The 57,193-nt window shown below is 65.8% G+C and carries 48 protein-coding genes (1 of these 48 running past the window's edge); 22 read left to right on the forward strand and 26 right to left on the reverse strand.

Annotated elements, in window-relative coordinates:
- Window positions 1–174 precede the first annotated feature (174 nt).
- A complete protein-coding gene (locus ABDB81_RS14220; protein ID WP_237380646.1) occupies window positions 175–1,554 on the reverse strand; it encodes a hypothetical protein in 1,380 nt (459 codons plus the stop codon).
- A gap of 562 nt (window positions 1,555–2,116) precedes the next feature.
- Here ABDB81_RS14220 and leuA point away from each other — a divergent pair.
- Both leuA and ABDB81_RS14230 read left to right on the forward strand, forming a co-directional pair.
- Window positions 2,117–3,802 carry a 2-isopropylmalate synthase gene (gene leuA, locus ABDB81_RS14225; protein WP_202126950.1) on the forward strand — a complete coding sequence of 562 codons (1,686 nt, stop codon included), beginning with the start codon at window positions 2,117–2,119 and terminating at the stop codon, window positions 3,800–3,802.
- A 434-nt stretch (window positions 3,803–4,236) separates the two neighbouring features.
- The gene (locus ABDB81_RS14230) at window positions 4,237–4,842 is read left to right on the forward strand and encodes an OmpW family outer membrane protein (protein WP_137927573.1); all 606 of its coding nucleotides are present in this window, start codon (window positions 4,237–4,239) and stop codon (window positions 4,840–4,842) included.
- Between the two features lie 136 nt (window positions 4,843–4,978).
- Here ABDB81_RS14230 and ABDB81_RS14235 read toward each other — a convergent pair whose 3' ends face one another.
- Entirely contained in the window at window positions 4,979–6,469 is a 1,491-nt protein-coding gene (locus ABDB81_RS14235; RefSeq protein WP_137927550.1) for an AMP nucleosidase, read from the reverse strand.
- Window positions 6,470–6,734: 265 nt separating this feature from the next.
- Between ABDB81_RS14235 and ABDB81_RS14240 the strand changes: the two genes are divergently transcribed.
- A complete protein-coding gene (locus ABDB81_RS14240) occupies window positions 6,735–7,121 on the forward strand; it encodes a GNAT family N-acetyltransferase (protein WP_137927574.1) in 387 nt (128 codons plus the stop codon).
- Window positions 7,122–7,163: 42 nt separating this feature from the next.
- On the opposite strand, the gene ABDB81_RS14245 is transcribed toward ABDB81_RS14240, so the two are convergent.
- Window positions 7,164–7,922: an NAD(P)-binding domain-containing protein gene (locus ABDB81_RS14245; protein WP_346811722.1), complete on the reverse strand. Its 759-nt coding sequence runs from the start codon at window positions 7,920–7,922 to the stop codon at window positions 7,164–7,166.
- Window positions 7,923–8,083: 161 nt separating this feature from the next.
- Here ABDB81_RS14245 and ABDB81_RS14250 point away from each other — a divergent pair, with 161 nt between their 5' ends.
- Window positions 8,084–10,222: a ParB/Srx family N-terminal domain-containing protein gene (locus ABDB81_RS14250; protein WP_346811724.1), complete on the forward strand. Its 2,139-nt coding sequence runs from the start codon at window positions 8,084–8,086 to the stop codon at window positions 10,220–10,222.
- A gap of 302 nt (window positions 10,223–10,524) precedes the next feature.
- On the opposite strand, the gene ABDB81_RS14255 is transcribed toward ABDB81_RS14250, so the two are convergent.
- The 3 genes from ABDB81_RS14255 to ABDB81_RS14265 are packed head-to-tail and all read right to left on the reverse strand — an operon-like array spanning window position 10,525 to window position 13,278.
- Window positions 10,525–11,496, reverse strand: coding sequence for a tripartite tricarboxylate transporter substrate binding protein (locus tag ABDB81_RS14255; protein WP_346811726.1), 972 nt, complete (start codon window positions 11,494–11,496; stop codon window positions 10,525–10,527).
- Window positions 11,497–11,546: 50 nt separating this feature from the next.
- Entirely contained in the window at window positions 11,547–11,903 is a 357-nt protein-coding gene (locus ABDB81_RS14260) for a hypothetical protein (protein WP_160474351.1), read from the reverse strand.
- Window positions 11,904–11,916: 13 nt separating this feature from the next.
- The gene (locus ABDB81_RS14265; RefSeq protein WP_346811728.1) at window positions 11,917–13,278 is read right to left on the reverse strand and encodes an acyclic terpene utilization AtuA family protein; all 1,362 of its coding nucleotides are present in this window, start codon (window positions 13,276–13,278) and stop codon (window positions 11,917–11,919) included.
- A 117-nt stretch (window positions 13,279–13,395) separates the two neighbouring features.
- On the opposite strand from ABDB81_RS14265, the gene ABDB81_RS14270 reads away from it, so the two are divergent.
- Window positions 13,396–14,358: a LysR family transcriptional regulator gene (locus ABDB81_RS14270; RefSeq protein ID WP_137927555.1), complete on the forward strand. Its 963-nt coding sequence runs from the start codon at window positions 13,396–13,398 to the stop codon at window positions 14,356–14,358.
- Here ABDB81_RS14270 and ABDB81_RS14275 read toward each other — a convergent pair.
- The 8 genes from ABDB81_RS14275 to ABDB81_RS14310 form a co-directional block, all read right to left on the reverse strand.
- Complete coding sequence (locus ABDB81_RS14275) at window positions 14,309–15,094, reverse strand: SDR family oxidoreductase (protein WP_346811730.1); 786 nt, start codon at window positions 15,092–15,094, stop codon at window positions 14,309–14,311. The genes ABDB81_RS14270 and ABDB81_RS14275 overlap by 50 nt on opposite strands.
- 47 nt (window positions 15,095–15,141) lie before the next feature.
- A complete protein-coding gene (locus ABDB81_RS14280; protein ID WP_346811732.1) occupies window positions 15,142–16,284 on the reverse strand; it encodes an ABC transporter substrate-binding protein in 1,143 nt (380 codons plus the stop codon).
- A 239-nt stretch (window positions 16,285–16,523) separates the two neighbouring features.
- A complete protein-coding gene (locus ABDB81_RS14285; RefSeq protein ID WP_137927558.1) occupies window positions 16,524–17,036 on the reverse strand; it encodes a DUF1269 domain-containing protein in 513 nt (170 codons plus the stop codon).
- 165 nt (window positions 17,037–17,201) lie between these two features.
- Entirely contained in the window at window positions 17,202–18,635 is a 1,434-nt protein-coding gene (locus tag ABDB81_RS14290) for an acetate kinase (protein ID WP_137927559.1), read from the reverse strand.
- A gap of 71 nt (window positions 18,636–18,706) precedes the next feature.
- Window positions 18,707–19,897 (reverse strand): hypothetical protein, encoded by a 1,191-nt coding sequence (locus tag ABDB81_RS14295; protein WP_160474353.1) that lies wholly within the window; start codon window positions 19,895–19,897, stop codon window positions 18,707–18,709.
- 13 nt (window positions 19,898–19,910) lie between these two features.
- Window positions 19,911–20,609 (reverse strand): C39 family peptidase, encoded by a 699-nt coding sequence (locus ABDB81_RS14300; protein WP_137927561.1) that lies wholly within the window; start codon window positions 20,607–20,609, stop codon window positions 19,911–19,913.
- Window positions 20,606–21,034: a hypothetical protein gene (locus ABDB81_RS14305; RefSeq protein WP_137927562.1), complete on the reverse strand. Its 429-nt coding sequence runs from the start codon at window positions 21,032–21,034 to the stop codon at window positions 20,606–20,608. Before ABDB81_RS14305 ends, ABDB81_RS14300 begins: the two co-directional genes overlap by 4 nt.
- A gap of 178 nt (window positions 21,035–21,212) precedes the next feature.
- Window positions 21,213–22,751 carry a hypothetical protein gene (locus ABDB81_RS14310; RefSeq protein WP_160474355.1) on the reverse strand — a complete coding sequence of 513 codons (1,539 nt, stop codon included), beginning with the start codon at window positions 22,749–22,751 and terminating at the stop codon, window positions 21,213–21,215.
- 639 nt (window positions 22,752–23,390) lie between these two features.
- Between ABDB81_RS14310 and ABDB81_RS14315 the strand changes: the two genes are divergently transcribed.
- The 4 genes from ABDB81_RS14315 (at window position 23,391) to ABDB81_RS14330 (ending at window position 27,224) form a co-directional block, all read left to right on the forward strand.
- Window positions 23,391–24,176: a GntR family transcriptional regulator gene (locus tag ABDB81_RS14315; protein WP_137927564.1), complete on the forward strand. Its 786-nt coding sequence runs from the start codon at window positions 23,391–23,393 to the stop codon at window positions 24,174–24,176.
- Window positions 24,177–24,319: 143 nt separating this feature from the next.
- Window positions 24,320–25,378, forward strand: a complete 1,059-nt coding sequence (locus ABDB81_RS14320; protein WP_346811736.1) for a tripartite tricarboxylate transporter substrate binding protein — start codon at window positions 24,320–24,322, stop codon at window positions 25,376–25,378.
- On the forward strand, window positions 25,375–26,694 hold the full coding sequence (locus tag ABDB81_RS14325) for a 3-isopropylmalate dehydratase large subunit (protein WP_346811738.1): 1,320 nt from the start codon (window positions 25,375–25,377) through the stop codon (window positions 26,692–26,694). The genes ABDB81_RS14320 and ABDB81_RS14325 overlap by 4 nt, the downstream gene beginning before the upstream one ends.
- Entirely contained in the window at window positions 26,691–27,224 is a 534-nt protein-coding gene (locus ABDB81_RS14330; protein WP_346811740.1) for a 3-isopropylmalate dehydratase, read from the forward strand. Before ABDB81_RS14325 ends, ABDB81_RS14330 begins: the two co-directional genes overlap by 4 nt.
- A gap of 10 nt (window positions 27,225–27,234) precedes the next feature.
- On the opposite strand, the gene ABDB81_RS14335 is transcribed toward ABDB81_RS14330, so the two are convergent.
- Complete coding sequence (locus tag ABDB81_RS14335; protein ID WP_137927568.1) at window positions 27,235–27,996, reverse strand: phosphoribosyltransferase family protein; 762 nt, start codon at window positions 27,994–27,996, stop codon at window positions 27,235–27,237.
- 306 nt (window positions 27,997–28,302) lie between these two features.
- Between ABDB81_RS14335 and ABDB81_RS14340 the strand changes: the two genes are divergently transcribed.
- Entirely contained in the window at window positions 28,303–28,467 is a 165-nt protein-coding gene (locus ABDB81_RS14340; RefSeq protein WP_171020492.1) for a hypothetical protein, read from the forward strand.
- Between the two features lie 26 nt (window positions 28,468–28,493).
- Here the strand turns inward: ABDB81_RS14340 and cynS are convergent, their stop codons facing one another.
- Both cynS and ABDB81_RS14350 read right to left on the reverse strand, forming a co-directional pair.
- Complete coding sequence (gene cynS, locus ABDB81_RS14345) at window positions 28,494–28,937, reverse strand: cyanase (protein ID WP_346811742.1); 444 nt, start codon at window positions 28,935–28,937, stop codon at window positions 28,494–28,496.
- A 77-nt stretch (window positions 28,938–29,014) separates the two neighbouring features.
- Window positions 29,015–29,254, reverse strand: a complete 240-nt coding sequence (locus tag ABDB81_RS14350) for a hypothetical protein (protein ID WP_137927570.1) — start codon at window positions 29,252–29,254, stop codon at window positions 29,015–29,017.
- Window positions 29,255–29,732: 478 nt separating this feature from the next.
- Between ABDB81_RS14350 and ABDB81_RS14355 the strand changes: the two genes are divergently transcribed.
- The 5 genes from ABDB81_RS14355 (at window position 29,733) to ABDB81_RS14375 (ending at window position 35,513) form a co-directional block, all read left to right on the forward strand.
- The gene (locus ABDB81_RS14355) at window positions 29,733–30,044 is read left to right on the forward strand and encodes a hypothetical protein (protein WP_137927571.1); all 312 of its coding nucleotides are present in this window, start codon (window positions 29,733–29,735) and stop codon (window positions 30,042–30,044) included.
- A 792-nt stretch (window positions 30,045–30,836) separates the two neighbouring features.
- Entirely contained in the window at window positions 30,837–31,769 is a 933-nt protein-coding gene (locus ABDB81_RS14360; protein WP_137927572.1) for a LuxR C-terminal-related transcriptional regulator, read from the forward strand.
- 305 nt (window positions 31,770–32,074) lie between these two features.
- Window positions 32,075–33,265, forward strand: a complete 1,191-nt coding sequence (gmd, locus tag ABDB81_RS14365) for a GDP-mannose 4,6-dehydratase (protein WP_137927837.1) — start codon at window positions 32,075–32,077, stop codon at window positions 33,263–33,265.
- Window positions 33,249–34,241: a GDP-L-fucose synthase gene (locus tag ABDB81_RS14370; protein WP_346811744.1), complete on the forward strand. Its 993-nt coding sequence runs from the start codon at window positions 33,249–33,251 to the stop codon at window positions 34,239–34,241. Before gmd ends, ABDB81_RS14370 begins: the two co-directional genes overlap by 17 nt.
- A gap of 18 nt (window positions 34,242–34,259) precedes the next feature.
- Window positions 34,260–35,513, forward strand: a complete 1,254-nt coding sequence (locus ABDB81_RS14375) for a glycosyltransferase WbuB (protein WP_346811745.1) — start codon at window positions 34,260–34,262, stop codon at window positions 35,511–35,513.
- Between the two features lie 10 nt (window positions 35,514–35,523).
- Here the strand turns inward: ABDB81_RS14375 and ABDB81_RS14380 are convergent, their stop codons facing one another.
- A complete protein-coding gene (locus tag ABDB81_RS14380) occupies window positions 35,524–36,351 on the reverse strand; it encodes a class I SAM-dependent methyltransferase (protein ID WP_346811747.1) in 828 nt (275 codons plus the stop codon).
- A gap of 178 nt (window positions 36,352–36,529) precedes the next feature.
- Window positions 36,530–37,738, reverse strand: coding sequence for a glycosyltransferase (locus tag ABDB81_RS14385; protein WP_346811749.1), 1,209 nt, complete (start codon window positions 37,736–37,738; stop codon window positions 36,530–36,532).
- Window positions 37,739–37,954: 216 nt separating this feature from the next.
- On the opposite strand from ABDB81_RS14385, the gene ABDB81_RS14390 reads away from it, so the two are divergent.
- Together ABDB81_RS14390 and ABDB81_RS14395 are read left to right on the forward strand one after the other, a co-directional pair.
- Window positions 37,955–39,604 (forward strand): hypothetical protein, encoded by a 1,650-nt coding sequence (locus tag ABDB81_RS14390; protein WP_346811750.1) that lies wholly within the window; start codon window positions 37,955–37,957, stop codon window positions 39,602–39,604.
- A gap of 1 nt (window position 39,605) precedes the next feature.
- Complete coding sequence (locus ABDB81_RS14395) at window positions 39,606–40,733, forward strand: glycosyltransferase (RefSeq protein ID WP_346811752.1); 1,128 nt, start codon at window positions 39,606–39,608, stop codon at window positions 40,731–40,733.
- A gap of 75 nt (window positions 40,734–40,808) precedes the next feature.
- On the opposite strand, the gene ABDB81_RS14400 is transcribed toward ABDB81_RS14395, so the two are convergent.
- Window positions 40,809–41,978 carry a glycosyltransferase gene (locus ABDB81_RS14400; protein WP_137927831.1) on the reverse strand — a complete coding sequence of 390 codons (1,170 nt, stop codon included), beginning with the start codon at window positions 41,976–41,978 and terminating at the stop codon, window positions 40,809–40,811.
- A gap of 254 nt (window positions 41,979–42,232) precedes the next feature.
- On the opposite strand from ABDB81_RS14400, the gene ABDB81_RS14405 reads away from it, so the two are divergent.
- The 4 genes from ABDB81_RS14405 to ABDB81_RS14420 are packed head-to-tail and all read left to right on the forward strand — an operon-like array spanning window position 42,233 to window position 46,995.
- Window positions 42,233–43,372, forward strand: coding sequence for a polysaccharide biosynthesis/export family protein (locus ABDB81_RS14405; RefSeq protein ID WP_171020504.1), 1,140 nt, complete (start codon window positions 42,233–42,235; stop codon window positions 43,370–43,372).
- Window positions 43,373–43,390: 18 nt separating this feature from the next.
- On the forward strand, window positions 43,391–43,861 hold the full coding sequence (locus tag ABDB81_RS14410; protein ID WP_283205155.1) for a low molecular weight protein-tyrosine-phosphatase: 471 nt from the start codon (window positions 43,391–43,393) through the stop codon (window positions 43,859–43,861).
- Complete coding sequence (locus tag ABDB81_RS14415) at window positions 43,858–46,101, forward strand: polysaccharide biosynthesis tyrosine autokinase (RefSeq protein WP_137927830.1); 2,244 nt, start codon at window positions 43,858–43,860, stop codon at window positions 46,099–46,101. The genes ABDB81_RS14410 and ABDB81_RS14415 overlap by 4 nt, the downstream gene beginning before the upstream one ends.
- 27 nt (window positions 46,102–46,128) lie before the next feature.
- Entirely contained in the window at window positions 46,129–46,995 is an 867-nt protein-coding gene (locus tag ABDB81_RS14420) for a glycosyltransferase family 2 protein (RefSeq protein WP_346811754.1), read from the forward strand.
- Window positions 46,996–47,268: 273 nt separating this feature from the next.
- On the opposite strand, the gene ABDB81_RS14425 is transcribed toward ABDB81_RS14420, so the two are convergent.
- From ABDB81_RS14425 to ABDB81_RS14450, 6 genes are all read right to left on the reverse strand, one after another.
- The gene (locus ABDB81_RS14425; RefSeq protein WP_160474366.1) at window positions 47,269–47,832 is read right to left on the reverse strand and encodes a putative colanic acid biosynthesis acetyltransferase; all 564 of its coding nucleotides are present in this window, start codon (window positions 47,830–47,832) and stop codon (window positions 47,269–47,271) included.
- A complete protein-coding gene (locus ABDB81_RS14430) occupies window positions 47,826–49,046 on the reverse strand; it encodes a glycosyltransferase family 4 protein (RefSeq protein ID WP_137927825.1) in 1,221 nt (406 codons plus the stop codon). Before ABDB81_RS14430 ends, ABDB81_RS14425 begins: the two co-directional genes overlap by 7 nt.
- Complete coding sequence (locus ABDB81_RS14435) at window positions 49,018–50,340, reverse strand: hypothetical protein (RefSeq protein ID WP_137927824.1); 1,323 nt, start codon at window positions 50,338–50,340, stop codon at window positions 49,018–49,020. The genes ABDB81_RS14430 and ABDB81_RS14435 overlap by 29 nt, the downstream gene beginning before the upstream one ends.
- A 118-nt stretch (window positions 50,341–50,458) precedes the next feature.
- Window positions 50,459–52,309: an alpha/beta hydrolase gene (locus ABDB81_RS14440; protein WP_346811757.1), complete on the reverse strand. Its 1,851-nt coding sequence runs from the start codon at window positions 52,307–52,309 to the stop codon at window positions 50,459–50,461.
- A gap of 93 nt (window positions 52,310–52,402) precedes the next feature.
- Entirely contained in the window at window positions 52,403–54,799 is a 2,397-nt protein-coding gene (locus tag ABDB81_RS14445) for a polysaccharide biosynthesis tyrosine autokinase (RefSeq protein ID WP_137927839.1), read from the reverse strand.
- A 56-nt stretch (window positions 54,800–54,855) separates the two neighbouring features.
- Window positions 54,856–56,421, reverse strand: coding sequence for a mannose-1-phosphate guanylyltransferase/mannose-6-phosphate isomerase (locus ABDB81_RS14450; RefSeq protein ID WP_237380650.1), 1,566 nt, complete (start codon window positions 56,419–56,421; stop codon window positions 54,856–54,858).
- 278 nt (window positions 56,422–56,699) lie between these two features.
- Here ABDB81_RS14450 and ABDB81_RS14455 point away from each other — a divergent pair, with 278 nt between their 5' ends.
- Window positions 56,700–57,193, forward strand: partial view of a DUF1839 family protein gene (locus tag ABDB81_RS14455; RefSeq protein ID WP_137927822.1) — the 5' end (the start) only. It continues 544 nt past the right edge of the window; only the first 494 of its 1,038 coding nucleotides appear in the window; it begins with the start codon at window positions 56,700–56,702; its stop codon lies beyond the right edge, outside the window.

A 57,193-nucleotide genomic window follows, 5' to 3' on the forward strand; every position in this document is an offset into this window, starting at 1 on the left:
GTACGCTTTTTATCGCGTTGGGTTTCTCCCCTCTCCCGCTTGCGGGAGAGGGGCGGGGGTGAGGGCAGGCGGTGAAATTGCCATCTGGTCGGCAAGCAGACCCTCCGACCCTCACCCCCAACCCCTCTCCCACGGTGTGGGAGAGGGGAGCCAGACTAGGAGGGCAGAACCCAACTACTGCGCAGTCCCCGGAATCATCAGCGAGACCGGCGTGTCGGTGCCGGCCGTGCAGGTGGCCTTGAGCATGAACGGTCCCGAGCCAGTCGGCACGATGTTGCGCGAGTTGTCCGTCAATGCCGGCGTCAGCGTAACCGGGCCGCTCACCACGCTCCAGGCCCAGGTGCCATTGCAGTTCATGATGCCGTTGTCGATGCCACGCTCCATGACGTGTGCCGCCACCGGGATGCCGCCGCCCGGCACCACCAGGGGGTTCGGGCCGTCATAGACCAGTGCCCACTTCGGGGTCTCGGTGACCAGCAGCGAGGCGCGTGGCTTGGCGGACAGCGTCAGGCTGCTAGCCATTTCCGAGAGCACACTCTGCAGCGGCAGCGACCCGTTCGGCCGGCTCGTGGTCACCGTGGTGACGTGCGTGGTGCCGTTGATCAGCGCTGCCAGCGAGGGCGAGGTGGTGGTGATGGTCCACAGGCCGGTGAAGTCCGCCGTGGAATCCGTATTGTCGTTGCGCACCACCTGCGAGTTGTACTGCTGCGGATAGCCGTTGAGCACGTTCAGCGCGTTGATCTGCTGGCCGTACTGCGACAGCACCAGCCGGTACGTCTGCACGGTGGTCTTGAACACCGACACCAGGAAAGCGCCGGTCAGCGTGTTGCCATCGGGCGTGGTCACCTGGACGCTGACCACCGATTGCGCCGCATTGTCGCTACTGTTCACGCCGGTCAACGTACCGACGTTGGCCGCGCCTGTTACCGTCACCGCTGCCGTGCTGCTGCGCCACGTCCAGCCGATGCCGGCCGACGAGCGATCCGCGCCGTCGCTGTCGATCAGCGAGGCCGTCACCGGCAGCACCTGGCCGTTGGTCATCGACAACACCGGATACGGCAGTGCCAGGCTGTAGGTTTTCACGCCCGGTGCCACGACGGTGATCGTCGCCGTGGTGAGCGGCAACGTCGTGGTAGCGCCGCCAGCGCCCGTCACGGTAGCCACCACATTGATCGACGCGGTGCCCGTGGCAATGCCCGTCACCAGGACGCTGCCTGGCACCGTGCCATTGGCCACGGCCGCCACAGCGCCGTTCGAGCTCGACCAGACAAAGCTCGTGGAACCTGTCACGTCGTTGCCGAGGTCGTCGACCACCGACGCCGCCAGCGTGATCGAATTGCCCACGCTAACCTGGCCCGAGGTCTGGTTCATCACCAGCGTGTAGGACTTGGCAACCGGCGTGGTGGTACCACCACCGCCGCCACCGCTGCCACCCGTGTCCGTCGGCGCGGCGGCACCGCTGCCCGATCCGCCGCCCCCACCTCCGCCGCAAGCTGCCAACATCATTGCCGTTGCCATGCAGGCGAGCCAGCTCGTCCACGTGCGTGTACGCATGATTTGTCCCCTTCGTCGTTATCGGTCCCGTTCCACCTGATAATCAATCTAGGCGCGATGGTCCGCGCGATGTACCGGCCAGAGGACTGAGCGGCAGCGTACAAAACGGGGGGAAATCATCCGTTCGGGGTAAGCCGAACGTTCGTGCGTGAGAACCCGATGTGGGCGACTGCGAGCCTGTTCGACACTGCTGGCGAGCTGGCCGAGGAATGCACCCCCGTTGACGGCACTACGGGTTTTGCACTACTCTGCGTCAGTCGTCTGCCACACGCGGACGTCGATTTCCTCAGCCCCCGCTTTCTGCCCGAATGCACGCAATCGCCCTCAACCTCCGCCACGCCGCCGATGCCCTGCGCATCGATGTCGCCGTGCGCGCGCGCGTTGCCGGCCTGCTGGGCGCTTCCTCGCTACTGCTAGACCTACCGATCGGTTGCCGGGCCTAGAGCCCGTGGCAAGCTCGGCAGCCCTCAGCCTCTTTTTCCGTCTTTCCGTTTGACTTGAGACGTCCGCACGACGGTCCGTCTCGTCCCCACTTCCTTAGCGAGGGAGAACACTCATGCCCATGTTGCGCAACCCCAGCACCAAATACCGTCCCGCCACCGTTGTCGATTTGCCTGACCGCACCTGGCCGTCGCGCCAGATCACGCGTGCACCGCGCTGGATGAGCACCGACCTGCGCGATGGCAACCAGGCACTGATCGAGCCGATGAACGGCGAGCGCAAGCTCCGCTTCTTCGAGCAACTGGTCAAGGTTGGCATCAAGGAAATCGAAGTCGCGTTCCCGTCCGCATCGCAGACAGATTTTGACTTCGTGCGCATGCTGATCGAGGAGAATCGCATTCCGGACGACGTCACCATCGTCGTACTCACGCAGGCCCGCGAAGACCTGATCCGCCGCACCGTGGAATCGGTGCGCGGCGCCAAACGCGCTACCGTCCATCTGTACAACCCCATCGCACCGGCCTGGCGCCGCATCGTCTTCAATGCCTCGCGCGAGGAGATCAAGGAGGTGGCCGTGGCCGGCACCCGCCTGATCCGCGAACTGACCGATGCGATGCCCGGCACTGCATGGTCGTACGAATACTCCCCGGAGACCTTCAGCCTCGCAGAACTCGATTTCTCGCTGGAAGTTTCCGATGCGGTCTCGGCAGTGTGGCAACCCGACGCCACGCGTCCGATGATCCTGAACCTGCCGACCACGGTGGAATGCAGCACGCCCAATATCTTTGCGGACCAGATCGAATGGATGCACCGCAAGCTTGCGCGCCGCGAACACATCGTGCTGTCGGTTCATCCACACAATGACCGTGGCACCGCCGTCGCTGCGGCAGAACTGGCCGTGATGGCTGGCGCGGACCGCGTGGAAGGCTGCCTCTTCGGCAACGGCGAGCGCACCGGCAACGTGGATCTCGTCACGCTGGGGCTGAACCTCTACACGCAGGGCGTGGATCCCGAACTGGATTTTTCCGATATCGACGAAGTCAGGCAGTGCGTGGAGCATTGCAACCAGCTGCCCGTGCATCCGCGTCATCCGTATGTTGGCGACCTCGTCTTTACGGCATTCTCCGGCTCGCACCAGGACGCCATCCGCAAGGGCTTTGCGCAGCAGAAGCCCGACGCGATCTGGGAAGTGCCCTACCTCCCTATCGACCCGGCCGATCTGGGCCGCAGCTACGACGCGGTGATCCGCGTGAACAGCCAGTCGGGCAAGGGCGGCATGGCGTATCTGCTGGAACAGGTGCATGGCATCTTCATGCCGCGCCGGCTGCAGATCGAGTTCAGCCGCGCGGTGCAGGTCATGACCGACGAGACGGGCCTGGAGGCCAGCGCCGAGGATCTCTACGCGCTGTTCCGCCGCGAATACCTCGATGTGGATGCGCCGATTCGCCACGTCTCGCATCGCATGGTATCGAACGGCGACAGCGTGGAGATCGAGATGGAGCTGGTACGCGACGGCCAGCCCGTACGCGTGCGCGGCGCGGGCAACGGCCCGATCGATGCGGCCGTGGATGCCTTCTCGCGCGGCCTGGGCATCGCGGTGCGCGTGATGGACTATCACGAGCACGCCATGACCACCGGCGCCAACGCCAATGCGGCCTGCTATGTGGAAGTACGCGTGGGCGATTCGCCGACGGGGTTCGGCGCAGGCGTGGATACCAGCATCGTCACGGCATCGCTGAAGGCGGTGATCTCCGGCGTCAACCGACACCTCGCTGCGCGTGACGGCGGGCAGGCGAAGGCCGCCTGACGGGGCGCAGTCTCTCTGCAGACCAGGAATCGGACTCGGAAGAATCCGATAACGTCATGAGAAAAACGGTGTGCCCTGCCCCCACAGGGCACACCAGCAAAGACGTCCTTGCGGACGCCCACGACATGCGCGGTGCACAAACCACGTGCGCACAGCGTACGGGTGGGCGTCGGCGGACGCCACGAATAAAACCGCATGTAAATAGAAGCATCGGGGCACAAGCGCAAGCCCCTGACGATTGAATGAGCGGGCGGTGTCGCGTGTTGGCGACGCATACGCGCCCCGGACCTATCGGCTGCACACCAATTGTTTTGGGTCAAAGTCCGACGGATTGGCAGCGGACACACTGGTCGCACTTTTTCGATGTTAAGTGCCCAGACCCCATGACTACTATCACCACTCCCCGCCGCAAGACTGTCGCTTCCTCGATCTGCATGGCGCTCGCTGCCGCCACCATCGGCACGCTGTCCGCACCCGCCTTTGCCGCCGATGAAGGCCAGAGCAACTGGATGGTCCGCCTGCGCGGCACCTACCTGGACATGTCGAACAAGTCGGACCCGGTCGGCGGCGTGGGCGCCTCGGACCGCATCCACGTCAACAACAAGTGGATTCCGGAAGTCGACATCACGTACTTCATCGTGCCGCACATCGCCGCCGAACTTGTGCTGACGTACCCGCAGAAGCAGAACGTGAGCCTCGATGGCGCGAAGATCGGCACGTTCAAGCATCTGCCGCCGAGCCTGCTGCTGCAATATCACTTCCTGCCGAACGGCACGTTCCGTCCGTACGTCGGTGCCGGCGTCAACGTGACCCGCATCTACGGTGCGGACCTGGCAGGTGGCACGCTGGGCCTCGACCGCTGGAGCGTGGGTCCTGCGCTGCAGATCGGCATGGACTACAAGATCAACAAGAACTGGTTCCTGAACGTGGACGCCAAGAAGGTCTGGATCTCCAGCAACGTCTACTCTGGCTCGACCAAGGTCTCGACCGTCAACCTCGATCCGTGGCTGTTCAGCGCGGGCGTCGGCTACCGCTTCTGATTCTCCTCGCTTGTACCTTTGCAGCACCTGGAAGGGTTGTCTATCCGGCGCCCTCTCCGCCTCCCTGCGCGCGGCAATCCCGCGCGCTTTTTTATTTCTGGGGAGGCGGTAAAGAAAGGCGGAGTTGCGCGATCCTTTAGCGGAACGCCGGTTCGTCGAAGCTGCGCAGTTTGCGCGAATGGAGTTGCTCCACGCCGTTCTCGCGCAGGATGCGGATCGCTTCCAGGCCGATGGTCATATGCTGACTGACCCGCTGCCGATAGAAGGCGTTGGCCATGCCGCGCAGTTTCAGCTCGCCGTGCAGCGGCTTGTCCGAAACACACAGCAACGTGCCGTACGGCACCCGCAGGCGGAAGCCATTGGCCGCCACCGCCGCGCTTTCCATATCGATGGCGATGGCCCGTGACTGGTTGAACCGGGCATAGAGCGCCTTCGATTTCAGTTCCCAGTTGCGGTCGTCGGTCGATACCACGGTGCCGGTCCGCATACGCGTCTTCATTTCCGTGCCCGACAAACCCGTCACGCGTGCCACCGCTTCCTGTAGCGCTACCTGGATTTCGGCAATCGGCGGCACTGGGACCCATGGCGGCAGGTCGTGGTCGAGCACATGATCGTCGCGCACGTAGGCGTGGGCCAGCACGTAGTCGCCAAGCTGCTGCGAGCGTCGCAACCCGCCGCAGTGGCCCACCATCAACCAGCAGTGGGGACGCAGGACCGCGAGATGATCCGTCATGGTCTTGGCGTTAGACGGACCCACTCCGATATTCACGAGCGTCACGCCCAGCCCATCTTCGCGCACCAGATGGTAAGCGGGCATCTGCGGCAGGGCACGTGGGCGCGTGGCTTCCTCGGGCTCCGCGGCACCCAGTTCCTGCACGATATCGCCGGGCTCGACGAACCGCACGTAGCCATCGCCACCGCCGTCGGCCATCAGGCCCCGGCCCAGTGCGACGAACTCGTCGACGTAGCGCTGGTAGTTCGTGAACAGCACGAAACGCTGGAAGTGTTGCGGCGCCGTACCCGTGTAGTGGTACAGCCGCTGCAGCGCCAGATCCACGCGCTCGGCGGAGAACAGTGACAGCGGCCAGGCCTCGCCCGGCGTAGGCTCGTACGTGCCGTTGGCAATCGAATCGTCGATGCGGCTCAGCTCGGGCAGCACGAAGGATGCCTCCAGCTCGCGCGCCTGGGTGTAGCTGATGTCCGTGGTCGAGGCCTCGATCACGAACGGCAGCGGGATGGGCTGCCGGGATAGCCCCACCACCACCGGCACGCGGTGATAGCGCATCAGGCGCTCGATCTGGTCTCGGTAGTAGTCGCACAGCAGGTCGGGACGCGTCACCGTGGTGCCATAGACGCCGGGGTACGCCACCGTACCCCAGGAAGGCCGGCTGTCGGTGACCATCGTTTCCAGATTGACCGAGATGCCGAGGTAGGGATAGCAGGCGTGCGCGGCGGACGGCAGCGGCTTGCCGTGGGCGAAGGCATCGAAGCGTGCCCGCACCGCCGCCACGGAACTGTCGTAGATCTCGCGAATGCGTGCCAACGCGCTGTCGGCATCGTTGAACTCGGCCAGCTGATCGGCCGGATGGGCGGAAGAGAAGATCGGGGCATTCATGGCAGCCATCATACCGCCAGCTTCCGACGCCTGTCAGGTGTCTCGCGTGCGCGTCCGAACCGTGCGCGCCGCCGCATTCGGTGGATAAAGAGCGGCCAAAAGGCGGACAAAGTTGTTTGACGCCGCCGCATCCGCTTCGCTACACTCTGTCGCCAAATTGCGCGGCACTGGCACGACGTGCCCCGTGCGTCAATGGCTGGCGCGCATCCATGCCCTACTTTCGTCGGGGTCGGATGGCGAAATGCCGGTAGCCGGTATCACGCAGGAGGAATCGTCGATGGAAGTTCGTAACCCGTTGCCCGAGGAAATCGAGGCCGCCAGACAGCTGCTGGTTGCCAACGGTTGGGAACAGGTCAACAACCCCGAACGGTTCGCGCAACTGATCGCCAACTCCCAGCGGGTGGCGGTGGCCGTGGAGAACAGCGAGGTCATCGGCTTTGCCCGCGCGCTCTGCGACGATATCTCGAACGGCTATATTTCGATGGTCGCCGTGGCGCCCCAGCACCGTCGCCGTGGCATCGGCCGCGCGCTGCTGCGTCATGTCATGGGCAACGATCCCGACATCACCTGGGTGCTACGCGCCGCACGCTCCTCCGAAGCCGCGTTCTTCGGCCAGCTCGGTTTCACGCCGTCCATGGTGGCCATGGAGTGGCGCCGCCGTTAGGCCGCTTTCCCTCCTTCACAACGTTCCCTGAGCACACCGCCCCTACTCGGCCATCGCGCGCCGGAAGTCCTCGGCCGTACCCATCTGGCGGAACAGCTTGCCACCGGGCGCGAAGCGGTCCGCCGAAGACAGCCCACCCACGACGACGGGATCGAATCCAGCCTCGCGCACCAGCGCCGACGCCACCATGAGCGCCTCGGCATCGTTGCCGGCCAGCGGCACGGCCATCAGCGGTGGCTTGCGATGGCTTTCCCGCGCGAATTCGCCCGCGCCGGTGAAATTGAACACCCGCACCACGCGCGCGCCGCGCAGGTATCTGGACGTGGTAGCCCCGATCCCGTTGGCCTTGACCTCCTCCACCACCGCGCCATCCCGTCCGCTGATGGCATTGGTGGCATCGAGCACGATCTTGCCGCGCCATTCGTTCTGCTGCCCAACCTCGGGCACCGCGCCGTAGGGGACGGCCAGTAACAGCACCTCTGCAAACGCCACGGCCTGCGCCACAGTGCCGGCCTGCGCGAGGGGTCCGAGGCTGTCAGTCAGCGGCTTCAGGGTTTCCGGGTGGCGCGACGAGAACATCACCGGGTGCCCGGCCTTGACCCAGAGCCCGCCGATGGTGCCACCAATCTTGCCGGAGCCGATCACGCCGATCCTCGATTTGCCCTTGTCCTTGTCTCGGGTCTTGCCCGATCCCGACTGGGCCACCGCATGCGTGGCGGGTAACGCCAGCAGCAGGCTCCAGCCGCCCGCGATCAACACCCTGCGACGGCTCGTCTTCCGCCCGTGAGGTATCTGCGCCATGAGGTCTCTCCGAGAGGTCCGATCCTGTCACTCTAGGCCATCACGGCATGCGGAGCGATCAGGTTGTCACGGAACCGTCATCCCCCGTGCCTAGACTGGCGCGCGGCAACGTGCCGCGTACGACGCACGCTTGCCCAGACGACAACAACACAGGAAAGATCATGGGAAGCAGGTCGAGGAACACGGGACACCAAGCGGGACACCAAGCGGGACACCACGCGGGACGCCACGCACCATCGGCTATCGCCACGGTCACGATGCTGGCGCTGGCCGCCACACTGGCCGCTTGCGGCGGTAGCGATGACAACGGCAGCACCGGTAGCAACAACGGCACGGGCAACAACGGCGGCACCGGCACCACGCCGGCAGCCGTGCAGCCGCTGTCGGGTGGCTCGCTCTACGTGGGCGCGGTGAGCTTCGGCGACACGGTCTCCGTGGCCCTGGACCAGCCCGCCGCCGGCCAGTTGACGCTGCGCTTCCTCGATTCGCGCTTCGGACTGGCCGGTACACTGGTGGGTCAGTACACGGTCGAGGGCAACATGTATCGCGTCTCGAAGCTGGCTGCGGTCGGCAGCGACGTTCCCGCCGCGCTGGCCGCCGCCGCTGCATCCATCACATTCAGCTTCACGCTTGACGATGGCCTGCTGTCCGGCGCGCTGGGCCAGGTGCCCAACGTCCTGGCCGGCAACGGTGCACTGTTGCAGGGTTATGTCTCCGCCGCGAACCGTGGCGCGCAACTGGCCGATGTGGTCGGTACCTACAGCTATCTTCGCCAGGCTGGCGACACTGCCACGGCTGGCCAGCTTGCCATCGATGCGAGCGGCGCCGTGCGTGTCTGCGCGGGGCAAGGCTACGCCGCAACCTGCGCCGGTGGTCAGGTCGGGCAATTGAGTGCCGACGCCGACCAGACCCGCTATCCGGGCGCCTACACGCTGACGCTGGCCGGCAGCAAGGTGGGCCGCGTATTCGTGGGCCGTCAGCAAGGCAACGTGGCTCTGTTCGTCGATGAAACCGGCGCCAGCACCAGCGCTGCCACGGGTAACTGGGTGGTGCGTCCCGCCACCGCGCTTGCGGCCCACGGTGTGGATGGCGACTGGCTCTGCTCGGAACCCGAACTCGACGACGCCAATGTGGCTACCGGCCGCACGCGTCGCAACATCGTTTCCGTGGCCGGCAACACGCTGGCTGCCGACAACATCCCCGTCGATGTCGCCCTGTCGTACAACAGCGTGGGCGGCGCAACGGCCAATGGCCTGCTGTCGGGCAACTGGCAGGAAACGGTGGGCAGCCAGTCGCAAGGCGGCTCGCTAACGTGGCTGCCGGTCAGCCGCAACCTGGCCTACCAGTTGCGCCAGGTGCCGGGTAGCAGCCGCCAGCTTCCGGCCGTCTGCGCGCCGCTGGCCGCGCCGGCGCCGATTGCCACGTACCTGCAGGCCACCGCCGGGCAGAACATCCTCGTCACCATGGCCGACCTGCGCCCGACGCAGCCGGCCATCGGGCGCGACCAGATTTATTACAAGCTGGGTCGCTATGCGGCAGAGCCGTTGAAGAACTTCGACGATGCCTGCGAGAACAACGGCCAGAACAAGACGGCCAAGAACGGCACCACGGCCGCGTCGCGCATCGACGATCTCAGCACGTTCACCTGCACCAAGGCCGTGGGCGAAAAGCCCGAGGACATGAAGACGCTGGTGGTGGGTCCGTTTGGCGAGCCGTACCTGACCGATGGCCACCACGCCTTCAGCACGGTCACCGAGGCGCCCACGGGTGGCCCGCAGGCCAAGATGTGGGTCCGCGTGCAGGACAACCTGTCCGGTCTGAATCGCGCCCAGTTCTTCCGCACGCTGCGCGAGCGCAAGCTGGTCTGGCTCAAGGATGGCGAGAACCGCCCGGTCTACCCGGCCGATCTGCCGCGCGGCGTGGGCCTCAACAACGGACTTGGCAACGACCCGTACCGCTCGCTGGTCTACTTCACGCGCGACATCGGCTACGCGCCGCCCACGGGCGCCACGGAGTACACCGAGTTCTACTGGGGAGACTGGCTGCGGACCAAGGTGGATCTGAAGCAGGTCAACCTGGACGACACCGCGGCCTATCTCGCCGCTGTGCGCACGGCGTCGGAAGCGATGGTGGCACTGGCACCGGAAGCGATTGTCAGCGGCGACAAGACGGCTTCGACGCTAGGCCGCCTATCGGCATTCGGCGAAGCCGAGTTCACCAAGCTGTCGCAGCCGGTGGGATCGACATCGCCGGGCAAGCTGCCGTATGCGGTGGATTACCGGTTGAAGTTGAAGCAGTAAGCGGAGAGGCTACCCCGACCGCTTGTTTGCTCCCCTCTCCCACGCAGTGGGAGAGGGGCGGGGGGTGAGGGCCAGCGTTTCACGTGCTAACCATGCATTGGATTAGCGACGGCGGGGGGGGCCCCCCCCCCCCCCCCCCGGGGGGGGCGGGGGGGGGGGGGGGCGGCCCCGCGTTTCACGTGCTAACCATGCATGGGATTAGCGACGGCTTGCCCTCACCCCCAACCCCTCTCCCGCAAGCGGGAGAGGGGAGAAAACCACGGGCAAGCAGATGATCCGCGTACCCGTTTCTGCGTACCCCATCACTCCGGCTGAATCCCTGCCGACTTGATGATCTTTCCCCATTTCTCCGATTCCTGCGACTGGAACTTGGCCAGTTCAGCAGGGGTGTTCGTGAAGACTTCAGTGCCCGTGGTCTTGTAGAACTGCGACGCCGTTTCGCTCTTCGCGGCCTTCACCAGTACCTGGTTCAGCTTGGTCACCACGGCGGGCGGCGTGCCGGCCGGGGCGTAGGCCGCGAACCAGTAGCTCATCTCGTAGCCCTTCACGCCGGCTTCGTCGATTGTCGGTACATCCGGCGCCAGCGGCGAGCGGGCCTTGCCTGAGACACCCAGCGCGCGCAGCTTGCCCGTCTTCACCTGCGGCAGGCCGGTGGCCGTGTCCGTGATCATCATCTGGATCTGATTGCCGAGCAGGTCGGTGATGGCCAGCGGGTTGCTCTTGTATGGCACGTGCAGCAATTGCACATGCGCCATCTGCTGGAACAGCTCGCCGGCGATGCGCGATGAGGAGCTGCCGCTGCCGAAGCTCAGCTTGCCCGGCTCCTTCTTGGCCAGCGCGATGAACTCGCCAACGGTCTTGGCCGGCACCTGCGGATTGACCACCATGATCTGGCCGCCGCGTCCCAGCGCGGTCAGCGGCGCGTAGTCCTTCACCGGGTCGTACGGCAGCTTCTTGAACAGGTGTTCGTTGGCCGCATGCGTGGTGTTGGTGGTGATCAGCACTGTGTAGCCATCGGGCGCAGCCTTGGCCACGTCGCTGGCGGCAATGAAACCGTTTGCGCCGGGCTTGTTGTCCACCACGACCGTGACCTTGCTGTCCACCGTCATGGCCTGGCCGATGGCGCGAGCCAACTGGTCGGTGGCACTGCCTGCGGCGAACGGCACCACAAAGCGCACCGGCTTGTCGGGAAATTCTGCCCATGCGCTCCCTGCGGGCAATGCCAGGCACATGGCCCAGGCGGCAATGGCCAGCGGCCTGCGGAATCCGTACATCGTTGTCTCCTCTATCTCTATTCGTTTTGACATGGGGAACGGCTCGGCAATCATGAGGCGCCGCCGGCGAGCCGCGGCGGCAAGGGGATCGGCAAACCCAGCAGCAGGAACGCGAGTGCCTTGCCGTGGGTGTCGAGATTCAATGCGTCGTTGACACCGCCATCGAGCACGCCGTCGATGACGAAGTTCATCGCCTGGATCGACGGCACCACGTAGCGCTTCACGGCACGCGGCTGCCGGGCGGCGAACAGGGCACGCACGGCATCTTCGGTGACATGGGCGACGAGGTGATCGAAGTCGCGCGCATCGTAGGCAATGACGCTGATGTTCGAGCGGTCGCCCTTGTCGCCCGTGCGGCCATGGGCGAATTGGTAGAGCGGCGCGGAAGTGTCTGGGGTGGCGGTCATGGCAGGACTCCGGTCAGGCGACGAACGCGTGGGTGGCAGTCACCGCGTCGCGCGGCACCAGGCACGACGTGGCATTCAGGCGGGCACGCAGCCCGGTGCGCACACCGCCGCCGCCAGCCGGGCCGCAGGTGTAGAGCGCATTGACCTCGCGCAGCAGTGCCTGCGCCACGGCCTTGTCTTCGTGTGCGAGTGCCACGCGCATGCGCACGTCGCGCGCATCGGCTTCATGCGGTTGCGGCGCGGAGATCATCGCGCCGCTATCGTCGGCGAAGACGCTCAGCACGCCGATCAGGTCGCAACGGATCGGCACGTCGTGCCCGAGTCCCTGCATGCGTTTGCGAACGATGTCCGCCGCGAGTCGCGCACGCGCTGCGGCATTCGGTCCCGCATACGAGATCTCGCCTTCGGCAAACCATCCGCCCTGATGGAACAGGTTGGCCTTGAGTTCGGCCGGGCGCGCATGGCCCCGGATATTGCGCACGGCCACGCGATCGGTGCCGATCTGCTCCACCGTCACCGCGCCGATATCGGCCACAACGTCGGGCGTGAGGTAGGCGCTGGGATCATGCACCTCGTAGAGCAGTTGTTCCTTCACGGTGCGCAGGTCCACGCATCCACCGGTGTTCGCCGCCTTGAATATCTCGATGCCGCCGTCGGCGTCGATCTGCGCGATCGGGAAACCCACGGCATGCACATCGGGCACGTCCTTCATGCCGGGGTCCGCGAAGTAGCCGCCGCTGACCTGCGCGCCGCATTCGAGCAGATGGCCCGCCATCGTGGCGGCGGCAAGCCGGTTCCAGTCGTCCCAGGCCCAATCGAAATGGGCCATCGCCGGGCCCACGGCCAGCGCGGGGTCGGCCACGCGGCCGCAAACCACCACCTGGGCGCCCTCGCGCAACGCATCGGCAATCGCCCTGGCACCGATATAGGCGTTGGCGCAGACGAAACGCGTTTCCGGAAACGACTCGCCTACGATGCTGCGCAACATGGCGCGGCCCGCATCGTGCGAGAGATCGTCGCCCTCCACCACAGCCACGCGCGGTGCGGGCAGGCCGAGTTCGGCCGCCAGCGCCAATACGCGCCGCGCCGCCGCGCGCGGGTTGGCTGCGCCGAAGTTGCCAATGATCGGAATGCCGTGCGTGAGGCAAAGGCCCAGCACCGGCGTCAGCAGCAGGTCCAGCAGCGGCTCGTAGCCGTGTTCGGGGTTGTCGCGGCGGGCCAGTTGCGCCAGCGCCAGCGTGCGCTCCGCCAGGGTTTCGAAAATCAGTGCGCCGGGGCCGCCTGCGGCGATCAGCGTGCGCACCACGGGCAGGGCGGCGTCGGTACGGTCACCGGAGAAGCCGGCTCCGGATCCGATCAGCAAGGGGGCAGTCATGGGCGTTCGCAGGGTTTCCTATGGGCAGCGATCTCATTCTAGGTGTGCCCGTTGCCCTCGACAAACGGATGATTTGGATTAATCTATCGATCTTGTCGATGAATACACGCACCCGTCATGCTGGCAAACCTCTCGGTCAAGCATTTGCGCGCCTTCATGGCGCTGGTCACCCATCGCAACTTCACGCGCGCCGCGCAGGCGTGCCATCTGTCCCAGTCCGCGTTCAGCACGCTGATCCAGACGCTGGAGGAGCAGGCTGGCAGTCGCCTGTTCGAGCGCACCACGCGTCATGTGGATCTCAGTGCCGACGGTTATCGTTTCGAGGAAGTGGCGCGGCGCCTGCTGGCGGATTTCGAGAGTGCATTCGAAGACCTGCGCGACCATGCCGAGCGCCGCAAGGGCCGCGTGTCGATTGCCGCGCTGCCCTCGCTGGCCGGTGGCGACCTGCCGCCGCTGCTGGCCGACTTCCATCGCCGCTATCCCGGCATCTCGCTGGCGCTGCACGATCAACTGGCCGATGGCTGCATCGACATGGTCCGGCGCGGGCAAGCCGATTTTGCGCTGGCGCCCGCGCCAGCCCAGGACACCGACCTGCGCATCGAATCGCTCGTCCATGACAGCTTTCATCTGGTCTGCCCGGCCGATCACCCGCTGGCCGCCAAGCGGCGTATTGCACCCCAGGCGCTCGCTGGCCTGCCATTCATCCAGCTCTCGCGCACAAGCAGCGTGCGCCAGCATCTGGATGCGGCGCTGCATCCGCTCCGGCTCAATGGTGTGATGGAAGTGGAGCACCTGGCCACGGTGGCGGCGCTAGTGGAAGCAGGGCTGGGCGTGTCGGTGGTGCCTGCGCTGGCGCTGTTCCAGTTCCGGCGCGAGGGGCTGGCCGTCCGGCCGATGCAGATGCCCACGCTGGAGCGCGACATCTGCCTGGTTCGGCTCCGGGAGCGCAGCGATTCGGCCGCCGCCGCCGCGATGATCGAATGCCTGCGTGCGCACTACGGCACCAGCACGCCGGCGGCGAAGAAATCGCTCAGAAATGTCCGAGGTAGCCGCCGTCCACGGCCAGTACCTGGCCCGTGACATACGAGGCTGCCGGCGAGGCGAGGAACACCACGGCGCCGGCCACTTCCTCCGGCTGGCCCCAGCGGCCCAGCGAGGTGCGGTTGCGCAGCCATTCGGAGACCGTGTCGTCCTCCACCATCTTCCGGTTCGGCTCGGTGGCGAAGTATCCCGGCGCGACGCCGTTGACCGTGATGCCCTGCCGCCCCAGGTCCGCCGACATGGCGCGCGTCAGCGCATCGAGACCGCCCTTGGTGGCGGGATAGAGCACATCGTTGGCGCGCGCCACCTGCCCCGCAATCGAGCTGACGTTGACGATGCGGCCATAACCCTGCGATGCCATCATCCGTGCCGCATGGCGGCACAGTGTGTACGGCGCAACGAGATTGGTGTCGAGCATCGCGCGCAGGTCGTCGGCGTCGAGATGGGCCATGCCGTTGCGGTTGCGTGCGCCCGCATTGTTCACGAGGATATCGAGCCGGCCGTGCGTGGCGGCGATCTGGTCGAACGCCGCCGACGCCGCTGCTTCGTCCGTGATGTCGAGTACGAGCGCTTCGGCGCTGGCGCCACGCGCCTGTAGCTGTGCCACGGCATCGGCCACGCGCTGTGTATTGCGCGCGCACACCAGCACGTGTGCACCGGCATCGGCCAGGCCCGTGGCAATCGCCAGGCCAAGGCCCTGCGCGCCGCCCGTGACCAGTGCCACGCGGCCGGCGAGCGAGAAAGGATGTGTGGAGATGGGGGCGGAGATCGGCATGGCGGCCACTATACCGCAGCCTCCTCCCGCCCTTGGCAATGCAGGGACTAGCGGATCAGCTTGCCCGTCGACGAGACGATCGACATCTCGACGAACGACGAACCCGTATGCCGCGTGGCGCTGTAGCTGATGAGGATGCCGCCGAGGTCGAAGTCGCGCAGCCCTTCCAGCGCGTTGACGAGCTTCTCGCGTGTGGGTTCCGGCCCGGCGCGGCGCAGGCCCTCCACCAGCACCTTGGCCGACATGAACCCTTCCATGCCCGCATTGCTGAGGTCCGCGTTCTGCGCCTTGGCCATGCTTCGATATTCGCTGGCCACGCTCATCTGGCTGGAGTTCATGCCCGGCACCACCTGAGTGATGATCAGGCCCTTGCCGTCCTCACCAAGATCCTTGATGAACGAATCCGCCGCGTTGTTCGACAGCGTCACGAACTGCGCCTGGCTGCCCGCCTTCTTCATCTCGCGAATGATCTTCGCGGCTTCCGACCCCGAGCCGATCACCATCACCGCCTGCGGATTGGCCTTGTTGATACTCGCCACGCCCTGGGCAATATCGCCCATCGGCCGATTGAACGATGCCGTGCCCACTGGCTGCACGCCGCGCGCCTGCAGCGCGGTGTTATAGCCTTCGAAAACGTCCTGGCCGAAGCCGTCGTTGGCGTAGAAGATGCCGATCCGGCTCATGCCGGACGTGGCCAGGTGGTTGATCGCGCGGGCCACCTCATCCTGGTATTTCGCGCGCACGTTGAACACGTAGCGATTGACCGGGCGATGCAGCGTGATGGCGCCGGTCAGCGGCGCGATCAGCGGCACCTTTTCGGCGGCGATGATCGGCAGGATGCTTTCGTTCTGCGGCGTGCCGCGCACCATGAACAGTGCGAACACCTTGTCTTCGCCGATCAGCTTGCGCACGTTGTCCGGCGTGCGCTTGGCGTCGAAGCCATCGTCATAGGTCAGCAGCTCGATGCGACGCCCGCCTACGCCGCCATTTGCATTGATCGCGTTGAGATAGATCTGGGCACCGGCGATCTGCTCCTTCACGGACCCCGCGACGGGGCCGCTCACGCCAGCCGACTGGCCGATGCGGATCGTGGACTTGGTGATGCCGGGTTCGGCCTGCGCCGCCATGGGCGCGGCGAATCCCAGCGTGGCGGCAAGCATGCCGCACGCGAATTTTCCTGCATAACGCATTGTGACCCCTCCTGAAGCGCTGGCTTTTTATGATCGACTGCAGCTGCTACGCCGCGCTTTCAGCGCGCACTCTGACGGTGCGCCGCACGGCGGCTCAGGGAAGGTAACTCAAGCGCGTTATTTGTTCAAACGAATGGACAGTCCGGGCACGACTGGCCCGGCCGGGTGTTGTAGCCACAGGACAGCGCCCCCGGGGATAACCCGGGGTTGCGGTCCGTCTTCATCAGTGTGGTGCAGGCTCAGGGGAATGCCGGTACTGCAGGGTCCAGCCCTGCGAAGCGGGCTTCCGGGTGCGTGGCTTCGAGCAGCGTTTCGATTTCCTCCACGCGGCCACGCGGCACATCCACCATCAGCAGCAGCTTGCCCGCCTCGATGTCTTTCTCGAAGACGCGCAACCGGCTGTTGGGAGCGGAACTGCCGATCATGCTCGATGCCCAGGCGCCAAACACCGCGCCCAGCACCGCGAGCACGCCAACGAGGCCCCACTGCGGCGTGTCGCTGACGATCGGGAACATGGCCACCACCACGCCTGCCACGATGCCGACGCCCCCGCCCACCATGAGGCCCATCTCGGCGGCGTGAACGATATCGGAAGTCTGGAACAGGTTCGCCTCGTGCAGCCCGGTCATGTCGGCACCGTCACGGCCCACGAAGTGGATGTGGCGGTTCTCGATGCGGGCCAGCAGCAGGTCGTCCATGGTGCGGCGGGCGCTTGCCAGGTCGGGCAACAACCAGAAGATCCGTTTGCGCATGACTTGCCTCCTCTGTCAGGCCGCCCCGGAACATGGGTATCCGTCAGGGACGGTTTCGTTCGTTCTACTCTCTCCACGCACACAGTGCAAGGCACCGAACGGATCCCTCCGAGGTGACGCGCGCATGAAGGATTCCGCACGTCACCTCGCACTGCATCACGCGGGTCAGAATGTGATCGGCAGGCGCACGGTCACAGTCAGGTCAGGGGTGTCGCGCGTCAGACCGGCTCCCACCGACAGGTTCAGCGTGTACTTGTTGTTGAAGCGGTACGAATAGCCCACCAGCAGCGTGCCCTGCGTGATCCGCACCGAACCCGGCACGGTCTGCCCGTTCTGCTTCGTCGGCCAGATGATGCTCTGGTCGTAGCCGATACTGAACGAGGCATGCTCGTTCAGGGACAGGCCCATGCCGAAGTTGAACTGGAAGATATCTCCCGGCGAGATCTTGCCGAGGAACTCCTTCTCGCCGTTGAGCACTGTGCGACTGATGTTGTCACGCGCAAAGTTGTGCAGGTAGCTGAACGTGCCGAAGAACACCGCCGGGTCGGTCGGCAGCAGCCACGTCACGCCCGGCTGGATCGCCTGGAAGCCAGTACCCGTTGGCATGCCCAGCGGCAGCCCGGTGCCCGTGGTGTTGCTGACGCAGCGCGTCACGCAGTCCGTCACCACTTCGAACGGATCGCGGCCCGTGTTGGATTTGTAGCGCAGCCAGCCGATGAAGAACGGCAGCTTCTCGTTGCCGTAGTTGAGCTGGTAGCGCAGCGTGGCTTCCACATCGCCCAGCCCGCTGCCGCTGGAATTGAACACGTTGTCCACCGCCGTGCCCGTGAACACTTCGCGGCTGACGGTATCGCTGCTGCTGTGCACGTACGGCACCTTGGCTTCGATTTCGAGCCGCTTGGTAATCCCGTAGCGGAAGGCCATCGCGCCGATGTACGTGGAGGTTTTCACCTGCCGCACATCGACCAGGCCGATGAGGACGGCCGGGATCACCGTGTAGCCCACCAGCGCCACGCGGTCGCTCGACGAATAACCGTACTGGAAGCTGGGTTCGACGATGATCTTGCCGGCTGGCGTCAGCACGCCAGGCTGATCAAAGATCGGTGCGATTTCCGGCGGACGCGTCTCGCGCTCGGGCGGACGCCCAACGGGCTCTTCCGCGCCCGCTGCCTCGCCCGGCTGTGCGGCCTGGCCTTCCACCATGCCCTCGGGCGGCGCTGCACTGGGCGCCTGCTGCGCCTGCACGCCCTGCTGCGCGGTGTTGTTGATCTGCGTGGCGCTTGCCGCCGCACCGGCTGCCGCCGCGTTGGTGGCGGCATTGCCGCCCGTCACGCCAGTGCCCTGCATGCCGCGCTTGCGCGCCAGGGTCTCGTTATCGACGGTATGGCTCAATGCGCGGATCGTGGCCTCCTGGTCGGCCAGCGCACGCTTCATGGCTTCCAGTTGCCTGGCCTGTTCGGCAAGCTCCTTCTGCAGCATCTCCAGTTGGCCGGACGCAGGGGGCCCCGCATCCGGAATGTTCTGTGCCTGGGCCATCCCGCCCAGCAACAGCATCGAGCATCCGGCATAGCGGATGCCCTGTAGTGAACGCTTCTTCATGACGTCTTCCTCCCCCGGGACGGCGGGCTTTACTTCAGGGCCCGCACCTGTTCGTTCTTGGCTACACGCGACTACCTCATTGCTGCGGACCTTTGGATCACGCTGTTCAGCGCGGTGTTGGCAAGCTGCGTGCGGAATGCCGCGAGCGTGTTCACACTGGCGTTGAGCGTCATCAGGCTCTGGATGTTCTGGTTGTTGAGATTATTCTGGATCACGGTGCCCGGCATGTTCGCTGCCGCACCCAGGTTTGCGATGTTTCCGGCACCGTTCTGTATGACGGTCATCAACCCGTTGGTGGCTACCGTGCCCGCATTGGCGATGGCCGTCTGCGCCATGCCTGCCGCACCCGCTGCCGCTGCCGCCGCGCCGGTCGATGCCGTGCTGGCTGCCGTGGCTGCGGCACCCGCCGCGCCCTGCGCCGTAGCCGCTGCGCCGTTGGCCGCGGCTGTCGCGGCCTGGGCTGCCTGTGCCGCTGCCCCTTGCGCCGCCGCCGCTGCGGCCTGTGCGGCCGCCACCGCAGCATTGGCCGCGTTGTTCGCCGCGCTCACGGCCACCGTCACCTGCCCCAGTGCCTGTTGCAACTGCGAAGCCTGCGCCGCCGTCATGGCGCGCACGTCGGGAATCGTGATGCTGGTGGACACCGCCAGCGCGCCGTTGACGAAGACCGCGCGGTCGATGCCGAAGCCGATCTGCAGGCCGCCTGCATCAAACCCGCCACGAGACTCCTCAAGCCGCGCCTGCGCCACCGGCTTCCACTTGGCCATGCCCTTGCGTGCCTCGGACACCGGCGCCTCCGCGTCACGCGTGGCCAGCGTCATGGCGCGGCGCATCGCATCGTCGGAGGGTTGATGTCGGGCCACGGTGGCCTTGTTCACCGGAACGACCAGCGCAGGCGCTTCGGCAACGGTTTGTTCTGCTGCGGCATCGGCTGCCGAAATCCCGGTGTTGGCCACAGCGGCGATCGCGTCTTCCTCGTGCCTTGCCAGCGCGGCCACGGCAGTCGCCACGGCCGTGGCCGCGACAGGTGCCTCGCCCAGCGGCGGCAGTTCGAGCGATACCGGCATCGCTACGAGTTCCACCACGGATGGGACCGCCAGACTGGCACTGCCGACGGCGTCGGCAGCAAGCATGTCGGTTTCCGCATACGCATGGCCGGTACACACCAGGCCCGCCCCCAGCAGCACGGCTGCCGTGGCCGGACCCGCCACGCGCCGGGGCGTTCCCGGCGCGCGTGGTGCGGTTGAATCGGTTGTCTGAACCATGCTGCTCCCCTGCTCAGAAATCCGAGGCGCCATGCTTGGGCATGACGGTGAAATAGAGGCTGTCGCGGTTGATCCCGGTAGAGTAAGGTCCGGTCGGCGCGACACGCCAGTCGGACGCAAGATTGAAACGCGCACTTTCCGTGCGGTTGTGGATCACGAACAGCAGTCCGCTGTCCCAGATCCGCTCGAAGTGCTCGCGCTCCAGCGCGCGTGTGCCGCGTGCCGGGTCGCCAATCAGCACCCGGTTGCCGTTGATCCCCTTCACGACCACAAAGTGGTGGTAGCCGTTCTCCACGATCAGTACGATCGCCGGCACCTTGGCTTCCTCCAGCTTGGAGAGCGGCAGCTCGTAGCCATCGGCCTCGAAGCCGCGCGACGCCAGAAAGCGTTTCATGTCCAGCAGCGAGAATCCCTCGGCCCGGATCTTGGCCTGGTCGCCATTGACGTACATGTTGGCGAAGACGGTCTGCTCGGTGGTGGGGATGTTGTACTGGTACGTCAGCAGTGTGGCCACCGCGGCGGAGCCGCAGCTGAAGTCGTATTGCTGCCGGATGGTGGTGCGAAAGCGTGCCTCGCGCAGGCTGGTGACCGGCACATAGTACGAATTGCCCTGGTTACCGGGTACGCGGATCGTATCGGCGCGGGCGTCGTGCATGCCCCCCAGCACGGCCGCCAGGCAGGCGGCTGCCATCAGCAGGCTTCGCATGTTCATTTGAACTGGACGTTGAGAATGGTGGCGTTCTGGATCAGGACGTTATTGCCCGTGTTCTGGATCACTGTGGGCAAGCCGGCCGAGTTGGCGAACGAACCCTCCGAGATCATGTTCTGCCCCGAGTAGGTATTGACCGCCGCGTTGCTGCCCACCATCCCGCGCAGCGTCATATCGTTGACCACGGTTTCCGCGCCGCCACGGACATCGGCGAGCTTGTCTGCCCCCACCGCACGCGAGGCCGTGCCGAAGATGCCGGTCCGGGCTTCCGCCACTGCCACGGCAGTTGTGCCTTCAGGACCCGCGCTTGCTGCCGCTGCCGCCGTGGCGGATGCCTCGGCCTCGGGCGGACCCGCGATGGCCTGTGCGAATGGCCACGCCAGCGTGGCTGTCGCCAGGATCGTGACAACAGTGCGATGCGATCGCATGGTGCGTCTCCTCATGTTCCGGGCCATGCCCCCGTGAGGGCTGCGACACCGGACCTGCAAGCATCTGACGTTGCAGTGCATCCCGGACGCGTTGCCCGGGATGCACGCGGAAAGCCACATGAGATACCGGACGCCCCGGTCCGCTCTGTTCGGAGCGGCACGGAGCGCACCAGTCGTCTTACCTGCCGACGTTCATGTTGGCTTGCACGTTGACGCTTTGCTGCACCAGCGATGCCATACCGCTGTTCTGGTTGGCGATCATGATGCCGGCTGCCGACTGGCCAACGCTGGTCATGGCGTTGGACATGTTGAACGTGCCTGCATCGACGTAGTTGGTACCGCCAGCACCGCCAGCGCCACCCACTGCACCATTGCCTGCACCGCCCGTGCCGCCAGCACCTGCACCACCCGCACCGCCTGCGCCGCCGGTTCCCGAAGCCGCACCCACTGCACCGTTGCCGGCCGTGGCGCTGCCATTGGTGGCCTGCGTCGAGGTAGCCCCTGCCGTGGCTGCACCGCCTGCGCCGCCCGCACCAGCCACGCTGGTTTGTGCGCCGCCTGCGCCGCCCGTGCCCGAGCCAGCACCGCCAGTCGATGCGCCAGACGTCGAGGTGGCTGCGCCGCCTGCGCCGCCCATGCCCGTGCCCGCACCCGCCGTGGCCGTTGCCGTGCCCGAAGCGCCTGCTGCACCAGCGCCGCCCGTGCCGCTGCCGGCGCCGCCAGTACCCGAGCCGGTGCCGGTGCCGGTGCCGCTGCCTGCGCCACCAGCGCCAGCCGTGGCCGTGCCCGTGCCGCCTGCGCCCGAGCCACGCTCGTTGGACGAGTTCGACGCGCCGCTGCTGCCACCAGCACCCAAGCCACCGCCCAGGCCTGCGCCCAGTGCGCCGCCGCCGCTGCCCTTGGCCCAGCCGCCGTCACCACCGGAGCCGCCGCGACCGGCAGCACCTGCGCTGCCGCCCAGGCCCGCTGCCGAACCGCCACGGCCGCCTGCACCCAGGCTTGCCGACAGCGCGCTGCCGCCGTAGCCCTTGGCATCGCCGCCCGATCCAGCACGGCCATCGGCGTTGCCACCACGGCCGCCATTGCCAGCCACTGCGCCAGCGTTGTAGGCGTCGCCAGCGGTGGCGCTGCCGTTGGTCGCGGAACCGCCGCTGCCACCCGAGCCGCCATTGCCGCTGTTGCCGCCATTGCCGCCGTCACCGCCGGTGCCGCCGTTTCCGGTGCCACCATAGCCCTTGCCGCCAGCGCCGCCCGCCGCACCAGCCGCACTGCCACTGTTCGTGGCGTAGTTGCCGATGTTGCTGATCGAGTTGCCCGACACGGCGCCGCTCAGCTTGCTGATGGCCAGTGCCTTGCTGCTGTTGAACGCGTTGCTGAAGTTCGCGGTGGCGGTGCTGCCGTTTGCTGCCGCTGCGTTACCGAGGCCGCCCACATCCTGCTTGGTGCGATTCTTGGAGTTGGTGTTGGTTTCCGTCGAGGTCCGCGTGTACGTCGAGCTCTTCGTCGACGACAGGGTGTTGGTCTTCGTATCGGTGCTGTTGTCCTGGTAAGTCTTTGAATATTCGTTGGCCGAAGCGCCTGCCCCACTCTGCGTGGAGGTTGCCGTTGCGGTAGCCGTCGTGCTATTGCCGTCGATGTTGTTCGTCGGGTTTGCCATTGCCTGACCAGCGAAGCCCATCGCAATGCCTACTGCCGACGCGAGTAAAGTCTTTTTCATTCGAAGCTCCCAGGAAGTTTGGTACTGCGGCTCAACCCTCCGGCCGGCGCTCTCGAGAACATCGGCTGGAGGTTCAGGTCCGGCTTGATGACCAGACCGGGACTCCCCTGCGCATATTCAGTGCCAGCCACACCGCCTTGGTGCGTAATCCATTGAAATACAAAGGCTGGCGGGTTAGGAGCGGGGAACTTCGCGCACCGAAACGGGCATGTCGGCAGGGGGAAACCTGTGCTTGGGAGGAGACATGTCACAGCGTTGTGACACGGGTTTTGGCCGGTTGCCGGCCGCTGCGCCGCGATCGCAGGAAATCAGTCCTGCAATCAAGGAGTTAGCGCGTACCTCCGCACAAACCCGCATGACCACGCGACGTAACGGTCATGAAACAACGGTACAGCGGTGGTCCCTATGCCGCTCGGGGGGTGACGGGGAACCCGCGCGCCGGACGAGCGGTGGCGAAAGCGCCCCCATCGTCGCCGTGCGGCGCAATGCTGCCCGTGCGGCGCCTTTTCTTGCGCAAAGCGTTGGGCGTTGCCGCTCGCAGGTGCCCTCGCGTCTCATGCGCCACGGGCAGGTTTCATGCTACGCTCTATGTCTGATTTAAAGTACATTAGTCGGATCAACGCATTCGCAAGGGCAACCATGAGTGAAGCCGTCGTTCCCCTGTATCACCAGATTTACGTGGTGCTGCGCCAGCAGATCGTGGAAGGCCGTTTCGGCCAGGGTCCGCTGCCGGGCGAGATCGATCTCGCCAAGCAGTTTCACGCGTCGCGCGTGACCATGCGCCGCGTGTTCGACCGTCTGGTACAGGAAGGTCTCGTGCGCCGCCATCGCGGTCTGGGCACGTTTGTCAATCCGCACCCGGTCAAGCCGCAGTCCACCGAGTCCGAGAAGTCCACGAGCCTGCTGGGCACCATCATCGAGATGGGCGAGAAAACCTCCGTCAAGGTGATTTCCATCGACGAGGTACATGCCACGCCCGAAGTGGCCGAGGCCCTGCAGATCCAGGTAGGCGATCCGGTCATGAAGGTGGTGCGCGTGCGCCACTACAAGAGCCGTCCGCTCTCGCACATCACCGTGTACCTGCCTGCGGACCTGGGCCGCTCGCTCTCGCGCAAGGACATGGAAACCACGCCGATGCTGCGCCTGCTGGAAGCCGCCGGCGTGGAACTGGGACGCGCCTCGCAGGTGCTGACCGCACGGCTGGCCGACGTGGTCGTGGCGCCGCTGCTCGACGTACCCGTGGGCGGCGCCCTGCTGGCAGTACGCCGCGTGGTGCTGGACAAGGCAGGCCGCCCCGTGCAGTTGCTGATGGGTCAGTATCGCCCCGACCGCTATGAGTACCGCATGGAGTTGTCTCCGATGGGCGGCGGCGACAGTGCCAACGTCTGGGTGGAAAACGAAACCCGCACCGGGTTGCGCGACTGACGCACCGGGCGCTGGCCGCGGACACGTTCCGCCGCCAGCGCGCCTCCCGCCCGGCCCATTCAGCCCTACTTCCCTGGGCTTCTCGGCACCGACGTTTCCGGGCCATACTGCGCACTCCTGATCACAATCGTGGAGCCCCCGCCATGCCAGTTGTTCGCCCGGGCCGGCATCAGCCAGCCCGCCAGCCAGTTGCCGCATCCGTCCGCTCTGCCAGCCAAGCACCCGTGATGCATCGTGGAAGACGCTGGCTTGGCGCCACGTGCCTCGCCCTGATCTCGATGGCCGCCACGATCCCCGCGCACGCCGCCGTGGCGGGCGGCAAGCCGATCCGGATCCTGGTGGGTGCATCGGCCGGTGGCACCACGGATACGCTGGCGCGCACCATCGCGCAGGAGATGTCGCAGACCCTGAACCAGTCCGTGGTGGTGGAGAATCGACCCGGCGCCGGTGGCAATATCGCCGCCGATATCGTGGCCAAGAGCGCAGCCGATGGCACCACACTGCTGATGAGTTTCACGAGCCATACCATCAACGCCACGCTCTACAAGAAGCTGCCGTTCGATCCCGTGCAGGATTTCACACCGCTCATGCTGGTGGCCACCGTGCCCAGCGTGCTGGTGGCCACGCCGAAGCTGCCCGCCAACAACATCCCCGAGCTGATCCGGCTGGCCAAGTCACAGCCGGGCAAGCTCAACTTCGGTGTCGGGTCGATGGGTTCGTCCGTCCATCTGGCCGGCGACATGTTCAAGATGATGACGGGCACCTACATCGTCAACATTCCCTACAAGGGCACCACACCGGCCGTGACCGATCTGCTGGCGGGCCAGGTGGACCTGATGTTCGCGAGCACGCTCAATGTGGCGCAGCACGTGAAAGCGGGCAAGCTCAAGGTACTTGGCGTCACCAGCCCCGCCCCGTTGCCGCAGTTCCCCGGCGTGCAGCCGATCGGTGCCACGGTGAAGGGATTCGAATCCAGCGCGTGGTTCGGCCTGTTCGGCCCGGCCAACCTGCCGCCGGACGTTGCGAAGGCGCTTTACCAGGCCGCGCGGCGCGGCATTGACGAGCCGTCCGTGCGCAAGCGGCTGGAAACGGATGGCGCCGAACCCAGCGGCATGCCGCCTGCCGAGTTCGCGAACTTCGTGAAGCAGGACGTGAAGCGTTGGGCCACTGTGGTCAGGTACTCCGGAGCCCAGCCGGAATGACGGTGATTGGCGGCGGCACCGCTCCCGTCGGGACCCGTCCCGCCACGCTCGCACAGAAGCTCGTGGCGCGCGCAGCGGGCGTGGATGCCGTCACGCCAGGCAGCATCGTGATGTGCAAGGTCGATCTGGCGATGGCGCATGACTCCAGCGGGCCGCGGCGCGTGGCGCCCCTGCTGCGCGAACTGGGCGCTACGGTGTGGGACCCCGCACGCTTCGTGGTGGTCACCGATCACTACGTACCCGCCGCTGACGCCGAGGCCGAGACCATCGTCCAGTTCACGCGTGACTGGGCGCGCCAGTCCGGCATCTCGAACCTGATCGACAGCCAGGGCATCTGCCACGTGGTACTGCCCGAGCGCGGCCACGTGCTGCCGGGCCGCTTCATCGTCGGCGGAGACAGCCATAGTCCCACTGGCGGCGCGTTCGGCGCCTACATGTTCGGCATCGGCGCCACGGAAATGGCTGGCGTGCTGGCCACGGGCGAAATCTGGCTGCGCGTGCCGCAGACCATCCGCATCGAATGGCATGGCGAGCTGGGCGCGGGCGTCTGCGCCAAGGACATCATGCTGCATCTGTGCGCCACGCTCGGCATGGCCGGCGGCCGCTACGAAGCCGTGGAGTTCACCGGTGACACCATCGCCGCGCTGTCCATGCAGGAGCGCATGACGTTGACCAACATGTGTGCCGAACTTGGCGCGCAGACCGGGTTGATCGCGCCCGATGCCACCACGCTGGCGTGGCTGGCCGATGCGGGGGTCGATCCCGCGACGCTGGCCGCCATCGATCCCCTGCAATGGCGCAGCGATGATGAGGCACCGGTTCTTGCCGCACACCGCTTTGACGCTTCCGCGCTCAGCCCCCAGGTGGCCGCACCGCACAGCCCCGCCAACAGCGCGCCGGTGGCGCACACGGCGGGACAACCCATCGACATCGCCTACCTGGGCGCGTGTACCGGCGCCAAGCTCGACGACCTGCGCATGGCCGCGCGCGTGCTGCGTGGCCGCAAGGTGGCCCCTGGCATAAGCCTGCGCGTGGCGCCCGCTTCGGTGCGAGACCAGCAGCAGGCCGAGCGCGAGGGTACGCTGGGCGTGCTGCTCGATGCTGGCGCCCAGTTGTTGCCCAATGCGTGCAACGCCTGCGCAGGCTATGGCCTCAGCCGGTTTCCGGAAAACAGCCGCGCCATTGCGTCCACCGCGCGCAATTTCGCTGGCCGGATGGGCGATGCGGGCAGCGCCGTCTGGCTGGCCTCACCGATGACCGTCGCCGCCACGGCCGTGACGGGCCAGATCACCGACCCGCGTCAGTTTCTCGCATGAACGTAGTTCCCGAAGTGTCTCCTGCACCCAGTACGAAAGACTGCAAACCCGGCCGCATCTGGCGCTTTGGCGACGACGTGGATACCGATGCGATGGCGCCCGGCCTCTATATGAAGGCTGGCATCGATGCGCTGGCCCAGCATTGCCTGGAAAACCTGCGGCCCGATTTCCCGGGCAGTGTGCGGCATGGCGACATCGTCGTGGCGGGCGGCAACTTCGGCATGGGGTCGTCGCGCGAGCAGGCCCCGCAGGCCCTGCGCCACCTTGGCGTGGCAGCGGTGCTGGCGTCGTCCTTCTCGGGATTGTTCTACCGCAACGCCATCAACCTGGGCCTGCCGGTTTTGGTGTGCCCGCATGCCGAGGCACTTGCCGACGGTGCGCGCGGCACGTTCGATCTTGCGACGGCCAGCGTATGGCTGGCGGACGGATCAAGCGTGGCCTGCGAACCCGTGCCCGATTTCCTGCGCGCCATGCTGGAAGCGGGCGGCCTGGTGCCGCACCTGAAGGCGCGATTGAAGGGCGGGGGCTGAACCACCCGACTCAGCGCGCGACCTGACCCGGCGTAAATGCCGCGCCCCCGATGCCGCCGCGCGGCCAGTTCAAACCCGGCCGGGTCGAGGCGCAATCGGCCTCGCGCAGCAACGCCATGGCCTCGTCGTCGCTGACCTGGGTGAAATCGAGATAGAACGCGCCCACGGCGGCAAAGCTGGCGGGCGAGTTCAGGCACACCACCTCATCGGCGGCAGCGCGCAATGTTTCCAGCCCGTCCGGCGACCCCACAGGCACGGCGGCGACGATGCGCCCCGCACCGGCGATGCGCGCGGCATCGAGCGCTGCACGCATCGTGGCGCCAGTGGCCACGCCATCGTCCACCACAATCACGCATCGCCCCGCCATGGCCGCCACGGGCCGCCCCTGGCGATACCGCTGCTGGCGGCGGCAGATCTCGCCCAGTTGCCTGCCCCGTTCCGCATCGAAGGCGCCCGACTCCACCGCACGGCTAGCCCAGGGGTTGTCGTTAATCACCGTATGCGGATCGCGTCCGCTCGCGTCGCCCTCTACCACGGCGCCGAGCGCCAGTTCCGGATAACCCGGTGCGCCGATCTTGCGCACCAGCAGGATGTCGAGCAATCCGCCGATGGCACGTGCCACTTCATAGGCCACCGGCACCCCGCCGCGCGGCAGGGCGAGCACCAACGCCGCATCGCCATCGGGTGTCCGGGTGTATCCGAGTTCGACCAGCTTGCGGCCCAGGTACTGGCCTGCCTCGCGACGGTCGGCAAAGCATGGCGGCAGGCTCATGGCAGGTCTCCCGGAATAGGGAAGCGAAAGGCTTGGCAGCGATGTGAGGAGCCGCTTCACGTCAAAGGCTCCACAGGCAATATAGTCCGGCGCCATCGCAACGGCGGGAAGAATGGGAAATTCATGGGCGCCGCGGAATGTTGCGCTGCGGCAACCTGGGGCGGCCTATCGCCCCGATAGCGGCAAGCGATTAATTACCGATGTGAAACAGTCTTTTCGGGGAAGGGGTGATGATCCCGGCGGGGTCGATGCGTAGGATTGCTGCATGGCGGCAATTCAGCCGCGCCCGACAGAGCGAGATCCACCATGAACCCCCAGAACCTCTCCCGCACCGACAACGTGGCCGATCAACCGGAAGCCGATCTGGACATCCCGTTCGGCTCGCTGGATGCCGCCGCCATGGCCGAACTGCCTTACACCTTCCGGCAATCCGGCACATGCACGCGCTACTACCAGGAGTTCTTTGGCTGAACGCTTCGGCTGATCCGGTACGGTCGTCAGTACGTCTTGTACGGCAGGAACTTGCCGGACATCTCGATCCGGACGCGGTCGCCGTTCGGATCGGCCTCGCGCTGCAGGTCCATGCGGAAATCGATCGCGCTCATGATGCCGTCGCCAAACTCCTCGTGGATCAGCGCCTTGAACGTGGTGCCGTAGACGCTGACCAGTTCGTAGAAACGATAGATCAGCGGGTCCGTGGGGACTTCCGTCGGCAGCGAGCCCTTGTAGGGCACCGTGCGCAGCCACGGCTCGGCTTCGGCCGGCAGGTCGAAGATATCCATGACGGCCCGCGCGCCGGCCTCGTCGAACGTCATCTGCCCCAGGCAGGCAGCAGTCGTCCATTCCTTGCTCTTGCCCACCTTCTCGGCCACCTGTGCCCAGGTGATGCCGCGCGTTACCTTGGCCTCGATGATGAGGTCGGTCACATCGCTTCGATTCATGTCGGTCTCTCCGGTTGTCGTACAGGGGAAGCCCGGAGAGAACGGCGCGGCCAGTCTGGCGCGTGGATTGGCCTCGGCTAGTGTGGACGCTCGATGACCGCGACGGCATCGCGGGCACCGCTGTCGAACCGGGCTCGGGCGAACTCGGGCACCGCAAGCGGACTGAGCCCTTCCAGCGCCTGCAGCACCAGCACGATGAACATGACCGGCATGACGTCCTCCCTCGGGAATACGGCAAACAGAGTCGGCGCAAGCTTCGTGCCATCGGCACGCACCGCCGTGGGGAACGCCAGGAACACCCGCCAGCGTCCCGCCATGGATAAAGCGTACCCGTTTCTGCGCATCGCCGGGCGAGTCACTGTTCGTGCCGATACAGATGCCGGCCGCCCCCACGCCCGGCAAACGTTGCGAAAGTCATTTCCGATGTAACGCCACATTATTGGCCGCTGACGTGTCAGAGATCGTCCGGGCGTGTGGGTCACATTCCCGCCAACCGTTACGGGACAACGGTTTGCGGCGGCCGGAGCGGGGCGTTTTTCCACGCGGATACGAGCGGGGGCATGTGAGACAGCCTTACAAGTGCAACCGCGTCCGCGCCGATCGCACCGCTAGAGTGAAGCCGTCGTCCACACGCATCGAACAACGGAGTCCCACATGAAACGCGCAATTGTCCTGGCCCTTCTGCTGACCACCACCAGTGCCCTGCTTTCGGCCTGCATCGTCGTACCGCCCCGCGGCGGCTACCACCACCGCTACTAAGCGGCAGTTCCTCGAAACGGACTCAAGGAGAACTCAATGAAACGCCAAATCCTGCTTGCCGCCGCTGTGCTGACCACCGGTAGCCTCTTCGGTCTGATGTCGCCCGCCGCCGAGGCGCATGACCACGGCTACTACAGGAACGCGCCGCCCCCACCGCGCCATGAAGTTCGCCCGCCTCCGCGTCCGGGCAGCGCATGGGTGCCGGGCCACTATGACCGGGTGCGCGGCAACTACGCCTGGCGCGGCGGCCACTGGGAGGCATCGCGCCCCGGCTATCGCTATGTGCCGGACCGCTGGGTACGCGGTCCGCACGGTTGGTACCAGCAGCGGGGCCACTGGTCGCGATAAGGAGGCCACCCAGGGTCCGACGCCGAGGTAAGTCAGTACATGCTCCTGCGTTGAACCCTGTACCGATGGTTGAAGCGGGCCGGACTCATTGGGCGTGAGGTCCGGCCCGCTGCCATTCCGGAGGTGGTTGCAAGCCGGGTGGCCGCGACTAGACACCTTTTTTTGCATTCGTGCCGAGGAACGATTTTTATCTCATCCTTTTGCACTAGACTGCGCGCCGCCTATTAAGGCGTCGCTACAAATCGTGACGATCGGAATAATTTTCAACGGGTTTCATTAATGCGCCACCACGCATGATTTCTCTTAATGCCACACCCCCCATGTGGGTGACGAATAGATAATCAGAAAGCGATTTTCTTTCAATATGGTTGCACGGCTGAAACACTTTCTTCAGTGGATGTATCAACAGTGCAACCACCGCGCCACGCCATGTCGGATGGCGTCTGACATACTTTGCGAGCCAAAAGTATGGCATCGGCAATGGATTATGTAGGGCGGTGCATTACAACCCGGCCTCCACCGTTATCCACCTGCTTGCATTCGTTCGGACCAGCCCATAAGATGAATTCAAGTTTCCAAATTCAGGAGCGAGTTTTTTCGGGTAAGGGTACGGGTCATACTTCCGGTCACGCGGACAAGCCCCTCTGACAAATGGGCGTCGACAGACACGGAAGCACAGGGTTACGGCTGTTTTTTCGCGGCACCATCACCGGTGGCCGCCAGATGGCCGCAAGCGCATTCCCCTCACGCAAAGCGTCCCGCATCTCACCCATAAACGGGGAGTCAAGAAGAATGAACGCCTTGCTGATCGAGGAGCATCCGCTGCTCCGGCTCGGGCTGTTGCAGATGCTCGAGACCATCCAGGAATCCGGACACGTACTGGCGCTTGCGCCCGGCGACATCCACCGTCTGGAGACACCGCACCGAAACGCCGACCTGCTGGTCTTCGGCATGCCCGCCGACCAGGCCCTTGGCTGGGAGCAGCTGGAACAGGCGCGGGACCGCCTGGCCCCGCAACGCATCCTGATCCTGGCCGACATGCTGCCGCTGCATGTACCGAACGCAGACGCCGCGCGTGGCATCTGCGGCTGCCTGCCGAAATCGGCCTCGCTCGCCGTGATCGAAGCCGCGATGCGGCTGGCCGTCTCCAGCGTGCAAGGGTTGATGTTCGCCGGTGAGTCGGCCGCACCCGCCGTGGCATCGCGCTCGGCCATGCCGGCGGCGACGTCGCTGGCTTCGGCTGCGCCGCTGCCGCTATCGGCTGTCCCGGCAACGGACCCGGCATCGCCATCCGCGTGCGCCAGCGCCATGCGCGCCGCCGTGGCCGTGCGCGACCTGACCAGCCTGCGTCCGGGCCAGCCCATCGCCGCGCAACCTGCGGTGCCGGCCTCCAGCGTGCAACGGGCCGAGGAAGAGCCCAGCTACGACGAAGCCGAAATGCTCAAGATCACGCCGCGCCAGTACGAAGTGCTGGTGCTGCTGGCCCGGGGCTATCCGATCAAGACCGTCAGCCGCATGCTCAATATCTCGGTGGCCACCGTAAAGAGCCACGCCTGCACGCTCTACCAGCGCCTGAAGGTCCGCAACAAGGGTGAGGCGGTCTACGCCGCCCTGCAGCGCGGCGCCACGCTGGAATGGGTCAGCGGCGATGAGCATGCGGCGAGGATCCAGCCTGGGCGCAGGGATGAGCGGTTTGTGGCGACGGGTACTGCAGCCACGCTCTGACCTCGTCGTACTCCCCTCTCCCTCTGGGAGAGGGGTTGGGGGAGAGGGCTGGAGGTTCTGCTTGCCGACCACGTAGCAATTTGAACTGCTGGCCCTCTCCCCCGCCCCTCTCCCGCACAGCGGGAGAGGGGAGTAAGCCACCCTCCCGCCCCGCCGTACCCATTTCTGCGTCGCCCCACACACCCTTCCCCCCTCTGTGTGCTATCCCACAGTACCCCCCGCTGCACCTCGCTACAGTCATTGCACGGGCAGGCCGCTGCCCGGCGGATTCACTTTGCGGTCACTACCGGGGAGCACAGGAAGATATGGGAGCCAACGACCTCCAGCCTCTTGCAGGATTCGGCGAAGCGGCGCTGCCGCAGGCATCGCGCCCGAAGCGCGCACTGATCACCGGCATCACGGGGCAGGACGGCGCCTACCTGTGCGAACTGCTGCTCGACAAGGGCTACGAGGTGCACGGCATCAAGCGCCGCAGCTCGCAGTTCAACACCGAGCGGATCGACCATCTCTATCAGGACCCGCACGTCTCGGACCGGCGCCTGTTCCTGCATCACGGCGACATGACCGATACGGCCAGCCTGATGCGCGTGATGCAGCAATCGCAGCCCGACGAGGTCTATAACCTCGCTGCGCAAAGCCACGTCCAGGTTTCGTTCGAGGAGCCCGAGTACACCGCCAACACCGATGCCCTCGGCACGCTGCGGCTGCTCGAAGCCATGCGCATCCTCGGACTCGAAAAGAAGACACGCTTCTACCAGGCTTCCACCTCCGAACTCTACGGACTGGTGCAGGAGATTCCGCAGAAGGAAACCACGCCGTTCTATCCGCGCAGTCCGTATGCAGCGGCCAAGCTCTATGCCTACTGGATCACGGTGAACTATCGCGAGGCGTATGGCATGTATGCCTGCAACGGCATCCTGTTCAACCATGAAAGCCCGATCCGGGGCGAGACCTTCGTCACGCGCAAGATCACACGGGCCATTGCACGTATCGCGCTGGGGCTGCAGGACACGCTGTACCTCGGCAACATGTCTGCGCTGCGCGACTGGGGCCATGCGCGCGACTACGTGGAGATGCAGTGGCTGATGCTGCAACAGCAGCAGGCCGAGGACTTCGTCATCGCCAGCGGCGAGCAGCACAGCGTGCGCGAGTTCGTGACGCTGGCCGCGCGCCATCTCGGCATCACGGTGGAGTTCCGTGGCAGCGGCGAAGAGGAAACCGGCGTGGTGACCGCCATCGATACCGGCCACGGCGCATCGCGCCCGGCCTGCAAGGTGGGCGATGTGATCGTGCGCGTAGACCCGCGCTACTTCCGCCCGACCGAAGTGGAAACGCTGCTTGGCGATGCCACGCGGGCGCGCGAGAAACTCGGCTGGACACCGCGCATCGGCTTCGACACCCTCGTGCAGGAAATGATCGAGTCCGACTACGCCGCCGCGCGCCGCGACGCACTGGTTCGCATGGCAGGATTCCGCGCCTATGACCACCATGACTGACGCGCGCCCCCGCATCTTCGTGGCCGGGCACCGTGGCATGGTCGGATCGGCCATCGTGCGTGCCCTCGCGGCGCGTGGCAACGCCGAGATCGTCGTTCGCACCCATGCCGAACTCGACTTGTGCGACCAGCAGCAGGTGCAGGCATTCTTCGCCAGCGAACGCATCGACCAGGTCTATCTGGCCGCCGCGCGCGTAGGCGGCATCCATGCCAACAACACCTATCCCGCCGAGTTCATCCACCAGAACCTGGCCATCGCCACGCACGTGATTCACGCGGCGTGGCAGCACGGTGTGCAGCATCTCCTGTTCCTGGGATCGAGCTGCATCTATCCGCGCCTCGCCACGCAGCCGATTCGCGAGGATGCCTTGCTGACCGGCGCGCTGGAACCGACCAACGCCCCGTACGCGCTGGCCAAGATCGCGGGCATCATGCTGTGCGACAGCTACAACCGCCAGTACGGCACCGATTTCCGCTGCGCGATGCCGACCAATCTCTACGGTCCCGGCGACAACTATCATCCCGAGAACAGTCACGTGATACCGGGCCTGCTGCGGCGCTTTCATGACGCCACGTCGCTCGGCACCTCGCACGTATCGGTCTGGGGTACGGGGCGCCCGCTGCGCGAGTTTTTGCATGTCGATGATCTCGCCAGTGCCTGCCTGCACTTGATGGCGTTGCCGCGGGACGACTACCGCCAGGCCGCGAAACACGGCTTTCTCAACGTGGGCAGCGACGATGAAGTCAGCATTGCCGCGCTCGCCTCGCTTGTGGCCGAGGCCACTGGCTACCCAGGCACGATCGGCTTCGATCCGTCGCGTCCCGATGGCACGCCGCGCAAGCGACTGGATTGCCAGGCGATCGCTTCGACAGGATGGCGCCCGCGCGTCGCACTGCGCGAGGGCCTGCAGGAAACCTATCGCCGCGCCGTGGCCGATGGACGTCTGGCCGCGCAACCCCTCGCGTCCGCGGCCTGATCCTCGACAGGACTCCCGATGAAGATTCTGATGGTGAGCCTGAACTACGCGCCGGAGCTGACGGGTATCGGCAAGTACACCACCGAGCAGTCGGAATGGTTGGCGGCGCGCGGCCACGACGTGCGCGTGATTGCCGCGCCGCCGTACTACCCCGCGTGGCGCATTGGTGATGGCTACAGTGCCTGGCGATATCGGCGCGAGACGCTGCGCGGCGTGGAGGTCTGGCGCGCACCGGTGTGGGTGCCGGCGCGACCATCGGGAGCCAAGCGCCTGTTGCATCTGGCGAGCTTTGCCGCATCGACGTTGCCGCTACTGGTGCGGCAATGGTTCTGGCGTCCCGATGTGGTCTTCATGGTCGAGCCGCCGCTGATGTGCACGCCCGCCGCCACGTTGCTCGCGCGTCTATCGGGTGGCCGCGCATGGCTGCATGTGCAGGATTACGAAGTGGATGCCGCGTTCGCACTCGGGCTGCTCAAGCGACCATGGCTGCGTCGTCTCGCGCTCGGCATGGAGCGATTCCTGCTGCGCCGGCAGGATCGTGTCTCGTCGATTTCCTCGAACATGGTTGCGCTGGCGATCGAGAAAGGCGTTGCCCCGGAGCGCGCAGTGCTGCTGCCCAACTGGACCGTACTCCACCAGACCTCACCCGATGCCGCGCTTGCGATGCGCACAGAGCTTGGCATCCCCGAAGACGCCGTGCTGGCGCTCTATTCCGGCAACATGGGCGCCAAGCAGGGGCTCGAACATCTGGCTGCCGCCGCGCGACGCTTGCGCGATCGCGCCGATATCCGCTTTGTGTTCTGTGGCGATGGCGGAGGCCGCGCCGAACTGCAGTCCGCCTGCGCGGATCTTCCGAACGTGCAGTTCCTGCCTTTGCAGAGCAACGAACGCTTTCCGGCTTTGCTGGCCGCCGCCGACGTGCATCTGCTGCCGCAGCGGGCCGATGTTACCGATCTCGTCATGCCTTCGAAGCTGACGGGCATGCTGGCCAGCGGACGGCCCGTAGTCACTACCGCTGCACAAGGCTCTGCGCTGGCCAACGTGGTCAACCTGTGTGGCGTGGTGGTGCCGCCCGGTGACGACGCCGCGTTCGCGGAAGGCATCGCCACGCTTGCGGCGTCGCCCGCGATGCGCACGCAACTCGGCATTGCGGGACTTGCCTGGGCGCGCACGCACCTGGATCGCGATGCCGTGCTCGGACAATTCGAGCAAACGTTGCTGGCAATGACGACCGCGCCCGGCGCACCGGCCACGCTCGGAGACCGGTTCTAGCGCTAGTGCGCTAGTGCGCTGCGGCCTTGCGCGCGACGAAGTGAAACCAGAACAGGCGCCGCATATCGTCGCGCTCGTCCACTTCGTGACCGTGCATGTTGCAGAACACCTTCTCGGTCCGGAGTCCGAGACCGGCCAGCGCGCGCTTCTGCGCTTCCATCTCGGTGTAGTAGATGACGATACCGAAGCGGTGCGCCGCGCAGACCCGCAGCCCGAATCTGTCGTACTGGCGATTGAGCCGGGAGTGCCGCACGAAGTTGAACGCACCGCTGGGCAGTCGCGCCAGCACGCGCGCCGACTTCAGTCCGAAGTCGAGCGCATTGCGCGCATCGTTGGGCCAGTTCAGCATGTTGAGCAGGTTCTCGCGATAGCCGGGCCCCAGCATGTTGTGCGTGGAAAACAGCAGCAGGCCACCGGGGCGCAGCACGCGTGCGAACTCCTGCAGGATCGCCAGCCGGCCGGATGGATCGACGGCGTCGATGCCGTTCCAGCTGAACATCACCAGCCCGAAGTGATTGTCCGGAAACATCGAGAGGTCGCGCGCATCGGCGTGCAGCACCGTCACGTCCGGATGATTGCGTCTGCAGATTTCAACCAGTTCGGCGGTGTAGTCCACGGCGGTGTAGTCCGCGCTCAGGCGCCGCAGCAGCGGCACGGTGCGTCCGCCGCCCACGCCCACATCAAGTAGCGGCTGGCCGCGCACGTCGTCGGCCACATAGGCCAGGGCGGCCTCTTCGCCCGGATCGGTCACGCCCGAGAGCGCACCGAACATGCGCTGCGCCCCGCCACTGCGCCACGCCTTGCGATTGATTTCGTCCTGCTGGGTCTGCGCCATCATGATGGGCTCCCAAACACATCGGTCAATACTGATTCCCGCCACTCCACCGGTTGAAAAAATTGCCGGTCCAGAATTGGCAGCACCGATGCTAGGGAGTTTCCTGCGCGAGATTTGTGCGGTAGCGCACAAAGTGCGGCGGACTCCGTTAGATCATGGTCTGATGGTTTGGAGCCACGTCTCAGACCGCCCGGGCGGGCAAGTCTGCGGGTGCATGGCCGTGTACTTCGGCTACGTTTCGGTAGATGCGCTCGTACTCGTCGAGCGCATGGTCTGCCGAAAATTTCGCTGCGTGAGCCAGCGCCGATGCGGCATACGCCTGCCGCATCGGCGCGGTCCAGGCGGCCATGTCAGCGAGTACCGCAGCATGCCGTGCAGCCCATGCCGCAGCATCGCCTTCCGGCATCCGTTCGATCAGCGTCGCCACGCCACCGGCGATCTCGCTCATCGGCGCGCGATCCGTGGTCAGCACCGGCGTACCGCACGCCATGGCCTCGATGATGGGCCAGCCGAAACCTTCTTCGAGGCTGGGGAAGACAAACACCGCGGCGAGCGCATAGGCCGCGTGAATCGCCTGCGTCGACAATCCGACGAGCCAGCGCACGTTGCCTCCCGCCGCTTCGGCCTGCGCAGCCGCAGCCACCATCTCGGCATCAGGAGCCTGCGGTCCCATCATCCAGAGCGGGCGGATGCTCGCCGCAGGCGTTGCACGGCAGTAGGCGGCGTACAGCGCCAGCACGCCCGCGCGATTCTTGTACCACTGGTTGCCGCCGATATGCAGCAGCATGCCTGGCACCACGGGTTCCTCGACCTCCTTCTTCAGCGTTGCCACGGCGGTGGCCGCATCCATCGGGCCGAAGGGATAGCTGAGACCGTTGTAGACCACCTCGCACGGCGGTGCGTCGCCCGGATAGAAGCGGACGAGATCCCGTGCCGTCGCCTGCGACACCGCGATGAACATGCGGCCTCGCCCGAATCCATTGCGAATCAGCGACTGGTACAGCTTGCCGCTCCAGCTCAATTGGCGGCTCGGAAAATCCCCTGCCAGCTCGCGCAGCGGATTGAAGTCATGGCTATGGATCACATGCGGATACTCGGCCAGGAACGACATCCACATGCCCAGCGCATGATCGCCCAGCACCACGAGCGGCGGCGCCGCCATGCGCCGGAGCCGCGCGCGGGCCTGCCACGGAAACAGGATGAACTGATCGACATAGCCCAGATACTTGCGCGAGCGCGGTCCCATGCCGAGGCGCCGCACGAAGCCTTCCGGGCGCCACAATTCCACGTCGTGCCCGCGTGCGCGCATGCCTTCGCTCACCATGGCGACGAAGCCGTTCATGCTGGGGCTGCCCATATAGGCCGGATGGCCGAACACCACGATTTTCACGCTGCCTGCTCCTGCACAAGGTTCGCCGGCGTCACTCCCGGCATGGCGTCTGGAACCGCAGCATGCGCCTGCTGCCGCGCACGCAACTGTTCGGCATCCCACGCTCCGGGGCGGTCATCGGGGGTGGGTACGTGGATGGTGTGCTACCCCACATCCATGCCCGGTCATCCTCTGTAGGCTCCGCAACATGAGCCCGAGGATGCCCGAGGACCCCGTATGACCGCCACCACGTTGCAGATTGCCGCCGCTCCACGGCCGCTGCGCTTCCAGCGCTGGCGGACGGCGTTCCTGCTCGTCTGGAGTGCGACAGTCGGCGTGCAGGCGCTGCTCTGGCTGAACTCCGCCAACGTGGCCGCCGCGCTGCTTGTAATCGCCGGTGGCCTGAGCGGCATCCATGTGATGGCGCGCGTGGAGCGGCTGCGCGCGTATCCGATCTCCACCTCGATGCTGCTCGGCTACACGCTGTCCTACTTCCTGCTGCCGCCCGTGGCCACCCTGCTCGAGTGGAAGCCGCTGACGTACAACCTGCACCACCCCGTGCTCGATTTCGCGCACGCGTTCATCTGCCAGATCGCCTTGCTCGGCGCGCATCGTCTCTATCGCAAGAGCCAGACGGCCATGCGTTTGCGTGTGGGCATCGTCAATCGCGTCTATCGACCGATGGGGTTGTTCCACACGGTGGGCAATGTCCAGATCATGGTGATGGGCGTGCTCGGGCTCTGTGCGATGGTGTACCAGGTCTTTGTGGTCGGCATGATCACCGAAGGCAGCGGCGGCGCACTGAACCGGCTGATGCAGGCCATGTATCCGCTGGCCTACCTGCCCTATTGCCTGCTGGTACGGCCCCTGACCGGCGCGCACAGCTACCTGCCGATGAGCATGCGCTGGAAGCTCACGCTGGTGGCCTACACCGCATTGCTCGCGATGGTCTCCATCGGCAGCAACAGCCGCGCGCTGGTGTTGATCGGCACGATATCCGTCTGTCTTGTGCTGGCCTACGGATTCGTGACGCGCACGCTGCCGATGCGCCTGTTCCGGCCGCGCCGGCTGGTGATCGTGGGACTCGTGCTGGCGCTGCTGCAAGGGCCAGTCACCGATCTGGCAACCAGCATGGTGATCGCGCGCGCGCAGCGCAACGATGTCTCGGCTGGGCAACTGATCAGCGCCACGATCGAGACCATGCAGAACCGCGATGCCATTCGCGACCGGCTTGAAGCCGATGCCAACGACAACCACGAAACGTGGGACGAGCGCTATCTCGACAACCTCTTCCTGCAGCGGCTGGCCAACATGAAGTTCGCCGATGCCACGCTCGATCTCGCGCTGCGCCAGGATGCGTCCGCACGCGCCGAGCTGCGCAAGATCGAATGGCAGCGCGTGATCACTGTGATACCAGGCCCCGTGCTCGATGCGCTGGGCGTGGCCGTCGACAAGGACTTCGTGACCACGTCATCGTCCGGCGACCTGATGCTGTTCACGGTCACGGGTGACACCGATGCCCTCGGCGGCTTCCGCACGGGTTCGATCTTCGGCACAGGCTATGCCACGTTCGACTGGCTCTACCCAGGCGTGCTGGCAATCCTCGCCTTTGTCACGTTCGCGTTGGCCGATGCGCAGACCACGCGCCGCACCTTGCCTGCGCGCGATGGCAGCCCGGTGCGATGGGTACCCGTCTTCAGCCCGCTCGTGGTCACGCGCTTCTACACGTGGGTGTTCTATCTGACCAGCGCGGCCACGGGTGTCGAATCATTGTCGGGACTCATGCAACTGATCCTGCGCGGCTGGATCGAAAGCGCCTTCATCTACACCATCGTCTTCTGGATCTCGCGCGTCTTCGTGCGCGCCATCGGCAAAGGAGCCACCTGAAATGGCCAGAATCCTCTACCTCGGCTGCAGCCTCGAAGGCAGCACTGCGCTCTACCGCGCGCAGGCGTTGCGCCGCCTCGGCCATGCGGTGACCATCGCCGATCCATTCCTGGCCGTCGATCGCCAACTCAACAACCGTTGGCTCAACGCCGCGCATTTCCGCACTGGATACCGCGCGTTGCAATGGACGATGCACGACTGGGTGGCTCATATCTGCGCCACGCTCGGTGAACTCGACACACCCGACATCGTCTGGGTCGATAGCGGCGAGCTGCTCGGCCCCGACTGCATCCGCCTGCTCGCGAGCACGGGCGCCACGACGGTGCTGTACAACCACGATGACCCGTCCGGCCCGCGCGACGGCCAGCGCTTTGCCACGCTGCGCAACGCCATACCGGCCTACGACCTGTGCGTGGTGGTGCGCGACGAGAACATCGAGGAACTGCGCGCGCTGGGCGCCTCGCAGATCATGCGCGTGGACCGCAGCTACGACGAGGTCATGCACGCGCCATATGCCAGTGACGACGAGATCCCGGACAGCTTCCGCTCCGAAGTCGCTTTCATCGGCACGTGGATGCGCAACGAGCCGCGCGACAAGCTCATTGCCGATCTCATCACGCGCGGCATTCCGGTCTCGATCTGGGGCGCGCGCTGGGGCATGTCTTCGTTCTGGCCAATGCTGCGGCCTCATCATCGTGGCGGCAACCTCAATGGACGCGACTACGTGGCGGCCATGCAGGGCAGCAAGATCTGCATCGGTCTGTTGTCGTCGGGAAACCGCGACCTGCACACCACGCGCACGATGGAGATTCCGTACGCCGGCGGCCTGCTCTGCGCCCAGCGCACGCGAGACCACCTGGCCATGTTCGAAGAAGGCCGCGAAGCCGTGTTCTGGAACGATGCTGACGAGTGCGCGCACTGGTGCCGCACGCTGCTCGACAACACCGCGCGACGCGAAACCATCCGCGTGGCGGGCATGCAGCGGGTACGCGCCAATGGCGCCGGCAACCAGGATATCTGCGCACGCGTGGTGGAATCGGCGCTGCAGTTGCGTGCCAGTGCCGCCATGCCCACGCGCGAGGTGCGCACGCTGACACCAGCGCTGGCCGATGTGGCGGTGGAGTCGTAGAAGCGACGAAGATTTCGCGTGGGGGAAGGACCGATACGGGCCGCGTTGAGCGGCCCGTGTTGTTTGCCTGAATGGCTAGACCGGTTGCAACGCGGCGCCAGGCGCGCCGACGATCTCCAACAGCCGATCCGCAAAGCGGCTGCTCTGGAAGCGCTGCTCGAAACAAGCCATCGCCTGCTCGCGCATCCGCGCACGATCCGATGCCGGCGTGCCAATCCACTGGCGCAGCACGCGCTCGGCATCTTCCTGCGTATCGTCGCAGATCATGCCCGCGCCATCGCCTTCGATCTCGCGCCAGATATTGACCTTGTTCGATATCAGCACGGGCACGCCGCAAGCCAGGGACTCCGCCACGGCCACGCCAAAGTTCTCCTGATGCGATGGCAGGCAAAACGCTTCGGCCGCTTCGAACGCGCCCCATTTCAGATCGCCCTGCAACATGCCGGTCCACGTCACGCGATTGCCCACACCGGCCGCATGCGCGATGCCTTCGAGCTGATGGCGCATCGGCGTATCGCACGGCCCAGCCATGATGAGATGCAACGAGGGGTCCATCGACGCAACGCGGCCAAACGCCTGCATCAGCAAATCGACACCCTTCTTCTCATGAATCCGGCCCAGGAAGAGCAGGTTGCGCCGCCCCGCCGTGGCCGGAAACGCGCGCGTAAAGGCCGTGCGCATCGCAGCGCGATCCGGCGGCGGCGGCGACGTGCCGAACGTGGTGACCTGCTCGCGGCACTGATACAGCGCGAACGACTCTCTGGCACGCAGGCGCTCGTCCTCCGCCGTGAACAATACCGCGCGTGCATCGCGCAACACCCAGTAGTCACCCACGGCCCAGTACAGCGACTTCTTCAGATGCTTGAGCGGATAGCGCTCCTTGAACCACGGATCGAGCATGCCATGCGTAAAGACGAAATACGGCGTGCGCCCACCGCGCAGGGCCAGCCATGTGGCCAGGCTGTGGAACTGCCAGATGCCGTGGACGATAATCACGTCGTAGTCCGCGGCATGCTCGCGCAGCCAGCTCACGATGCGCGTATTGAAGCCGTACCGCAGGCGGCTCGGCCCCAGCGCCACGAGATCCAGCCCACTGTTGACCACATAAGGCGCATCGGGCGGATCGTTGCTGCAGATCTGCGCCTGCACGCCGCGCTGCGCCAGATAGATATCCAGCTGGCGCAACCCTTCGATCGGACCGCCACCTACCGGGTTGATCGAGTTGATGACATGTAAAAGCCGCATGAAAGGTAGCCTCCTGCACGCCTGAAGATGACGGCAGCCTAGCCCCCGGCGCTTGCGACCTCCGTACGTTGCAGCACAAACAGCCGGTTGGGAGAGGCTTCGGCACCCACACCACACCCTCCCCGCGCCAATGTGGTGAAACGTACCGAAGCCACGGCCCCACGATCCTACTCTCGCATCATCAGAAGCTGTGGCCGCGGGTTGCGCGGCATGCACGCTTGGGCTCTGGGTTGGTTCTGGTTGGGAGAATCGAGATGTCATCAGGTCGCTTCGCCATGTTTCCCGTAGGTTCCGCACTGGTCACCCTGTGCGCCGCCGCTTTGCTTTCCGCATGTGCCGCAGCGCCGGGCATGCGTATCTCCGATGCCGCCATGCAGGCGTCCGGCGGTGATAGCGAAAAGCCGCCCGAGATCACGCCGATCACGCTCAAGCTCAATGAAGAGTTGCGCAAGAACGCCAAGCCTACCAACGTAGGTGTGGAGCAACTGTTCGGCACACCGCAGCCCTATCGCGTCGGTCCCGGCGACATCATTTCCGTCGTGGTCTGGGATCACCCCGAGCTCGTGTTCCCGACGCAGACGTACAGCGTGGCCACGGCGATGGAGATTCCGGTCACCAGCGGCGGATCGAACATGCCGGGTTATGTGGTCAGCCCCAGCGGCGACATCCAGTTTCCCTATGCGGGCGTGTTGCACGTGGCCGGCAAGACCACGAATGATCTGCGCGAGGAAATGTCGCGCGTGATCTCGCGTGTGGTGCGCAATCCGCAGATGACGGTGCGCGTGCTCGGCTTCCGCAGCCAGCGCGTGTATGTGGACGGCGAGGTGAAGACGCCGGGTGCGCTGCCGATCGACGATGCGGCGATGACGCTCGTGGAAGCGCTGAATCGCGCTGGGGGCGTGCTGAACCTGACCGGCGACAACAGCCGCATCCGCGTGACGCGCGGCGAGCAGACGTGGTACGTGGACATGCCCGCACTGCTGCGCAAGGGCGTGGACCCCGCACGCATCCTGCTGCGCAATGGCGACATCGTGCGCGTGGAACAGCGCGAAGGCAGCAAGATCTTCGTCACCGGTGAAGTGGTCAAGCCGGTCTCGCTGCTGATGCGCGACGGCAAGATGTCTCTCAACGAGGCCCTGGGCGACGCCGGTGGCGTAAACCCCGGCACTGCAAACGCCGGGCAGATCTTCGTGATCCGCAAGAAGGAAGACGGCGCGCCGCAGGTGTTCCACCTTGACGGCACCTCGCCGGTTGCACTGGCCGTGGCCGAGGGCTTCGAGATGCATCCCAAGGACGTGGTCTATGTCGATGCCAACGGCATCGTGCGCTGGAGCCGCGTCATGAGCATGCTGGTCCAGCCGATCACGGGCACCGCCGGCTTCATGCGTTATTGAGCAACATCGAGGAACGTCGTGACAAAGATTCGTTCGATTCTTGTGGTCTGCCTCGGCAATCGGTGCCGTAGTCCGATGGCCGCGGTGCTGCTGCAGCAGGCACTGCCTGACTGCATCGTGCTCTCGGCCGGGCTGGAACCACCCGTGGGCGCGGACGCCGATCCGCGCGCCGTGCGGCTGCTTTCGCGCGAGGGGGTCGATCTGCGTGCGCATCGTGCACGGGCCATCGACGCCCGGCTGGTGGAGCAGGCGGACCTGGTGCTGGTGATGGAGGCCGACCAGCGCGACTGGCTGGAGGGCCTGCATGCCGGCGCGCGCGGCAAGACTTTCCGGTTATGCGAATCCATCGATGCGGATGTGCCGGACCCGTACGGTGGATCGCATGGCATGTTCGCAGTGGTACTTGGGATGATCCGGCACGGGGTGGATGCATGGTCAACACGCGTTCAGCAACTCGAGAACGCAAGCGGGTGTGAGGAGACATCATGAGCAACGTCAGGCAATTCCGGGATCCGGCGGCAGACATCGAAGAAGGCGGCGAGAAGCCGCTCGACCTGACCGCTGTCCTGGACACGCTGGTCCGATACCGTTGGACCTTCATCATCGTGGCTGGTCTCATCACGGTGCTCGGTGTGGTCTACGCGATGCTGAGCAAGCCCGTCTACCGCGCCGATATCGTCGTGCAGGTGGAAGACACCACAGGCAACCCTGCCGGCGCCAAGCTGGCGGCGAGCCTGTCTCCGGTGTTCGACGTCAAGCCCGCCGCCTCCGCCGAAATGGAACTGCTGCGCTCGCGCATGGTGGTGGGCAAGGCGGTGGATCTGCTGAACCTCGACGTCGTGGCATCGCCGCGCTACTTCCCGGTGATCGGCTCGGCCATCGCGGCACGTGCGAGCCAACTCTCCACACCGGGACTGTTCGGCTATGGCGGTTACGCGTGGGGGATCGAGTCGATCAAGATGGCCAACCTCACGGTGCCGCCGGACCTCGAAGGTGCCGAGATCCGCGTGACCAAGACGGAGGGCGACGGCTTCCAGGTAACGTTCCCGAACCAGGACACGGTGGCCGACGGCAAGGTGGGCGTGCCGATGACCATCGAGACGCGCAAGGGCACGGTCAAGATGGAAGTCAGCCAGCTCGTGGGCAACCCCGGCGCACTCTTCATCGTGCGGCACATTCCGCGCGGCGCGGCCATCGCCGGCCTGCAGACGCGGCTGATGATCGCGGAGCGTGGCAAGCAGAGTGGCGTGATCGGTGTGGCGCTCGAAGACAACTCGCCCGTGCAGGCCGCCAAGATCCTCAACGCCATCGCACAGGAGTACGTCGAGCAGAACGTCCACCGCAAGGCGGAGGAAGCGGAGAAGTCGCTGAAGTTCCTCGAAAGCCAGATGCCGCAGCTCAAGCAGCAGGTGGAGACGGCCGAGCAGCGCTACAACTCGATGCGTAACCAGCGCGGCACGATCGACCTGAGCGAGGAATCGAAGCTGATCCTGTCGCAATCCGTAGCCATCCAGACCAAGCTGCAGGAGCTGCGCACCAAACGCGAGGAACTGGCCACGCGCTTCACGCAGAGCCATCCGAGCGTGGAGATCATCGACAGCCAGATCGCGAGTCTCTCCGGCCAGCTTGGCGGCGTGACGAACAAGATCCAGAAGCTGCCCGAGGTGGAGCAGAACGTGCTGCGCCTGATGCGCGACGTGAAGGTCAGCACCGAGCTGTATCAGCAACTGCTCAACGACACGCAGGCGCTGCGGCTCACCAAGGCCAGCAAGGTGGGCACGGCCCGCCTGATCGATCCGGCTGACATTCCGCTGGACCCGGTGCGCCCGAACCGCCCGATGATCTCGGTGGTAGCTGCCATCCTGGGCCTGCTGGCCGCGCTGATGGCCGTGCTGCTGCGCCATGTGCTCGATGGCGGGCTCGTGGATGCCGACGAAGTGGAACAGCAGACCGGCCTCACCGTCTACGCCACGGTGCCGTTCAGCAATGCTCAGGCCAGCCTGAAGCCCTCGGACGAGGCGCACGCCGGCCTGCTGGCCACCGATGCGCCCGACGATCCCGCCATCGAAAGCCTGCGCACGTTCCGCACCGCGCTGCAGTTCGCGCTGCTGAACAGCCCGAACCGCGTGGTGGTGATAACGGGTCCGGCGCCGGGCGTGGGCAAATCCTTCGTCAGCCTGAACTTCGGCGCGATTGCTGCCAAGGCGGGCCGCAAGGTGATCCTAATCGACGCCGACCTGCGGCGCGGCAGCCTGAACCATGCGCTGGGCCGCATGCGCACGCCGGGCCTGACGGAAGTGCTGACCGGTGCGGACTTCGACAACGTGGTGCAGCGCGATGTGGTGCCCGGACTCGACTTCCTCGCCACGGGCACGCAACCGCCGCTGGCTGCCGACCTGCTGGAGCATCCGGCGATGGGCGGGCTGCTGGAGTTGCTGAAGACACGCTACGACCTGATCCTGCTCGATACGCCGCCGGTATTGGCTGCCACCGACGCCACGATCCTGGCCAAGCATGCCGGCGCCGTGTTTGCAGTAGCGCGTGCGGACAGCACCACGGCGCGCGAGTTGATCGCGTCGCAACGTGCGCTGAAGCAGGCGGGCAGCGACATCAAGGGCGTACTGTTCAACGGCCTGCATGTGGAAGGCCGCTGGTATCGGCCGCATGCGATGTATGGCAAGTATCGCTACATGAGCCAGTACGGCAAGGCCCACGGCAAGCGCGCGTAGTTCCCATCCACACAACATGGCTCAAACATGCCCGGCATCTCTGTCATCGTCCTGACGAAAAACGAAGAACAAGACCTGCCGGGCTGCCTGCGCAGCCTGGCGTGGTCCGACGATATCGTGGTGTATGACTCGATGAGCGATGACCGCACCGTCGAGATTGCGAAACAGTTCGGCGCGCGCGTGATACAGCGGCCATTCGACAACTGGTCTGCGCACCAGAACTGGGGGTTGAAGCACATCGACTTCCGGAATCCCTGGGTTTACTACTCCGATGCCGATGAACGCGTGACGCCCGAACTGGCCAGCGCGATGCAGCGGGCCGTGGCCGACGCCGGCGACAACGTGGCTTTCCGCGTCAGACGGCGCGATCACTTCATGGGATCTTGGCTGCGGCACGTGGCACCTTCGCCGTTCAACATCCGCCTGTTCCGTCCCGAACGCATCCGCTATGAACGGCTCTGCAATCCGGTGACACTGGTAGATGGTCCCACGGGCGATATCGGCGCGCACTTCGACCACTACCCGTTCAGCAAGGGCATCACGCACTGGTACGACAAGCACAATCGCTACAGCAGTTTCGAAGCTGAACAGATCCTGCTGAATCGCGCCAACGGTATGCAGTTCAGCATCTGGCGCGCGTTCTTCGACGGCGACCGTAACGAACGCCGCTTCCATCAAAAGGAGCTTTACTATCGGCTGCCGTTCCGGCCTGTGGTGATGTTCCTGCTGCTCTACTTCTTCCGTGGCGGCATCCTCGATGGCCGCGCGGGGCTGACGTTCTCGCTGCTGCGCGCGTTCTATGAGTACATGATCGTGCTGAAGGTCAGGGAAGCGCAGTGCAAGCCGAAGGTGAAGGAAGAAGCGGTGCTGGAGGGTAGGACGGGGGAGGTTTAATTCTCGCTCCTGGTTCTCGCTCCCCTCTCCCATGCAATGGGAGAGGGGTTGGGGGAGAGGGCCGGAGGCTCTGCTTGCCGACCACATCGCAATTTGCACCGCGGGGGCCCACCCCCCCCCCCCCCATCCATGGGGTGGGGGGGTGGGGGAGCGGGCCGGAGGCTCTGCTTGCCGACCACATCGCAATTTGCACCGCTTGCCCTCTCCCCCGCCCCTCTCCCGCATAGCGGGAGAGGGGAGAAAACCAAGCGGGCCTCAGATCGTTTCGCCCGCCTACTCCCACTCCTCATGCTTCGTCCGCTTGCCGATCATCTTCGCCGGCGTGCCGCCGTAGACGGTCCATGAGTTTGGCAGTGACTTGGTGACCACCGACCTCGGCGCAATCACCGCACCTTCTGGCAACTCCACCCCTGGCGAGATAAACGCTTCCGCGCAAACCCACACGAACGCGCCCACCGTGATCGGTGCGGTGATCAGTTGAAAATTGCTGCTGTTGTAGTCGTGCGAACCCGCGCACAGGTGCGAGCCCTGCGAGATCACGCAGCGGCGGCCCAGGTGGATGTGGCCCATGCTGTAGAGGGTCACGCCATCGGCCACGCCGGCGTAGTCGTCGATGGATAGCCGCCACGGTGCCCAGATCTTGACCGTGGGATACACGTGGACATGCGTGCCGATGCGCGCGCCGAACGCGCGTAGCAGGAAGCTTCGCCACGGGTGCAACGGGCGGGGGCTGAATCGGAACAGCAGCAGCCAGGTCCAGTTCCAGGCCAGTCGCAGCACGCGGTTCTGCAGCGAGAACGAGGGGCCGACGGAGGGGTCGTCTTTTGCAATCAGCATGATCCGATCTCGCTCCCGGCCAGTGCGCCAATCGGAACCCCTGCATCGCGCCTGCGGTGCGTGGCCAAGTCCTCCATGAGCGCCGCCACGCGTCCGCCATACGTGGACCATCCACCAATGCGGCGCACGCGAAGCAGCGCTGCGGCGCCCATCATCTGCTGCAGCCAGGGTTGGTCGGCCAGGTTCTGCATGCGCTCGGCCAGCGCGTCGGCGTCGCGGATCGGCACGATATACCCTTCCTCGCCATCGGTGAACAGATCCTCGCCGCCCGAGTTATGCGTGCCGATGACCGGGCAGCCGCACGCCAGCGCCTGGGCCTGCACCAACGCCAACCCTTCCTCCACGCTCGGCAACACCATCACATGCGCGCGGCTCATGATGGTCTTCAACTGCGGCTGAGGCACGGAGCCCGTCAACGTCACGCCTTCGAGCGGCAGACCGCTGGCATGCAGCCACGACAGCATGGCAGGATCACATCCGCCCACGATCGTCAGCCGTTTGGCGCGATGCGTGAGTTTGGCAAACGCCTGGAGCAGATACGGAATGCCCTTGCGGATATTGACGCCACCCACGAACAGCACTTCGAAAGAATCCGTGGGGGGCTCCGCCACTTTCTGGAAGCGCGTCAGGTCCACGCCGTACGGAATCAGCCTCAGCTTGCGCTCCGGCACACCGGCATCGACGAACGAGCGATATGCAAAGCTCGACGGCACCGTAATCAGGTCCGCCTCCTCGTACTCGCGTTCCTCGCGCGCGATGACGCGCGGGTCGATGGGCTTGTACCTCAAGCCCCAGCGCGCGTGCTCCTCGGACAGGATCTGGTCCTGGATGCGGATGTGCGACGAACCACGGTCGCAGATGTATCCCGCGCCGCGCGACTTCACGATGCGCCCCGCGTCGCCGGCCGACGACGACAGTCCCGAATACACATCGCACTCGGGAATATTGCGCGTCACGTGCCGGCCGAACGATTCCAGGTTCCAGTGCACCAGCTCGCGCATGATGGCCCTGTCATAGCCCAGGCGCGTGCCCAGCTTCATGCACGGTGCATGCAGCCACGGAAACGTGCGGATGGCCGATTGAGGCAGGCGCTCGTCGCGCAGCTTGAAGCGCGGGTAGCCGGTGAAGACTGTCAGTTCATGCCCGCGGGCATGCAGCTCTCGCGCCAGGTCGAAGGTGTGAAACCTACCGATAGTGGACAGCGCTATTCTCATCAAGCTCCTCCGCATGATTGTCCCGCGACAGGAAAGTTCTAGCCGTGAGCCACAGGCACACGGACATGGCCAGTATCTCGCCGCCGATCATCGCGGCGACCAGACCCATGATCTGCATCTGCGTGCCCAGCACCCATGCCGCGAGCAGCGACAGCGCGCTCAGCGACAACGCCGCCACGCCCAGCCGGCTGTGCTGGTTGGTAGCAAGCAGCACCACGCGCGGGATGTGCCAAAGGCCGGCCACCGCCGCATAGCAGAGGAACGCCGCCATCACCGATGCATGGAAGGGAATCTCGCCCTTGGTCCAGATGCGCAGCAGCAGCGGCGCGCAGACATAGAGCAACCCGCTCAGTGCGATGGCGCCAAGCGCTCCGAGCATCGACGTGCGCAGCAGCAACCGACGCAGCGCGCGCATCTCGCCACTGCCGTACATGCGCGCAAACTCGGGCCACAGCGCATGGCTCAGTGTGGACGTGACCTGCACGGCCACGCGCGCCACAGTGCGATAGGTGTTGAAGACGGCCACGGCAGCCGGTCCGAGCAGGTGCGCCGTCAGCAGCGTGAATCCCTGGAAGCTCAGTGCGTTGGAAATCGGAAACGTCATGAAGGCAATAGACGGCTTGAGCATTGCGCGCACCTCGGCCCAGTCTGCCTGCCGCATGCCCCACGACAATCCGGTCTGCGCGCGCGTGCTTTGCCGGCTGATCCAGAACAGGGTGGCCATGCGCACCAGCAACATGCCGCACGCCACGGCCGCGAACGTGCCGGCCAGCAGCAGACCGGCGATGCCGCCGAGCCACTCCAGCAGGCGCGCGGTCACGTTCATGGTCACGCCCTGCGCATAACGCCCCGTGGACAGGAACGCCGCGCCCGACAACCCATTGCCCAGCGACAGCAGCACATTCACAAGCAACGCGGCCAATGCCAGCCGCATGTCGAGGCTGCCGAGTTCCGGCAACGGCAGCCACAGCGCTGCAGGAATCGCCAGCGTGGCGATACTGGCGCATGTGAGCAGGATGAACATCTGCGCGCTCTGGAATACGCGGTTGGCAGCGCGCGTATCGCCCGCGCCGGACAGCATGCTCATGCGGTTGCCCGCCACGGTGACCATGCCGACATCGGCCATCGACAGATAGGAAGGAATCGCGGAGATGACGAGCCAGGTGCCGTAGGTGCGGAGATCCCAATGGCTCAGGAAGATCGGCAGCGATGCCAGCTGCATGAGGATGTTGGCGAGCTGGTCATACGTATTGGCGCCGATGCCGGCCATGATGCGCTTAACGATCGGAGACATCGGTCATTGCCTTCTTCGTGTGCGGAAGGGCAGATCCTCATCCACCCCTGTTCGCAGCATGCGTCCACCCCCGCAAAGGGGTCTGTTCGTTGTCACACATCGGACCACGGCGGCCTGGTTATCCGGCGGCCCGCATGGCCGGCACGACGGACGATGACTGTGTGGCGACTTCCACGATGGGCTCGGCAACCGTCTGCTGGCGACGCAGGTTCTGCATCAGGAACGAGAGAAAGGTGTCGCGGCTCGGCGCCAGGATCATGGCGTGGTCAAGTTGCGCGCAGCGATGCGCACCAATGCCGGGCAGGTCCTGCAGCGCGTGGAACGCTTCGCCGAAACACCGCCCCGCCAGCGCAAGCCCTGCATCCTCCACACCGTAGAGCAGATCCAGTTGCACGCCGCGCCGGCTCAGGCGATGCATTGCCTCGCGCGCATAGTCCGGCTCCGGATCGGCCTGCAGGTCGTCGGGAACGGCGGAGGGGCGCGCAAACATGCGGCCGAGGCGTCGCCCGATCGCGGCGGCGACCTGCCCCACCGGAATGTCGCCGCGCATCAGGCGCTGCCAGTTGCGTGCATTGCGCGCCGCAAACAGGTAGTCGCGCAACGTGGTTTCCCCGCTGTGTTCTGCAGCATCGTCCTCGTCACGCCAGAGAAACTTCAGCGCGTTGGCCATGACCACGCCCGTCACATGTGGATTGGCGAGCGCCGCCTGAAAGCTCAGGTAGGCGCCGGAACAGACGCCTGCCATGACGATGTGTGAGTAACCGCGTGCACGGACCCAGTCTACGGCGGCACTCACGTCGGCGCGCGGTCGTGGTGCGTAGGCACGCGGCACGGCCATCTCGCGGGCGGCGCCGGGGCTATCGCCCAGTGACGACACATCGAGCCGCAAGGCCGCGAAACCGCGGCGGGCCAGCGCGCGGGACAACAGCACGAACGCGCGGCCATCGCCTACGTGATGGCTGCCGCCCGTGTTGGGAAAGATCACCACGGCACGCGGTGGCGCGTCCTGCGAGCCCATCGGCTCGCACAGCACGCCGAACTGCTGGCCGCCATCGATCCAGACGGAATGTTCGATCACGCCATCGACCTCGCTCGTGCCGGCGTCGGCATCGATTGCCAGCGGCACAGGTCTGTCCGATGGCAAGGCATCGGGCGCCACCCACTGCACCACGCCACGCCATGCGGATTCCGGTACTGCAGAGATTTCCGGCGACTTCATCATCAGGCGGCTGTCGAAGAATTCGCGGACATCGACTTGTGCCCCGGCCTGTTCGTAATGGCGTTTCAGCGCCGCCACGGCGGACATGCTGCCCGGCGCATCGTCCAGCAGCAGCACATTGGGTGCGGGGCATCCCGGGCGACGGTCGAGCCGCAGCGCGCCGATCTCGCGCACGGCCTCGGCGGACAGTCGGTAGGACAGCACCTCCATACCGTCGTCGGCGGGCGACGCGGCCTGCAGGGGCTGCGGAGGCTGCGGGAGCTGAGATGACGATGCGGCATCCGGCGACTGTCCTGGCTCGTAGAACGCGGTCAACGCCCGCAGCTCGCGCAGATAGCCCCGGCCATTGATCACGGGCGCCATCAACACCAATGCGGCGGGACCGTGGTTGCGGGCAGCCATCGCCTCGGCGGCGAGCACGGCCAGCGTGGCACCGAATCGCCAGCCACCGAGCACCAGCCGCTGCACGCCGGCGAGTGTGCGCAACTGCTCGGCTGCCGCCACCACGTTCTGCACCGCGCGCGGCAGGAAGTCGGCCTCCCCCCCTTCGCCCGCCGAATCGCCAGTGCCGTAGTAGTCGAAGCGCAACACAGGCACCCCGGCCGCAGCCAGATCGTCCGCCAGATGACGCATGCCGCGATGCGCCCACATGGCCTCATGCAACTGCGGCGCGCACAGCACGACGCCAGTCTTGCCCCCGGCCGCCTCGTGCAGCCAGCCCGCACACCCGTCGAACATGATCCGTTTCATCGGTACACCCCTCCCGCTAGCGAAGGAACGAGGGATCGATGGCAGGGCGCGCACACGCAGAAACGGGTACGCTTTCTGCCATCTGGCATCCGTTCAGGCGCCCTGCCGAGCGATGGCGGCCGGGCTGCGCTGCAGGCGCGGCACCGGCTGCAGCGTCAGCGGCATGCCCAGGTACGGGTTCATGTTGCTGAAATCCGCCTGGTTGCTGCGCTTCTGTTTCACGCCGTTGAGAATGCCGCCGAGCAATCGCGCATCGGCACGGCTCAGTCGCTTGAGCGTTTCGTCCACATGCTCGGGCAGCGTGGTGTCGGCGCGCAGCACCAGCAGCGTGGAGCCGGCGAGGTTGGCCACGAACGTGGCATCGGCCACCGCCAGTACCGGCGAGGTATCGACGATCACCAGGTCGAAACGCTCGCGGCACATCTGCAGACAGGCCATCATCGCCGGATGCATCAGCAATTCCGACGGATTGGCCGGCGGCACGCCAGCCGGCAGCACGGACAGGCCATTGACCACGGTGCGCTGTACCGCCTCGGGCAGCGGCACCTGTCCGGCCAGCACCTCGGCCAGGCCCACGTCCACGGGGAGGTCGAACCAGTTGGCCACCTTGCCGCGTCGCAGGTCGGCGTCGATCAGCAGCACGCGCTGGCCCGCCTCGGCAAACAGCACGGCCAGGTTCACCGAGGCAAAGGTCTTGCCCGCGCCTGCCGTGGGACTGGTGATGGCCACCACCTTGTCCGGTGCGGCGCGCAACGTGAAATGCAATGCCGCGCGCACGCTGCGCAATCCTTCCACGGCCATCGAGTGTGGCGCATTGCGTGCCAGCAGGAACTGATCGTGCAATCCCAGCCGCAGCAGACGTTCCGCACCTTCCACATCATCCTCGGTGGTCTCGGCAAGCTCGTCGAGTTCATCCTGCGGCACCAGTGCGTGACCAGGCTGGCGCGTCAGCAAACCCGCCACCTGTGCATGCGACCACGCTGCCTGCGCACGCGCATCCACCAGTCGCTCCAGTGCGGCCTGCTCCTGGCTGTAGACGATATCGCCCAGCATCGGCAGGCCCAGGCGGACCTCGGCATCGTTCACCGTCTCCAGCGCCGGACGGATGCGCTGGCGTACCGTCACGCACGCCATGGCCAGACACAGGCCGATCAGCGCGCCTGCCGTCGTGACGGGCCACGGACCCGGCCCCGTCGGGCGCATCGGCACCAGCGCACTGTCGAGCACGCGCACCTGCCCCGTACGATCGAGCTGCGAAAGCGTGAGTTGCTCGGCCTTGTTACGCAACGTCATGTACATGTCCTCGGCCACCTTCACGTCGCGCGTCAGGCCCACCGATTCACGTTCAGTTGCCGACAGGTTCTGGAACCGCGAATCCATCTCGCGCCGCTCGCGCACCAGTTGCTGGATCTGGTTGTCCACGGTCTTGACCTCGTTCGCCTCCTCGGTGAAGCGCTGCAGCAGCTTGGTGCGCTCCAGCTTCAGCAGGGCGATCTGCTTCTGATAGTCCATGCTGCCCGTGAGGAACGACTGCGCGTCCTGGCTCGGCGCCATCGACCCCGCCTTGGAGCGATAGCGCGTCAGCGCGGCCTCCGCACGCTCCAGCTCCGCCTTCACGCGCGGGATCTCGCCCGACAGGAAGGCCAGCGTCGTGGCGGTATCGTCGCGCCGCTGCGTGGCCTGGCTGCCGATGAAGGAATCCGTGATGCCATTGACCAGCGCGGCCGCCGCCGTGCGATCGGTGGTACGCCAGCCGATGCTGACGGTGCCGGTATCGCCCGGTTGTGCCTCGATGCGCAGCGTCTCCGATACCGCGTCGATGGTCTGCACCAGGTCGTGGCGCTTCAGCACGAAACGCGTGCCCGGTGCGGCGTCGATCCGCGAGACCGTCAGTGCCACGCCGTTGCCTTCGCTGACCTTGCCAACGCTGCCGGCCAGCAGCGCGGTGTCCTTTTCATAGAGGCGGTAGTTGCCGTCGGGCAGCACTTCCAGCGTGAGCGGGACGTCGATCATCCGGTCTGGCACGTTGAGCCGGTCCACCACGATCTGTTCGCCGCCCCATGCATAGCCCAGGCTCTGCGGCCATGCCCCCTTCACCACGCCGGGCGTGGCGAAGTGCGCCACCAGTCCGCCGATCAACGGCGCGCGCAGCGGCTGCGCGGAAATATCGATCCGCAGCCGCTCCACCACGGGCGCCACCACGGTACGGCTGCGCAGCATGCCCACGTCGAGCGGCACGGATGGTGCAGCCAGTGCAGCCATGTTGCCGGCGTTGCGGGCATCCCGCTGCGGCACGGGCTGCAGCACCTGCACCAGCGCGCTGGCGCTGTACATCGACGGCTGCGAGACCGCGAACATCCACGCCACGGCGGCGCCGGCCAGTCCGCCGGCCAGTATCCATCCTGCATGGTCGAGCATGGCCCGACGCGCCCCGCCTCCGGCTGCGGGCATGGCTGCCGCCGCCGCTCCTGCTCCACCCGCGTATGACATCTTGCTCACGACGTCCCCCTTGCCTCGATGCTGCTTACCCGTGCGGGCACGCTGTGCTACTTGCGCCCGTAGTTGTCTTCGAACCGTACGATGTCGTCCTCGCCCAGATAGGCGCCCGACTGCACCTCGATGATTTCCAGCGGCGTCTTGCCCGGATTCTCCAGCCGGTGCAGCGTGCCGATGGGGATGTATGTGGACTGGTTTTCCGAAAGAATGCTCACGGTCTCGCCGCACGTCACGCGGGCGGTGCCGCGCACCACCACCCAGTGCTCGGCACGGTGGTAATGCATCTGCAGGGACAGGCTCGCGCCCGGCTCCACCACGATGCGCTTCACCTGGAAGCGGTCGCCATGATCGATCGAGTCATAGCAACCCCAAGGACGCTGCACCTTGCGATGGTTCACTACCTCGGCGCCGTGTTCCGCGCGCAGCCGCTGCACCACGTTCTTGACGTCCTGCACGTGCGCCTTGTCGACGACGAGCACGGCATCGGCGGTTTCCACCACCACCACGTCCTGCACGCCCACGCAGGCAATCAACCGGCCTTCGGAATGCGCCAGGCATGACGTGGCGCCATCGAACAGCACGCGACCGCGCGCCACGTTGCCGAAGGCATCTTTTTCTGCGATGTCCCAGATGGCGGCCCACGACCCCACATCGGACCAACCCGGGTCCATCGGCACCAGCATGCCGTGGATATCGGGCAGCGTCTCCAGCTTTTCCATCACGGCGTAGTCGATGGAATCCGACGGGCACGCCTCGAACGATTCCTTGCACAGACACAGCGCGTCGCCCTTGGCAGCAGGCTCGGCACCGGCGTACGCGGCGCGGCACAGTTGCGCCATCTCGGGCTGCAACTGCTGCAGCGCATCCAGCCAGACGGAGGCGCGCACCACGTACACGCCGCTGTTCCACCAGTAGTCGCCGGACTCCACATAGTGCTGCGCCAGTTCCAGGTGCGGCTTCTCCACGAAGCGTTCGAGCGGCAGCGCGCCGTCCTCTGACACATTGCTTGTCCGGATGTAGCCAAAGCCGGTTTCCGGCGCATTGGGCCGCACGCCCAGCGTGACGACCGCGCCGCGATCCGCATGCTTGATCGCAATGGCGAGTGCGGCGCGGAAAGCCTCGACGTCGCGCACGGCGTGATCGGCCGGCGTGGCCACAAGCACCGCATCGCCGTGTTCGCCCGCAGTTGCCATGGCATGGAGCGCGGCCATGGTCAGCGCAGGCGCGGTGTTGCGACCGCATGGCTCCGACACGATGCGCGCCGCCTTGCCGCAACGCTTCATCAGCTCGGCGATCATGAAGCGGTGCTCCTCGCCGCACACCACGATCTGCGGCGCCTCGATGCCCGCTGCGCGCCCGGCCATCACGGCCACGCCTTCCAGCCGGCGCGCCGTGGCTTCGAGCAGCGTGTTCTCGGCCACCAGGTTCAACAACTGCTTGGGATGCTGTTCGCGGGACAGCGGCCACAGCCGCGTACCCGAGCCGCCGGCCAGGATGACAGGCTGGATGACGGCCTGCGCCAGTCCGGGCACAGTGGCGCCCTGCGCCGCCTGCTCGACCAACGTTTCGATGAGGGACGGCGGCGCCAGCGCGCCCGGGTTGGAAATGCTCATCATGCCTCCTGCTCGGTCCTGCGATGCCTGGATTGCCAGCCCGGGGGTTGCCATGCGACCAAGCGCGGGCAGCCACACCGGGCCGGTGAGGATGGGGCCAGTGTGAGATGCCGCCCCCGCAACCTCTGTTCGATTCCGCACATGTTCGGTGCTGCCACGGGGCGCTGCCGCCCGATACGCGATCCCGATGGCTTTGTTGGAGAACGAACCGAAGCCCGTTGGCGACTCGGCTCCAATGCAGGTGGCAGGATTTTGGCGACCCGCATATCGGAGGACAGGCGATGGAGCAAAGCACAGTGACGGACTTCGCGGTGGACATCGACGACGCAGCGCCGCGCCGCACCATCGCCGCACCGCTGCCCCGCCTGCTGCACGGCGAGGAATCGATCTGGCAGGAGACCAACTGCTACATGGATCTCTGGATCGAACTGCTGTACGGCTGGGGTCTCGATCCGCGCCCCGCGCTGGCCTTCACCGTGACGCAGGACTACGAGGGCGATCACTTCACCTTCTTCAAGTATCCGCAGGCCGATCTCGAACTGCTGTACGGCACCGTGGTGCAGGAAACCGCGATCTACGACACGCTCGAAGCGCATATCGTCGAACAGGTGCGGCGCGGTCACGCGATGCTCGTGGAGATGGACAGCTTTTACCTGCCCGATACCCGCGCCACCGCGTACCGCACCGGCCATGTGAAGACCACCATCGCCATCGACGCCATCGATCCCATCGCGCAGCGGCTTTCGTACTATCACAGCCTTGGACACTATGCGGC

Origin of the sequence: Cupriavidus sp. DL-D2, assembly GCF_039710735.1 — a bacterium.
In the GTDB taxonomy this organism is placed as follows: Bacteria; Pseudomonadota; Gammaproteobacteria; order Burkholderiales; family Burkholderiaceae; genus Cupriavidus.

What these genes read in the sequence shown, in the direction of transcription:
- ABDB81_RS14220 (WP_237380646.1), bottom strand. Translation starts at nt 1,554, where the DNA reads ATGCGTACACGCACGTGGACGAGCTGGCTCGCCTGCATGGCAACGGCA.
- leuA (WP_202126950.1), top strand. Translation starts at nt 2,117, where the DNA reads ATGTTGCGCAACCCCAGCACCAAATACCGTCCCGCCACCGTTGTCGAT.
- ABDB81_RS14230 (WP_137927573.1), top strand. Translation starts at nt 4,237, where the DNA reads ATGGCGCTCGCTGCCGCCACCATCGGCACGCTGTCCGCACCCGCCTTT.
- ABDB81_RS14235 (WP_137927550.1), bottom strand. Translation starts at nt 6,469, where the DNA reads ATGATGGCTGCCATGAATGCCCCGATCTTCTCTTCCGCCCATCCGGCC.
- ABDB81_RS14240 (WP_137927574.1), top strand. Translation starts at nt 6,735, where the DNA reads ATGGAAGTTCGTAACCCGTTGCCCGAGGAAATCGAGGCCGCCAGACAG.
- ABDB81_RS14245 (WP_346811722.1), bottom strand. Translation starts at nt 7,922, where the DNA reads ATGGCGCAGATACCTCACGGGCGGAAGACGAGCCGTCGCAGGGTGTTG.
- ABDB81_RS14250 (WP_346811724.1), top strand. Translation starts at nt 8,084, where the DNA reads ATGGGAAGCAGGTCGAGGAACACGGGACACCAAGCGGGACACCAAGCG.
- ABDB81_RS14255 (WP_346811726.1), bottom strand. Translation starts at nt 11,496, where the DNA reads ATGTACGGATTCCGCAGGCCGCTGGCCATTGCCGCCTGGGCCATGTGC.
- ABDB81_RS14260 (WP_160474351.1), bottom strand. Translation starts at nt 11,903, where the DNA reads ATGACCGCCACCCCAGACACTTCCGCGCCGCTCTACCAATTCGCCCAT.
- ABDB81_RS14265 (WP_346811728.1), bottom strand. Translation starts at nt 13,278, where the DNA reads ATGACTGCCCCCTTGCTGATCGGATCCGGAGCCGGCTTCTCCGGTGAC.
- ABDB81_RS14270 (WP_137927555.1), top strand. Translation starts at nt 13,396, where the DNA reads ATGCTGGCAAACCTCTCGGTCAAGCATTTGCGCGCCTTCATGGCGCTG.
- ABDB81_RS14275 (WP_346811730.1), bottom strand. Translation starts at nt 15,094, where the DNA reads ATGCCGATCTCCGCCCCCATCTCCACACATCCTTTCTCGCTCGCCGGC.
- ABDB81_RS14280 (WP_346811732.1), bottom strand. Translation starts at nt 16,284, where the DNA reads ATGCGTTATGCAGGAAAATTCGCGTGCGGCATGCTTGCCGCCACGCTG.
- ABDB81_RS14285 (WP_137927558.1), bottom strand. Translation starts at nt 17,036, where the DNA reads ATGCGCAAACGGATCTTCTGGTTGTTGCCCGACCTGGCAAGCGCCCGC.
- ABDB81_RS14290 (WP_137927559.1), bottom strand. Translation starts at nt 18,635, where the DNA reads ATGAAGAAGCGTTCACTACAGGGCATCCGCTATGCCGGATGCTCGATG.
- ABDB81_RS14295 (WP_160474353.1), bottom strand. Translation starts at nt 19,897, where the DNA reads ATGGTTCAGACAACCGATTCAACCGCACCACGCGCGCCGGGAACGCCC.
- ABDB81_RS14300 (WP_137927561.1), bottom strand. Translation starts at nt 20,609, where the DNA reads ATGAACATGCGAAGCCTGCTGATGGCAGCCGCCTGCCTGGCGGCCGTG.
- ABDB81_RS14305 (WP_137927562.1), bottom strand. Translation starts at nt 21,034, where the DNA reads ATGCGATCGCATCGCACTGTTGTCACGATCCTGGCGACAGCCACGCTG.
- ABDB81_RS14310 (WP_160474355.1), bottom strand. Translation starts at nt 22,751, where the DNA reads ATGAAAAAGACTTTACTCGCGTCGGCAGTAGGCATTGCGATGGGCTTC.
- ABDB81_RS14315 (WP_137927564.1), top strand. Translation starts at nt 23,391, where the DNA reads ATGAGTGAAGCCGTCGTTCCCCTGTATCACCAGATTTACGTGGTGCTG.
- ABDB81_RS14320 (WP_346811736.1), top strand. Translation starts at nt 24,320, where the DNA reads ATGCCAGTTGTTCGCCCGGGCCGGCATCAGCCAGCCCGCCAGCCAGTT.
- ABDB81_RS14325 (WP_346811738.1), top strand. Translation starts at nt 25,375, where the DNA reads ATGACGGTGATTGGCGGCGGCACCGCTCCCGTCGGGACCCGTCCCGCC.
- ABDB81_RS14330 (WP_346811740.1), top strand. Translation starts at nt 26,691, where the DNA reads ATGAACGTAGTTCCCGAAGTGTCTCCTGCACCCAGTACGAAAGACTGC.
- ABDB81_RS14335 (WP_137927568.1), bottom strand. Translation starts at nt 27,996, where the DNA reads ATGAGCCTGCCGCCATGCTTTGCCGACCGTCGCGAGGCAGGCCAGTAC.
- ABDB81_RS14340 (WP_171020492.1), top strand. Translation starts at nt 28,303, where the DNA reads ATGAACCCCCAGAACCTCTCCCGCACCGACAACGTGGCCGATCAACCG.
- cynS (WP_346811742.1), bottom strand. Translation starts at nt 28,937, where the DNA reads ATGAATCGAAGCGATGTGACCGACCTCATCATCGAGGCCAAGGTAACG.
- ABDB81_RS14350 (WP_137927570.1), bottom strand. Translation starts at nt 29,254, where the DNA reads ATGGCGGGACGCTGGCGGGTGTTCCTGGCGTTCCCCACGGCGGTGCGT.
- ABDB81_RS14355 (WP_137927571.1), top strand. Translation starts at nt 29,733, where the DNA reads ATGAAACGCCAAATCCTGCTTGCCGCCGCTGTGCTGACCACCGGTAGC.
- ABDB81_RS14360 (WP_137927572.1), top strand. Translation starts at nt 30,837, where the DNA reads ATGAACGCCTTGCTGATCGAGGAGCATCCGCTGCTCCGGCTCGGGCTG.
- gmd (WP_137927837.1), top strand. Translation starts at nt 32,075, where the DNA reads ATGGGAGCCAACGACCTCCAGCCTCTTGCAGGATTCGGCGAAGCGGCG.
- ABDB81_RS14370 (WP_346811744.1), top strand. Translation starts at nt 33,249, where the DNA reads ATGACCACCATGACTGACGCGCGCCCCCGCATCTTCGTGGCCGGGCAC.
- ABDB81_RS14375 (WP_346811745.1), top strand. Translation starts at nt 34,260, where the DNA reads ATGAAGATTCTGATGGTGAGCCTGAACTACGCGCCGGAGCTGACGGGT.
- ABDB81_RS14380 (WP_346811747.1), bottom strand. Translation starts at nt 36,351, where the DNA reads ATGATGGCGCAGACCCAGCAGGACGAAATCAATCGCAAGGCGTGGCGC.
- ABDB81_RS14390 (WP_346811750.1), top strand. Translation starts at nt 37,955, where the DNA reads ATGACCGCCACCACGTTGCAGATTGCCGCCGCTCCACGGCCGCTGCGC.
- ABDB81_RS14395 (WP_346811752.1), top strand. Translation starts at nt 39,606, where the DNA reads ATGGCCAGAATCCTCTACCTCGGCTGCAGCCTCGAAGGCAGCACTGCG.
- ABDB81_RS14400 (WP_137927831.1), bottom strand. Translation starts at nt 41,978, where the DNA reads ATGCGGCTTTTACATGTCATCAACTCGATCAACCCGGTAGGTGGCGGT.
- ABDB81_RS14405 (WP_171020504.1), top strand. Translation starts at nt 42,233, where the DNA reads ATGTCATCAGGTCGCTTCGCCATGTTTCCCGTAGGTTCCGCACTGGTC.
- ABDB81_RS14415 (WP_137927830.1), top strand. Translation starts at nt 43,858, where the DNA reads ATGAGCAACGTCAGGCAATTCCGGGATCCGGCGGCAGACATCGAAGAA.
- ABDB81_RS14420 (WP_346811754.1), top strand. Translation starts at nt 46,129, where the DNA reads ATGCCCGGCATCTCTGTCATCGTCCTGACGAAAAACGAAGAACAAGAC.
- ABDB81_RS14425 (WP_160474366.1), bottom strand. Translation starts at nt 47,832, where the DNA reads ATGCTGATTGCAAAAGACGACCCCTCCGTCGGCCCCTCGTTCTCGCTG.
- ABDB81_RS14430 (WP_137927825.1), bottom strand. Translation starts at nt 49,046, where the DNA reads ATGAGAATAGCGCTGTCCACTATCGGTAGGTTTCACACCTTCGACCTG.
- ABDB81_RS14435 (WP_137927824.1), bottom strand. Translation starts at nt 50,340, where the DNA reads ATGTCTCCGATCGTTAAGCGCATCATGGCCGGCATCGGCGCCAATACG.
- ABDB81_RS14440 (WP_346811757.1), bottom strand. Translation starts at nt 52,309, where the DNA reads ATGAAACGGATCATGTTCGACGGGTGTGCGGGCTGGCTGCACGAGGCG.
- ABDB81_RS14445 (WP_137927839.1), bottom strand. Translation starts at nt 54,799, where the DNA reads ATGTCATACGCGGGTGGAGCAGGAGCGGCGGCGGCAGCCATGCCCGCA.
- ABDB81_RS14450 (WP_237380650.1), bottom strand. Translation starts at nt 56,421, where the DNA reads ATGATGAGCATTTCCAACCCGGGCGCGCTGGCGCCGCCGTCCCTCATC.